This window comes from Nocardia sp. NPDC058480 (genome assembly GCF_042720495.1).
In the GTDB taxonomy this organism is placed as follows: Bacteria; Actinomycetota; Actinomycetes; order Mycobacteriales; family Mycobacteriaceae; genus Nocardia.
The window spans coordinates 612,587-668,559 of sequence record NZ_JBHXMN010000002.1; the positions used below are offsets into that span (position 1 = coordinate 612,587).

Genomic DNA, 55,973 nt, shown 5'->3' on the forward strand with positions numbered 1-55,973 from the left:
ACCACCTTGGAAATCAAGGACCTGCACGCCGAGATCACCACCCCCGAGGGTGAGTCCAAGCAGATCCTCAACGGCGTCAACCTGACTGTGAAGTCGGGCGAGACGCACGCCATCATGGGCCCCAACGGCTCGGGCAAGTCCACGCTGTCCTACGTGATCGCGGGCCACCCGAAGTACACCGTCACCCAGGGCACCATCACCCTCGACGGTGAGAACGTGCTCGACATGTCGGTCGACGAGCGCGCCCGCGCCGGCCTGTTCCTGGCCATGCAGTACCCGGTCGAGGTCCCCGGCGTCTCGATGTCGAACTTCCTTCGCACCGCCGCCACCGCCGTGCGCGGCGAGGCCCCCAAGCTGCGCACCTGGGTCAAGGAGGTGAAGGAGTCGATGAAGGAGCTCGATATCGACGCGGCCTTCGCCGACCGTTCGGTGAACGAGGGCTTCTCCGGTGGCGAGAAGAAGCGCCACGAGGTCCTGCAGCTGGGTCTGCTCAAGCCGAAGATCGCGATCCTCGACGAGACCGACTCCGGCCTCGACGTCGACGCGCTGCGCATCGTCTCCGAAGGCGTCAACCGCTACAAGGAGCGCGAAGAGGGCGGCGTGCTGCTGATCACGCACTACACCCGCATCCTGCGCTACATCAAGCCCGACTTCGTGCACGTGTTCGTCAACGGCAAGATCGTCGCCGAAGGTGGCTCCGAGCTGGCCGAGGAACTCGACGCGAACGGCTACGAGCGTTTTACGTCCGCGACCGCTGGAGCCTGACATGACCGCTACGGTGCCAGCCCTCGACGTGGCCCGGATCAGGGCCGACTTCCCGATCCTGCACCGCACGGTGCGGGACGGGAAACCGTTGGTGTACCTGGATTCCGGTGCCACCTCGCAGCGTCCGCTGCAGGTGCTGGACGCCGAGCGCGAGTTCTTGCTCACCCGGAACTCCGCCGTGCACCGCGGTGCGCATCAGCTGGCGGAGGAGGCGACCGACTCCTACGAGGAAGCACGCGCCGATATCGCCCGCTTCGTCGGCGCGGATCCCGGCGAGATCGTGTTCACCAAGAACGCGACCGAGTCGCTGAACCTGGTGGCCAACGCGTTCGGTGACGCCCGGTTCCCCTACAAGGTGGGCCCCGGCGACGAGATCGTCATCACCGAGCTCGAACACCACGCGAATCTCGTTCCGTGGCAGGAGCTCGCGCGTCGCACCGGTGCCACGCTCACGTGGTACGGCATCACCGACGACGGCCGCATCGACCTGGATTCGCTCGAACTGTCGCCCGCGACAAAGGTTCTCGCGTTCAGCCACCAGTCGAATGTGACCGGCGCGGTGGCTCCGGTGGACGAATTGGTCCGTCGGGCAAAGGCAGTCGGCGCGCTCGTCGTGCTCGACGCCTGCCAGTCGGTGCCGCACATGGCGGTGGACTTCCACGCACTCGGTGTCGACTTCGCCGCGTTCTCCGGCCACAAGATGCTCGGCCCGATGGGCGTGGGCGGACTGTACGGCCGACGTGCGCTCCTGGAAGAGACGCCGCCGTTCATCACCGGTGGGTCGATGATCGAGACCGTCACCATGGAGAAGACCACCTACGCGCCGCCGCCGCAGCGCTTCGAGGCGGGCACGCCGATGACCTCGCAGGTGGTCGGGCTGGCCGCCGCGGTGCGGTATCTCGAAGACCTCGGCATGGACGCCGTCGCGGCCCACGAGCACGCGCTCACCGGTGCCGCGCTCGATGGTCTGTCCGGCATCGACGGTGTGCGGATCATCGGGCCCACCGAGAACGTCGATCGCGGTGGCGCGGTGTCGTTCGTGGTCGACGGGATCCACGCCCACGACGTGGGCCAGATCCTCGACGACCAGGGTGTCGCCATCCGGGTCGGACACCACTGCGCCTGGCCGCTGCACCGCAAGTTCGGTATCGCCGCCACCGCGCGTGCCTCGTTCGCCGTCTACAACACACTCGACGAGGTCGACGCACTGGTTGCCGCCGTGCGGAAGGCCAAGAGCTTCTTCGGGGTTGCATAGAACATGCGTATGGAGCAGATGTACCAGGAAGTGATCCTGGATCACTACAAGCACCCGCACCACCGCGGGCTGCGGGAACCGTTCGGTGCGCAGGTGCATCACGTGAACCCGACCTGCGGTGACGAAGTGACGATGCGCGTGCAGATCGACGACGCCGGTGAGGTCGCCGACGTCTCCTACGACGGGCAGGGCTGCTCGATCAGCCAGGCCGCCACTTCGATCCTCACCGATCAGGTGATCGGGCTGCCGGTGCAGCAGGCGCTGAAGGTGGTCGACTCGTTCAGCGAGATGATCTCCAGCCGCGGCACCGTCGAAGGCGACGAGGACATGATCGGCGACGGCATCGCCCTCGCCGGTGTGAGCAAGTACCCGGCGCGGGTCAAGTGCGCGCTGCTCGGGTGGATGGCGTTCAAAGACGCTGTCGTGCAGATCAGTTCGGCCGAGGAAACCAAGGCACCGATGGGAAATGGGGAGTCTGCCACATGAGTGAGAGCACCGATACCGCACAGATCCCGGAAGCCGCCGAGGCAGGCACAGCCGTCGCGGCTGTCGAGGTCGAGTTGACGGCCGAACAGATCCAGCACATCGAAGACCTCGAAGAGGCGATGCGCGACGTCGTCGACCCCGAACTCGGCATCAATGTCGTCGACCTCGGCCTGGTCTACGGCCTGTCGGTCGACGAGGAGAACATCTGCACCCTCGACATGACGCTCACCTCGGCGGCCTGTCCGCTGACCGACGTGATCGAGGACCAGTCCCGCAACGCGCTGGTGCGCAGCGGTCTGGTCGAGGACCTGAAGATCAACTGGGTCTGGATGCCCCCGTGGGGCCCGGACAAGATCACCGACGACGGCCGCGAACAGCTGCGCGCCCTCGGCTTCACGGTCTAGCACCGCACATCTCGGGCCCGGATCCTGCATGGATCCGGGCCCGTTTTGTTGCAGTTATGTGTCGAGGGGTCTCGGTGTGATGTTCGACGCTCTGGTCGGCAATCGCCGGGCGATCGGTGATGATCTTGAAGGTTCTGGGCTTGCCGGAACAGCTTTCACGAGGAGATCTTTCGAATGAACTTCATGAGTAAGGCCGGCCTCGCCGTTGCGGCGCTCGGTCTTGCGGCCGGGTCGCTGCTGGGCGCCGGTTCGGCGAATGCGGCGGGCGACCAGTGGGGCGCGATGGCCATCGACAGTAACTGGACGAATCTCGGTCGGTCGATCAACTATCCGACGCGTGCCGAGGCCGAGGCCGCTGCGCTGGAAGAGTGCGCCGCGGATGGTTGCTTCGTGGAGGTCACCTGGTCGAACGGGTGCCTGTCCTTGGTGGACAACGATCAGTTCATCGCCTGGGGCAAGGGACCGACCCGCGCCGACGCGGAGCGGGAGGCCTACCTCGCGCTGACCGAGGGCACCCCGCAGAACCTGCTCGTCAACGTCGGCTCGTCGCAGCTGGCCGGCGGTCGCGTGATCAACACGCTCTGCACCGACAACGCGAGCTGATCCGCACGGTAACTGCGCAAGCCCGGACCGCACATCGGTCCGGGCTTGCGTCGTCTTCGCCTCGGGCGCTGAGCACTGTCCGGATATTGCGGTTATGTGTCGACTGTTGCCGGTGTGACGTTTCCGGGTCCGGTTGGCTATCACCGGGCGATCGGTGATGATCTTGAAGGTTCCGGACTTCCGGAACAGCTTTCACGAGGAGATCTTTCGAATGAGTTTCATGGGTAAGGCCGGTTTCGCCGTGGCGGCGTTGGGTCTTGCGGCCGGGTCGGTGTTCGGTGCCGGTTCGGCGAGTGCGCAGAGCCTGCACGCGTCGATCGCGGTGAGCAGCGACGAGTGGGTCTACGGCGTGAGTGTCGACCAGGCGAACTACGCCGATGCCGAGGCCAAGGCCATCGAGGCCTGCGGTGCGGCCGACTGCGAGGTGTTTCTCTCGTGGGCCAACGGTTGTGGGGTGCTTGTCGAGAGCAACGAGGGCATCGCGGTAGCCTCCGCGGCGACCAGGGCCGAGGCCGAGCGCCTTGCCTACGACCGGCTCTCGGAGATGACCCCGACCGCGCGTCTGGCCAACTTCGGTTCGTCCAACTTCAGTGGCGCCGAGACCGTCAAGGTGATCTGCACGGCGAACGCGCGCTGATCGTCGCGTAGCGAACGGCCCGGATCCTCACGCAGGATCCGGGCCTTTGTCGTTGTGCGCTAAGCATTTTCGGCTGCCGCGACCGTGTCGATCCAGGCGCTGATCATGTCGGCGGTGCCGGCGATGATGGCTTCGAGCTCGACGTCATCGAGTTCGACCGAACGCAACGCGGTGGCGAAGCCGGCGTTGAGTACGACAAAGGCCATGACGTCGATGTCGACATGTTTGATCGGGCCGATGAACTGGAGGATGTAGAGCTTGATGAGCATCCGCAGCCGGGGTTCGAATTCGGGGATGCCGCTGCCGTGGAACTGCAGATCGGCGACGAGGGCGCGCACGAGGGGCCCGTTCGCGACGAGGATGTCGACGGCGGAGCGGATCAGATCGACCACGGCATCGCGGGCGGATTGGCCTGAGCTAGCGGTGAGCAGCTGGCCGTAGCGCTCCTCTACCTGCAGGAACAGGCTGTCGTTGAGTTCTTTGACGATCTCGTCGCGGTCGTTGAAGTACCGGTACAGGGTGCCGATGCTCATGCCCGCTTCGGTGGCGATCCGGTTGGTCGAGGTATTGCCGATGCCGCGGCTGCCGAAAAGATGAGCGGACACCGTGAGAATGCGGGTCCTGGTCTCTTTCGCCCGGTCCTGCTTGGGGCGTTTGCGCTGCTTATCGGCTTGCGGGGGCATCTATGGACCTCGGCGGAAAGAAGAGTAGAAGGTGAGCGGTCGCTCACCCTACAGTCATGATCACGGAGAAACCGAAGTGTAGGCCATCACATCGGCCGGCATCACGCCAAGCGCGACCACTACCGGCGGTGCCGGGGTGTAGAGGAGGAGTCGACGATGACGATCCCACTGGACGAGACGGCCCTGTGGCAGCCGCTGCGCGACGTCCGGACGATGACCAGCCGATTGGTAGGCCATTTCGTCGACAATGTCGCGACTTGCCGGACGCTACCCGGCGATGCGATCGCCGGCGACGTCACCTCGGTCACCCGGATGTGTCTGGAGATCGTCGGCGGAATGCTGGACGGCCGCGACGAGGAGGTGAAACTGAACCGGCTCGCGGTGTCGGCGGCGGGCTGGGCGCGCGAAGGCGTGCCGATCGACACGATCCTGCACGCATTCCATGAGGGTTTCCGGCTCTCCTTCGACGCGGTCTGCGACGAGGTGGCCGACGCCGACCGCGCGGGCCTGATCCACGGCTTCCGCCGGGTCGTCGAGATCTCGGACCTGTTGTGTACCACCGTGACTCGTTCCTATGTCCGCGAGCACCGCGAGGCCGTCGGCGAACATCACACGGCCGTGCACACCCTCACCTCGGCGCTGCTGGCCGGACAGTCGACCGTCACCATGGCGCGCGAGGTCGGCATCACCGTCGCCGACGCGTATTCGGTGCTCGCCCTGTCGATCGGCGCGCATCCCGACGAGCGCGATCCGCGTGTGAACGGTGCGGTGGTGGCCAGGCGCAAGCTGCGCCGGGTGCAAACGTCGTTGGCGCACAGGTGCGGTGAGCTGGTGCTGTCGCTGCTGTCGGTCGACGGCGGCACCCTGCTGATCCCGGCTGATCTGCTGGTCGACGAGCAGCTCGACGCACTGGTCGAGGCGCTGGCGCGGGCCGCCCACGTCGACATCACGGCAGCTCTGGTGCCCGCCACCACCGAGGAGATCCCCGACGCGGCCCAGCGTGCCCACGAACTCCTCGACATGGTGGAGCGTCTCGAAAGCGCCCCCGGGCTCTACCGTTTCGGCGACCTGGCCTTGGAATACCAGCTCACCCGCCCCGGCCCCGGCCGCGCCCGGCTGGGCGAACTGCTCGCCCCCCTCGACAACCACCCCGAGCTCTACGAAACCCTGCGCGTGCACATCGCCAACAACATGAACCGCCAGCGCACCGCGCGCCTGCTCCACATCCACACCAACACCGTCGACTACCGCCTGCGCCGGGTAGCCCAACTCACCGGCCTCGACCCAGCCCAATCCTCGGGCCTGTGGCAACTGCGCTCCTCGATGATCGCCCGCAGCTTCCACACCGGCCCCGCCCCCCGAACCACCACCACCAGAATCCCGCGCCACCCCTACCTCGACCTGGACAGTATCCGCTCGGCCTGACCCGACAACCCGCACCTCCGGCCCCGGCACCGCACCCCCGAACAGCCGCGGTGCCGGGGCCTTCGATCGCGATTCCACAGTCCGCCAGGTGAATACCGGAGGTCGCGTCGCACAGCGGATCGAGCCTGGTTCCCATCCTCGGGGTCGGCCTTCCGAACCAGGTGGATTGCTGGGCGCCGCTACTTGTCGGAGGGTGTTGTTAGTCTGTGGCGGACGGGCGGTTCGGGAGGAATCGGGCGTTACTACCTGCGAGAACTGTTGTTGCCGGGGATGTCTCGGCGATCTGATGGGGCTCGTCGAGTGGTCGTCGTGGCGATTCCGGAAAGCTATTTCCGGGGGAGTGGGCGGCCGTTCGTGATTGGTCGGCTTCGAGGCGCGGAGTCGGTATTTCGACGGGGAGAATCTCTGATGTCTGTTGTGGGCAAATATGCCCTTGGTGTGGCTGCCATGTCCGCGGTGGCGGCATTCACCGTGGTGAACGCTGGGCCTGCTGCCGCGGGGGCCAGTGGTGTGGCCATCGCTGAGGTGCCGGGGTACACCGCTGTGTCGCGCGACGGTGGATTCCAGGCCGCGGCGGGTGATCTCTATGGGGCGCTGGCATTGTCGGCGGGTCAGGCCGTGGTGGCCTCGGCGGTGAATTACGGCAGCTGGGCGGCGGCGAGTCAGGCCGCGCTCGATGAGTGCGGTGTGCGGGACTGCCAGGTCGTCGTCGAGTTCCGCAATGCCTGCGGTGCGGTGGCGCAGGGCGCGGACTACCGCTTCGGCTGGGCGTGGGATCACTCCCTGGCCGCGGCCGAGCGCTCCGCGGTGGATGTGCTCGGCATCAGCGCGGCACCGTTTCCTGATCCGGGTTCGGCGTCGCCGCGTGCGGCGAGCGTCATCCTGGCGGCTTGCACTGCGAACATCTAGACAAATCCAGTAGTGGCACGGGCTGAATTGACCCGTGCCACTACTGGATTCAGCGGCGCAGCACTTTCCTGGCGAGCCAATTGCCGAAGAACTGCACACCCTGCACACCGGCGATGATGATCAGCACCGCCACGATCGTGACCTGCCACTGGAATTGCTGATATCCGTAGACGATGGCGAAATCACCGAGCCCGCCGCCACCGACAGTGCCCGCCATCGCGGAGATATCGACAATCGAGATCACCACGAACGTGTAGCCGAGAATCAACGGCCCCAGCGCTTCCGGGATGAGCAGCGTGAGAATGATCCGCAGCGGTCCCGCGCCCACCGCACGCGCGGCCTCGATCACCCCGGGATCGACCGTCACCAGGTTCTGCTCCACGATCCGGGCGATCCCGAACGAGGCCGCGACGATCATCACGAACAGCGCCGCCTCGGAGCCGATCGTGGTGCCGACCACCTCCAGGGTGACCGGGCCGAGCGCGGCCAGCAGGATGATGAACGGAATCGGGCGCACCACATTGACGAACACATTGAGCACGACATAGATCGGCCCGTTCGCCAGCAGTCCACCCTTGCGGGTCGTGTAGAGCGCGGTGCCGAGCACCAGCCCGATCACCCCCGCGACGAGGAACGTCACGCCGACCAGATAAACGGTGGTCCCGATCGCCTCGAACAGCGTGGGCCGCAATTTCTCCCAGTTGGTCTCCATCAGCCCGCCTTCCGTTCCAGGTCGGCGACCGCCCGATCCAGCGCGGGATCGGGCCCGTGCAGCGCCAAGGTGACGCTGCCGAAAGTCTTGTCCTGCACCGTACTCACCCCGCCGTAGACGATCTCGAAACGCACGTCGGCGGCGGTAGCGGCGGCCAATGCCGCCCCGATCCCGTGGTGATCGTCGATGTCGACAGTGACCAACCGGCCGCCGTGCAGCTTCCGCAACCGATCCAGCTCCGCCGCGTCGGGCCGGTTGTGCAGCACGGTCGCCACGAACGACCGTGTCGGCGCGGCCCGCGGTGCGGCGAAAACATCGAAGGTGGCAGCCAATTCGACGATCCGCCCCTCGGCGAGCACCGCCACCCGGTCGGCAACCGCGCGGATCACATCCATCTCGTGGGTGATCACCACAATGGTCACCCCGAGCTCGGCATTGATCTTCTTCAGCAGTCGCAGCACCTCGGCCGTGGTTTCCGGATCCAGGGCGGAGGTGGCCTCGTCGGCCAGTAGCAGCGAGGGCGAGGTCGCCAGCGCCCTGGCGATCCCGACCCGCTGCTTCTGCCCGCCGGAGAGCTGATCGGGGTAGGCGCGCGCCCTGTCGGTGAGCCCGACGAATTCGAGCAACTCGGCCACGCGGGCCTTGCGCTCGGCCCGTTTCCAGCCCGCCACCTTCAGTGGATACTCGATATTGCCCGCGGCGGTGCGTGATCGGAACAGGTTGAACTGCTGGAACACCATGCCGATATCGCGGCGCAACCGGCGCACCGCCGACTCCGGCACCCCGGTGATGGGGGTGCCGGAGATCGTGACGGTGCCCGAGGTCGGTTTGTCCAGCGCGTTGATCAGCCGCACCAGCGTGGACTTGCCCGCGCCGGAATAGCCGATGACGCCGAAGATCTCACCCGGCTCGATCCGCAGGTCGATGCCGTCGAGTGCGGTGTGCCGATTGTCGCCGCTGCCGAAAACCTTGGTGACGGAACGGAATTCGACGGCGGCGGGTTGTGTGCTCACTTGGTGGTGCGGATGCCCTGCTGCACCCGGTCCAGGATCTGTTCGAGCTCGGCGCCGGGCCGGTTCACCGCGACCGCGGTGCCCTTGGTGGTCTCGGCGTGCGCGGTGGCCACCGCCGGATCTTTCCAGATCTCGACCAGCTTCAGATAGGTCGGATTCGTTGTGTCCGCAGCCCGGCTGACGATCACATTGATGTAGGGCTCGGCGGCGGGATTGTTCGGATCATCCTTGTACAGCGCCGATTTCGGGTCGACGCCCGAACGCTCGAGGAAGGTGTTGTTGATGACCGAACCGTCGACCGAAGGCAGTGACAGCGCGGTCTGGGCGGCATCCACCGGTGTCACCCGCACCTTGGATACGCTCTTGTCGATGTCGGCGGGGGTCGGCTGGGCCGAGGTGCCGGTGATCTTCAGCAACCCGGCGGCCTGCAGCACGAACAGTGCGCGCGCCTGGTTGGTCGGATCGTTGGGGATCGCGATCTCGCCACCGGCCGGGATATCGGCGAGTGTCTTGTGCTTTTTCGAGTAGAGCCCCAGCGGCACAATGTACGTCGAGCCGATCGGGGTGAGCGTGTCCGAGCTCGCCACGTTGTACTGGCCGAGGAACTGTAGATGCTGGAACAGATTGAGGTCGATCTGATTCTGCGACAGCGCCGTATTCGGCTGCTTGTAATCGGAGAAATTGGTGACCTTCAGCGTGATGCCCTGCTCCTTCGCCTTCTGTTCGAAGACCTCGAAAGCCTTGTCCTTGTCGGTGGTGCCGATCCGAACCACCGTGCCCGACGCGTCATCGGAACCGCACGCGGTCAGGGTGAGGGCCGCGGTCGCTATCAGCACTGGGATCGCCAGTGTCCGACGGAATTTCACTTGTACTCCCGAATTGCTCGCAGAAGATGAACTCGGTCATCCAAGCTGCCGTCACCACCCACCGACAACGGTTTGACTTGCCTCGAGCGAAATCCTCGCGAACAGTGGGACGCCCGTCTAACTTATGGACATCAGCGGAGCGGGTGCTCCATTGACAATCTGCCGCGGCGGACGAGGTCGCGTTTGGTGATCGGCGGCAGCGTAGCGTCGTCGTCCGGGGCGGCGGGGTTGGGCCGCACCAGCAGGGTGACGGTCGCGGCGGGCACGAACCCGCTGCTGGTCATCAGCGCGGCCGAGGAGCTGTTGCGGTCCTCGACATCGGTGACGATATGGCGGGCGCCGCGGGCGAACAACGCCTCCGAGCACACGTTCACCAGTCGCCGCGCGATTCCGTGGCCCTGCATATCGGGGGCGACCGCGATCCATTCCAGATACGCCCAGTCGTCGCGATGCTCGAACTCCATCGACCCGAGTACGAACCCGACTACCCGGTCGGAGTCCAGGGCAACCCAGCAGGCGTTGTCGGGGCTGTCGAGGTGCTCGGCGACGGCCGTGAGCGACCACGACGTGTACGGCTTGATGGTGGTATCGAAGACCTGATGGCCGAGGTCGAGGACTTGACGCAGATGTCCCAATCCCATCGGCACGACAGCGATGGCGGTGTCCATAGCCGCCAGTGTGCCCTACGCGCCCTTGCGGGTCGCGGTCTTCGATGCGGTGGATTTGCTCGTGGCGGCCTTGCGCGGTGCGGCTTTCTTGGCGGCCTTCTTCGCGGGCTTCGCCGGGGCGGCTTCCCGGCGACCGCTGGCCTCTAGACTGCGTTGCAGCGCGGCGACCAGATCCACGATTTCGGCGTCAGCCTGTTCGGCGGGCTCGGTCTCCGCGGCGGGCTCGACCTTGCCGGTGCCGCTGGCGATCGCCTCGTCGAGCAGTTTCTGCAGTTCGATCTGGTATTCGTCGGTGTACTCGGAAGGGTCGAAATCGCCCGACATCGACTCGACGAGAGTCTCGGCCATCTTCAGTTCTTGCGGGCGCGGGGCAGGCACCTCGTCGAGCGACGGGAATTCGACGGCCCGCACCTCGTCGGGCCACAGCAGCGTCTGCAGGACCAGCACGCCGTCTCGCACGCGCAACGCGGCCAGCCGGGTCTTCTGGCGCAACGTGAAATGCACCAGCGCGGTCTTGTCGATGCGTTCGAGGGTCGCCGCCAGCAATTGGTAGGCCTTCGGCGTCGCGGAATCCGGTTCGAGGTAATAGCTCTTGTCGAACAGCACCGGGTCGATCTGATCGGACGGCACGAATTCCAGCACCGGAATCTCGTGCTTCTCCGCCGCGGGCAGCTTCGAGAAATCGGCGTCGGTCAGCACCACCTGCTCGCCATCGGGTGAGGTATAGGCCTTGTCGATATCGGCGAACTGCACAGAATTGCCGCACACCTGACAGACCCGGTCATATTTGATCCGGCCCCCGTCCTTGGCGTGGACCTGGTGGAACCGAATGTCATGGTCCTCGGTCGCGGTATAAACCTTGACCGGGACATTGACCAGCCCGAAAGCGATCGAGCCCTTCCAGATCGATCTCATGCACCCCATCATGGTCGAAATGTCGCGCCGGGGCGAGCAAGCGATCCCGAATAGGTGCTGGTCCGTGATCCGGCGGAGCTTGAAATCGGTGCGTCTGGTCCAATCAACGGGTGGGTGTGGAGGTGATCGTCTGTGGGCTCGGTCCGGCGGGGCGGGCCGTTGCTCATCGTGCGCTGGCGGCGGGACGCGAGGTCACGGTGATCGATCCACATCCGGATCGGGTGTGGACACCGACCTATGCGGCGTGGGCCGATGAGTTGCCCCGGTGGCTGGATTCCGGCGTGGTGGCGGCGTCGGTTGACGCACCGATGGCGTGGGCGGTGCGCGAGCATCGGATCGATCGCGTCTATCAGGTGTTGGATACGGCGGCGTTGCAGTCGTCGCTGACGCTGGACGGCGCGACCGTGATCGCGGACCGGGCTGTCGAGGTCGACGCGCGAGTAGTGCGGACGGCGGCCGGCCGGACGTGTACCGGTCAGGTCGTCGATGCGCGGGGGTTGGCGCGATCGCCGCGTCGCGCCGAACAGACCGCGTACGGCGTGGTTGTGGCCCGTGATCAACGCGAGCAGACGCTGTTCATGGACTGGCGACCCGACAACGGTGCCGACCCGGACGACCCGCCGTCGTTTCTGTACGCGGTACCGCTCGGTGCCGACTCCGTGCTGTTCGAGGAGACCTGCCTCGCCGGTCGGCCGGCGCTCGCGCCGGAGGTGCTGCGGCGCAGACTCGAACATCGGCTGCGTGCGCGCGGGATCGCGCTCACCGGAGCCGAACCTGTTGAGCGAGTGCGGTTTCCGGTGCAGGGCGGCAAACCTGGGCACGGTCGATTCGGTGCGGCCTGCGGTCTGACGCATCCCGCCACCGGATACAGCGTCGCCGCCGCACTCGCCGCGGCGGACACCGTCGTCGCGGGTGGCACGGTGTGGACGCCACGGGCGCGGGCGGTGGCCGCGCTGCGTCGCGCGGGATTACGTGCGCTGCTGGATCTTCCGCCCCGCGAGATCCCGGTGTTCTTCGAGGTGTTCTTCGGTTTGCCTGCCTCCCTCCAGCTTTCCTATCTGTCCGGCCATGGCGACCTCGGCGGCACCCTCGCCGCGATGCGCGCACTGTTCGCCGACCTGCCGCCGCATCTGCGCCGCACTGTGGTGACCTCGGTCATCGGTGCGGCCGGCCGGTAGCCGAACAGCGCCGGCGCCTCGGCGCGAAACGGTGTGCCGGGTGCTCCTTGGCGCTCACCGCACTCGGCGCGGAGAGCCCTTGACGCCGTCTGCGGAGGTGGTGAGATCGTCGCCGTGCGGCCGTGGCCGAGACCGGTAGCTGACCGGGAAGAACAAGGGTATGCCAGAGGCCCGGCGGCGCCGCCACGAAGTTGCTACGATCGCTTCGCGAACGCGCCGACCCGCCAACAGGATCGGGCCGACGAGGCGGACGGCCGGAAGTATTTCGAGCCCCCGCGCGTCGATGTGCGTGATGCACAGTTGCGTGACGAGTTAGGGGACAATCCGGTGTTCGAATTCACCAGGCGGCGCAGTCGCTGGGTGCTCGGCGTTTTCGCGGTGCTCGCGGTGCTGCTCGGCGCACTGGGCGCCACGCTGTTCGAGCGGGTGGACGGCGGCGGATACACCGACCCCGGCAGCGAATCCAGCCACGCGCTCGAGGTGTTGCGCGAGGAGTTCGGACAGGCGCCGCCGAACCTGCTGCTGCTGGTGGAGACCGAGTCGTCGGTCGAGGACCCCGAATCCACCGCGGCGGCAACAGCATTGGTCGCCAACCTGCAGGAACGTGCCGGTGTCGCCGAGGTGATGTCGTATTGGACCTCCCACCAGCCCGCGCTGCGCAGTGTCGACGGCAAGCAGGGTCTGATCGTCGCGAGTGTGCTCGGCAGCGAACGCGAGATCGACGAACGCGTCACCGCCATCTCCGACGAGCTGACGGGTGAACAAGGATCGTTGCAGGTCAGAGCGGGCGGATTCGCCATGCTCATGCACGAGACGGTGCAGCAGAGCAAGACCGATATCGCCAAGGGCGAGGCCATCGCCTTCCCGCTCACCCTGATCGCGCTGCTGTTCGTCTTCGGCGGCCTGGTCGCCGCGAGCCTGCCGCTGCTCGTCGCGATCGGCACCGTGCTCACCACCATGGGTGCGCTGTGGTTGCTCACCCTGTTCACTCCGTTGTCGGTCACCGCGACCAACGTGGCGACGCTGCTCGGCCTCGGTCTGGCCATCGACTACAGCTTGCTGATCGTCAACCGCTATCGCGACGAGCTCGCCGACGGCCGCACCCCGGCCGGCGCGGTGGCCACCACCCTGCGCACCGCGGGCCGCACCGTCGCGTTCTCCGCGCTCACCGTCGCGGTGGCGCTGGCCGGGTTGCTGTTCTTCCCACTGCTGGCGATCCGGTCGATGGGGTACGCGGGCATCGTCGTCGCGGCGCTGGCGGCGCTGGTGTCGCTCACCGTGCTGCCCGCCGCGCTGTTGCTGATCGGTACGCGCATCGACAAGGGTCAGCTCGGCTGGTGGTTCCTGCGCGCCCCGCGTCCCGCACCGGGTGAGGGTGCCTGGCACAAGCTCGCCAGCGCCGTGATGCGCAAGCCGATCTCCATCGGACTCGCTGTCACCGCACTCCTGCTCCTGCTCGGCGCACCGTTCCTCGGCGTGAAACTCGGTTTCCCGGACGAACGAACCCTGCCGGAATCGATGAACTCCCGTCAGGTCACCGAGATCGTGGCGCGCGACTTCAGCGAGAGCGACCAGCACACCCTCGTCGCGGTGCTTCCGGACAGTGCTTACAGCGCGGCGGGACTCGACACCATCGCCCGTGCCATGTCCGACCTGGACAATGTCCGCCGCGTCGACACCGCCACCGGCAGCTACGCCCAGGGCGGGCTGTTCGTCGAACCCACGGCGGCCAACGCGCGATTCCGGGTCGAGAAGGCCGTCTACCTGTCGATCGTGCCGACCACCGGCGACAGCGATGCCCTCGCCGGTCTGGTCGAGCAGGTGCGCGCGGTGCGCACGCCGAGCGAATTGCTGGTCGGTGGTGTGGCCGCGGCCAATGCCGACTCGGTCGCCGCCATCGAGGACCAACTGCCATGGGCGCTCGGCTTCGTGGTGATCATGATGCTGATCGTGCTGTTCGCGCTCACCGGCAGCGTGGTGCTGCCGGTGCTGGCGGTGATCCTCAGCGCGCTGAGCCTGACCGCGACCTTCGGTGCGCTGGTGTGGATCTTCCAGGACGGGCACCTGTCCGGCGTGCTCGGCTTCACCGTCACCGGGGATCTGTCCGCCACGGTGCCGGTGATGTTGTTCGCCGCCGCCTTCGGGCTCGCGATGGACTACCAGGTGTTCCTGCTGTCGCGGATCCGGGAGGAATACGACCGCACCGGCAAGAACGAGACCGCGGTCGCGCTCGGCCTGGAACGGGTCGGGCGCATCGTCACCGCCGCCGCGATCCTCATCTCGCTGGTGTTCCTCGGCTTCCTGGCCTCCGACATCACCTTCATGAAGGCGTTCGGCATCGGCCTGCCGCTGGCGGTGATCGTCGACGCCACCCTGGTGCGCGGGTTCCTGCTGCCCGCCGCGATGAAGGTGCTCGGCGAGGCGAACTGGTACGCACCGGAATTCCTGCACCGCCTGCACGACCGGTGGGGCCTGGACGACAGTGGTACGGCGCGATCGCCGAAACGTGAAGTGGTGGTGCGTGATCCGCTCGCCGCCGCCAGGCCCGAGGAGATCGTCGTCGTTGATCCACTCGCGCGAGCTGAGGCGGCACGGGCCGAGGCGGCACGGGCCGAGGCGGCACGGACCGAGGACAGCGCCGGAGCGCGGGTACCGGAAAGTCTCTCGGCGTCGACGGGAAGCCGCGAGACCGCGGACTGAGCCGCCGGCCCGGTTCAGTAAAGCAAGGCCGAAGGGCGGCACCGGTTCGGTTCCGGTGCCGCCCTTCGACGTTCATTCACGGTGTCAGATGCCGCCGGTGGCGAGTAGCCCGCCGTCGACCCGCACACAATCACCGGTGATCCACGCGGCCTCGTCGGAGACCAGGAACGCGATCAGCCGGGCCACGTCCTCGGGCACGCCGAGGCGCTTCATCGGGTACACGCTCGCGGCGCGCTCCTCGTTGTCGGAGTACAGCGCGTCGGCGAACTTGGTCTTGACCACGCCCGGTGCCACCGCGTTCACGCGGATCTTGGGGCCGAGCTGCCAGGCCAGCTCCTCGGTGAGCCGGATCAGCGCCGCCTTCGACGCGCCGTAGGCCGAGATCACACCGGAGGACCGGATGCCCGCGACGCTGGCCACGTTCACCACGGCGCCGCCGTGCTCGGCCATCCACGCGCGGTAGGCCTGCTGCACATAGCCCAGCGACGCCACCACGTTCACATCGAAGATCTTGCTGACGCCACCCAGATCGGCGTCCATCAGCGGACCGTAGACGGGGTTGATGCCGGTGTTGTTGATCAGGATGTCGAGCGAGCCGTACTCGGTGACGGCTCTGGCTACGGCCTCCGCGCGTGCGTCGGCATCGCCGGCGTTGCCGGCGAAAGTGCTCACCTGGCCCTTGTGGCCGAGCGCGCGCAGCTCGGTCGCGGCGGCCTCGAGCGGTTCGGGTTTACGGGCGGTGATCAGCACGTTCGCGCCCCGGCGCATCAGTTCGGCCGCGGTCGCGAGGCCGATGCCGCGACTGGCTCCGGTGACGAGGGCGGTACGGCCAAGGAGATCGGTAGTCATGGCACGAGAGTAACCACGCTCACATCGGGCAGCGCCGGGTTCGGCTTCCGGAGACGTCGACGGTAAAATAAGTGGTTCTTGCCGAAATACCTTTCCCGCTTGTCTTACTCTGAGGAGAACTCTGTGATCACGGCGACCGACCTGGAGGTCCGGGCCGGAGTCCGCACCCTGCTCTCGGCCCCTGGGCCGGCGCTGCGGGTGCAGTCCGGCGACCGGATCGGACTGGTCGGTCGCAACGGCGCGGGCAAGACCACCACCTTGCGCATCCTCGCGGGCGAGGGTGAGCCGTACGCCGGAAAGATCACTCGCTCCACCGACATCGGCTACCTGCCGCAGGACCCGAAGGAAGGCGATCTCGATGTGATCGCCAAAGACCGGGTGCTCTCGGCGCGCGGGCTCGACGTCCTGCTGCGCGACATGGAGAAGGCCCAGGTCGAGATGGCCGAGGTCGCCGACGATGCGGCCCGCGACAAGGCGATTCGCCGGTACGGCCGCCTCGAGGACCAGTTCTCCTCGCTCGGTGGCTATGTCGCCGAAAGCGAGGCGGCACGCATCTGCAACAGCCTCGGCCTGCCCGACCGCGTCCTCGACCAGCAGTTGCGCACCCTCTCCGGTGGTCAGCGGCGCCGCATCGAGCTGGCCCGCATCCTGTTCTCCGCGTCCGACGGCTCGGGTGGGCGCTCCGACCGCATCCTGCTGCTCGACGAGCCTACGAACCACCTCGACGCCGACTCCATCACCTGGCTGCGCGGGTTCCTGCAGAGCCACGACGGCGGCCTGATCGTGATCAGCCACGACGTGGAACTGCTCGGCGACGTGGTGAACAAGGTGTGGTTCCTCGACGCCGTGCGTGGTGAGCCCGACGTGTACAACATGGGCTGGAAGAAGTACCTCGACGCGCGCGCGACCGACGAGCAGCGCCGCGTCCGCGAGCGCGCCAATGCCGAGAAGAAGGCGGGCGCGCTGCGTCAGCAGGCCGCCAAGCTCGGCGCGAAGGCCACCAAAGCCGCTGCGGCACACCAGATGGTGCGTCGCGCCGAACGGTTGATCAACGAGCTCGACGACGTGCGCGTGAGCGACAAGGTCGCCCGCATCCGGTTCCCCGAGCCCGCGGCCTGCAGCAAGACGCCGCTGATGGTGAAAGACCTGACCAAGCTCTACGGTTCCCTGGAAATCTTCACCGGCGTGAACTTCGCTGTCGACAAGGGCAGCCGCGTGGTGGTGCTCGGGCTCAACGGTGCCGGTAAAACGACCATGCTGAAACTGCTCGCCGGTGTCGAGACGCCGACCGCGGGTGGCGTCGAGCAGGGGCGCGGGCTCAAGGTCGGCTATTTCGCCCAGGAGCACGACACCCTCGACGATCAGGCCTCGGTGTGGGAGAACATCCGCCATGCCTCCCCGGACGCGGGGGAGCAGGAGCTGCGCAGCCTGCTCGGTGCGTTCATGTTCACCGGGCCGCAACTCGACCAGCCGGCGGGCACGCTGTCCGGTGGTGAGAAGACGCGTCTGGCGCTGGCCGGGCTGGTGTCCTCGGCGGCCAACGTGCTGCTGCTCGACGAGCCGACCAACAACCTCGACCCGGTCTCGCGCGAGCAGGTGCTCGAGGCGCTGCGTACCTACGCGGGCGCCGTGGTGCTGGTGACGCACGATCCCGGCGCGGCCGAGGCGCTCAACCCGGAGCGGGTCATTCTGCTTCCCGACGGCACCGAGGACCACTGGTCCGCCGAATACGCGGAGCTCATCGATCTCGCCTGATCCGTCAGGGCGCGGAGGCGGTAGCGCAGCGTCACCACGCAGGACCCCGGAGTCAGGCGAAGGTCAGATCCTGCATAGGGCCGGTGTGTCGTGCGTGAAACGCGGTGTCGGGGAGGAACTCGCCGGGGCCGCGTGAGTTTGATCACTGTTTTCGTTGATCACCGAGTGCGGAGTGTCTAGCCTGGAAGGAGTGCTCGGCGACTCGGAGGAAGCCATGAGCGACAGTGTCAGACAGGCCGCTAGGTCGGCCAAGGGTAAATCGACGATCGGCAAGGCCGCGCTGGGCAAGGGCACCCGGGTCACGGGCAAGTCCCGCGACCGGTTGCAGTCCCAGTTGAAGAAGCAGTACGAGGCGGGCGCGTCTATTCGCACCCTGGCCAGGTCCACCGGCCGCTCGTACGGCTTCATCCACAATGTGCTGGTCGAGTCACATGTCGAACTGCGTGGGCGCGGCGGCGCCAATCGGCGCAAGAATCCGGCCGACTGAGCGGCGCGGCGTCGAGGCCAGGCGCTACCAGCCCGCGACGGCTCCGTCGCCGCGGACCAGCAGATTCGCCAGGCTGGCGAACAGTGGCAGCCCCGTCTTGATCTCGAGGTACGCGAACTGCCCCTGCGGGTTCACCTCGAGGAAGTAGTACTCGCCGTCGCTGCCGAGGCGTAGGTCGACCACGCCGAAACTGAGCCCGAGCGCGCCCATCAGGGTCGCGAGAGACTTGCTCACCGAGGCGGGCAGCCGATCCGGCGCGAACGCGACCGAGGTGTCGAGCCGGGAATCGATGCGACCGACCCCCGCTTGGGAGTCGATGCGCACACTCCACTCGACACCGTCGACCCACACCACCCGCAGATCGCAGCTGGCCTCCACATAGTCCTGGAATGTGGTGGGCGTCGAGCGGATCGACTCGAGCCTGCTCAGCTCGGGCCTGGTGATGATCCTGGTCTCGGAGAATTCCCCACGCCCGGTGCCGGTCCGTTTGTACACCACTGGGCCACACCGGGATTCGACGAAACTGCGCGCCTCGTCCGGATCGTTGGTGATCAGTGTTTCCGGGATCGTGAAGCCCGCCCGCTGCGCGGTTTCGAGCTGCACGATCTTGCGCGTCGCGGTGCGTTCGGCGGCCGGATCGTTGACCCAGTACGCCGGGATAGACCAGAGCATGCCCTGGAGGAACCCGTCGCACTCGGCTTGGCGGAACTCGTCGTCGGCCACGCGCATGCCGGTGGGAACCTGGCATGGGTGCGGCCTGCGCCACCACACCGCGCGCACGTCGTCGAGCCCGTGGACGTGCGAGAGCGCGCGGTTGGTGCCGGCTTTGTCCAGTCTGAAACTGCCGGTCTCGGAGGGGAAGTCGCGCAAATCGAGCCGAATCGGGTCCAGCCCGTGGTGTTCTCGCAGGGTGGACGCCAGCGCATCGGCGTGCAGGTCGTCGGTTTCGGAGACGATGAGCACGGCATCGGTAGCGCCTTCCATGACTTCTGTGCCGTTTCAGTCGAGGCTGTCGCAGTTGATGCCGTCGCGGAAGGTGAACGTCGCCCCGGTGACACCACCTCGTTCGGCGATGCGCAGTTTCGTCGCCCAGCCGCGGGTGGCGCGGGCCAGCTGCTCGTCGCCCAGCGCCTCCGACGGTTCCGGCGCGAGGGTGATCGGCCGGTCGACGAGCTCGACGCGCATGCGCCGAGTGAAATCGGCGGTGGCGCCGGGGCGGATGTCGACCCGGACCTGACGTTCACCCACGCCCGCGCGGTCTTCGGTGAGTCGCAGGACGTCGTTGCGGTCGAAAGTCCAGGTACCACCGTCGACGCGCACCGAGATGTCGCGATCGGACTCGGCCACCAGCAATCCGCGCAAGGCGGGGCCCCGATCTCGGGACGACGCGGTAGCGGGGAGGTGGATGGCGTCGGTCATGGGCACTCACTCCGATCTTTCTCGTCTGCTCGCGATTTGCCAGAACCCCAAAAGGTGCTTCGGATCATAGCGTGAACGCGTGGTCCGCCGCCCGGGTTCGCAAGATTTGCGGAGCGCCGGGCAAACCGCCGAGCGGCGCGTGATCGCCTTGCGGGGAAAGAATTTCGGACAACTCGGATGCGGGAACTGTGTTCTCATGGGCAATCCGGCAGCAAACGTAGATGACAACGGCGCGGCAGGCATCCCCGGGTCTGTGCCGGAGGTTGCCTGCCGCGCGGGGTGTGGTGTCTAGAGGCCGAGCAGTTCGGGATTCTCGGCGAGCTCGCGGAAGTGTTCGGCCGGGTTGGGAACGAGTCGGCGGGCCGTGAGATCCATCGCGCCGGCCACGACGGTGATCTCCGCGGCGACGGTACCGTCGAGCTTGATGATCTGGTGGTGGAACCGGAAGACCTTCTCGCCTTCGCGCCAATCGAAGGCGCAGGTCACGGTGACCTCGTCGCCACCGCGCAGCTCACGCTTGTATTTGATGGTCGACTCGAGTACCACCGCACCGACACCGCTGGCGATGAACTTGTCCTGCGGGATTCCGGCTGCGCGCAGCAGCTCCCACCGGGCATGTTCGCCGTACTGGTGGTAAACGGCGTGATTGAGATGGCCCTGGGTGTCGAGCTCATAGCCGCGGACGAGGACCGGTACGGAGAACGTCATACGGTGTACAACCGGCTGCTCCGGTGGCGTTGTTCCCGATCGGTGTGCAATCTCGGCCACAGTGTCGGGGTGAGTGCATGACGGGTCAGCCGCGATGGGCGTTGCGCTCGGCCCACCAGGCGGGAGCGTCGACGAAGTGATTGTCGAATTCCTCTTGGGCGGCGATGAATTCGTCATGGGTCGCCTCGCCGTGGATCAGCCGGTCGAGCAGGCGGAAGTACTCGAAGCGCTGCACGCCGGGCATCAGTGCGATGAGGATGCGCGCGCCGCTGTCGGGGGTGGCGCCGAAGGCATGCGGCATCTGCCGCGGTACGACCAGTGAGCCGCCCGCGCCGATGGTGAGGATGCGGTCGCCCGCCATGACCTGGAGTTCGCCGTCGGCGACGTAGAACAGCTCGTCGGAGCGGGTGTGGAAATGCGGCGCGGCGCCGTCGGCGCCGCGCGCCATGGTGACCTCGAGCGTGCTGACCGCGCCGTCGCTGGCATGCGCGTCGGTGAGCAGGCGCATCCGCACGTTCTCGGTGCCGAGGGTCTCGGCGTCCTCGGGCAGGCAGAGGGCGATGTCGCGGGCGTTCGTCATGTCTTTTCCATTCGCCGGTTGATAATTCGCTACCGAACTATATCTCAGCGAATAGAATCGTGTCCATGGATGAACGCGAACCGGATGTCGTCGATGCGATCACGGCGCAGTGGCAGCGGGAACGGCCCGATCTGGAGCTGGAGGCGATGGCGGTCTTCGGCAGGCTCGGCAGGCTGATGAACATCGCCACGGCGCGGATCGACAGTGTGTTCACCGCACACGGTTTGCAGCGGGGTGAGTTCGATGTGCTTGCGGCACTGCGCCGTTCGGGTACACCCTTCGAACTCAACCCGTCAGTGCTCGCCGATACCTTGATGCTGTCGCGAGCGGGGATGACCGGCCGCATCGACCGACTCGAGGCGGCGGGCCTGGTTCGGCGCATCGCCGATCGTGAGGATCGACGCGCTGTGCGGGTGGCGCTCACCGAGGATGGCAGGGCACTCGTCGACACGGTGGTCGTGGCGCACACCGAGAACGAGACCGCGATGCTGTCGGTGCTCGAGCCCGCGGATCGTGCGGCCCTGGACCGGATCTCGCGCGCCTTGCTCAGTGGTTGGGCGAGGTGACCAGCCGATCCCTGCCGGGGAAATGACCTCCGATGAGGATCCCACCGCGCGCAATCGGCGAAAGTTCGGCGGCCATGGAGGCGGGAATCGAACCCGCGACATCCGTCCTGTGGAGTCGGCGTTCTACCTACTGAACTACTCCATGGCCGTGTCGAGCGTAACTCAGGATTCCTTGCGCCGCACCGAGGCCTCGACGAGATCCAGTACGGCGGAAAGGTTTTCGTTGGTATGGCCCGAGGCGATCCGGGCTATCAGACCATCGAGGACCAGGTCGAGGTAGCCGAGCAAGACGTCGGTGGGGACATCATCGCGCAGGGCTCCTGCTGCTTTGCGGCGTTCCAGGCGGGCCAGGGTCGCGGCGGTGAGTTCGGCCGAGCGCTGGGTCCAGCCCGCGCGGAATTCGGGGTCGGTGCGGACTCGTCGGGCGATCTCGAGGCGGGTGCCGAGCCAGTTGAATTCCTCCGGGCGGGCGAGCATATCGCGCATCACCTGGACGATGCCCTGGTTGGCGGCGACTTCGGCCATGCGTTCGGCGTCGTCTTTGGCCAGGGCGAAGAAGAGGGCGTCCTTGTCGCGGAAATGGTGGAAGATCGCGCCGCGAGACAGGCCGATGGCCTCTTCCAGACGGCGCACGGTGGCGCCGTCATAGCCGTATTCGGCGAAGCAGCGTCGTGCACCGTCGAGGATCTGGCTGCGGCGGGCGGCGAGGTGGTCGTCGCTGACCTTGGGCATGATTCCTCCAACTAGCGGATACACGGACCCCCGCCCCGGCGAACCGAGACGGGGGCTGTCGCATTATTCATGGGCAACGAATGCCCTTATGGCGCAACACCTTACGATGTCGCGCCATCGGGTCGAACAACTAGCCGCGGATCATGTTGCGCAGCACGTACTGCAGGATGCCGCCGTTGCGGTAGTAGTCGGCCTCACCGGGGGTGTCGATGCGGACGACCGCGTCGAACTCGGTGACCTTGCCGTCTTCCGCGGTGGCGGTGACCTTGACGGTCTCGGGGGTGACACCCTCGTTGAGGGCGGTGATCCCCGCGATGTCGAAGGTCTCGGTGCCGGTCAGGCCCAGCGACGCGGCGGACTGCCCGGCCGGGAACTGCAGCGGCACAACGCCCATGCCGATGAGGTTGGAGCGGTGGATGCGCTCGAACGACTCGGTGATGACGGCCTTCACGCCCAGCAGGCTGGTGCCCTTGGCAGCCCAGTCGCGCGAGGAGCCCGAACCGTATTCCTTGCCACCGAGCACGACCAGCGGGATGCCAGCGGCCTGGTAGTTCTGCGAGGCGTCGTAGATGAACGCCTGCGGGCCACCGTCCTGGGTGAAGTCGCGGGTGTAGCCACCCGAGACGTCGTCCAGGAGCTGGTTGCGCAGCCGGATGTTGGCGAAGGTGCCACGGATCATGACCTCGTGGTTACCGCGACGCGAGCCCAGCGAGTTGTAGTCCTTGCGGGCCACACCGTTGGCGTCGAGGTACTGCGCGGCGGGGGTGCCGGGCTTGATCGGGCCTGCCGGGGAGATGTGGTCGGTGGTGACCGAGTCGCCGAGCAGTGCCAGCACGCGAGCGCCGGAGATGTCGGTGACGGGGGAGGGATCCATCGACATGCCGTCGAAGTACGGCGCCTTGCGCACGTAGGTCGACATCTCGTCCCACGCGAAGGTGTCACCCTCCGGGGTGGCCAGACCCTGCCAGCGCTTGTCACCGTCGAAGACGGTGGCGTAGGAGTTGCGGAACATGTCCTGGCTGATCGACGCCTTGATGGTGTCGTCGATCTCCTGGGCCGAGGGCCAGATGTCCTTCAGGAAGACATCGTTGCCATCGGTGTCCTGGCCGAGGGCGTCGACCTCGAAGTCGAAGTCCATCGTGCCCGCGAGCGCGTAGGCGATGACCAGCGGCGGGGAGGCCAGGTAGTTCATCTTCACGTCGGGGGAGATGCGACCCTCGAAGTTGCGGTTACCCGAGAGCACCGCGGTGACCGAGAGGTCGTTGTCGTTGATCGCGGCCGAGATCGCCTCGGGCAGCGGACCGGTGTTACCGATGCAGGTGGTGCAGCCGTAGCCACCGACGAAGAAGCCGAGCTTCTCGAGGTAGGGCCACAGACCGGCCTTCTCGTAGTAGTCGGTGACGACCTGCGAACCCGGCGCCATGTTGGTCTTCACCCACGGCTTGGTCGCGAGACCCTTTTCCACCGCGTTGCGGGCGAGCAGGGCTGCGCCCAGCATGACCGACGGGTTGGAGGTGTTGGTGCAGGAGGTGATACCCGCGACCACGACGGCACCGTGATCGAGCACGAACTTGTTGCCGTCTTCGCCGACGACCTCGATCGGCTTGGAGGGACGGCCGTTGGCGCCCTTGGCGGCCGAATGGGCCGGGGTGTAGGTGTCGTCGGCGGCGTTGGCCGACACGGCGATCGGGTCCGACGCGGGGAAGGATTCCTTACCCGCTTCGTCCAGCGCGGTGAGCTCACCCTCGCCGACGTAGTTGACGATGTCGGAGCGGAACGCGTTCTTGGAGTCGCTGAGCAGGATCCGGTCCTGGGGGCGCTTCGGGCCTGCGATGGACGGCACGACGGTGCCCAGGTCCAGCTCCAGGTACTCCGAGTACGCGGGCTCGTTGTCGGCGTCGTGCCACATGCCCTGTTCCTTGGCGTACGCCTCGACGAGCGCGAGCTGCTCGTCGCTGCGGCCGGTCAGGCGCAGGTAGTTGATGGTCTCACCGTCGATCGGGAAGATCGCCGCGGTGGAACCGAACTCGGGGCTCATGTTGCCGAGGGTGGCGCGGTTGGCGAGGGGAACCTCGGCAACGCCTGCACCGTAGAACTCGACGAACTTGCCGACGACGCCGTGCTTGCGCAGCATGTCGGTGACGGTGAGCACCACGTCGGTGGCGGTCACGCCGGGCTTGATCTCACCGGTCAGCTTGAAGCCGACGACGCGCGGGATCAGCATGGAGACCGGCTGGCCCAGCATCGCGGCCTCGGCCTCGATGCCACCAACGCCCCAGCCCAGCACGCCGAGGCCGTTGACCATGGTGGTGTGCGAGTCGGTGCCGACACAGGTGTCGGGGTAGGCCTGACCGTTGCGGGTCATGACCGTCGGCGCAAGGTACTCGATGTTGACCTGGTGGACGATGCCCATGCCCGGGGGGACGACCTTGAAGTCGTCGAAAGCGCCCTGGCCCCAGCGCAGGAACTGGTAACGCTCGCCGTTGCGCTCGTACTCGAGCTCGACGTTGCGCTCCAGCGCGTCGGCGCGACCGAAGACGTCCAGGATCACCGAGTGGTCGATGACCATGTCGGCGGGGGAGAGCGGGTTGACCTTGCTCGGATCGCCACCGAGAACGGTGACGGCCTCACGCATGGTGGCGAGGTCGACGATGCAGGGCACGCCGGTGAAGTCCTGCATGATCACGCGCGCGGGGGTGAACTGGATCTCGACGCTCGGCTGTGCCGAGGGGTCCCAGTTCGCGATCTCGCGGATGTGATCGGCGGTGATGTTGGCGCCGTCCTCGGTGCGCAGCAGGTTCTCTGCCAGCACCTTCAGGGCGTAGGGCAGCTTCTCGGTGCCGGGAACAGCCGAGAGACGGAAGATCTCGTAGGAGTTGCTTCCGACCTCGAGCGTGCCTTTGGCGCCGAAGGAATCAATCTTCGTCACGTCAGCTCCACTCATGTGTGAGGGTGTGCCGCCGGCGGGGCTGTGCCGGCGGCTCGCGTCTTCGGAGGGGGTATCCGGCGCCGTGAAGCGCCGGTTTCCTCGCCGTACGAGCCTAACAGTACGCTTGTCCTATGAAATACGCGGGGGCCATCGGTGGTGCCGTGCAGGCGTAGTCGAGCGGTACGTCGCGTACTGTGCCTGACGAGCGAAGTCGGGGAAGACGCAGTGACGCTCACCTTGGCAGTGTTGGACGCCCGTCGCGACACCGGCGATCGTGGCTCGACAGACCGGATGGAACATGACCACTTTTGCGCCGATGGCGGCCGAACTGCCGCCGAACACCGTGCTGAGCAGCGTCGCGTCCGACCTCGCCGACAATCACGTCGCGGCCCCCAAGGGTCAGGATCAGGAGAAACTGGCGGCGATCGTCGCGCAGGCGCGATCCGAGGGGATCCCGCTCAGCGTCGTTATCGTTCCCGGTAATCCCGGCCACGACTCGAGCCTACGTGATCTGGCAACCGAGGTCGGCGAGAGTACGCACGGCACCGTCGCGGTGTTCAGCGACGACTGGGTCGGTACCTACAGCGACAGCATCAGCCGGGTTCGGCTCGAGTGGGCCGAGGACTCGGCCAAGTACAAGGGCAACCATCCCGAACAGGCCGTGCAGGCCTTCGTCGACCGGCTCGAGCAGCCGGAGGGTGTCTCCTGGGGCGTCATCACCACGGTGCTGCTGACTCTCATGGCGCTGGTGATAGCCGGGCTGTACCTGGTCAAGGTCCGCCGCGGTCCCGATGCGGACGTGCAGGCCGTCGTCACATCGCCGCGCATCGATGCGAGTTCCACCAACTGACTGGTTTCACTCCAGTCACATTTCCAGACCATCGGTCCGTTTTCCGGGGTAGGAAACTGTCCTGCGTCAGGCAAATTCTGAGCAATCGATGAATTGTTGCCGCGCGCCACTGTGGCAGTTGTTTCCTTTGGGAACTATGTGTCGTACGGTGGCGGTGATCGCGATCGTGAATGCGGTGGTACAGGGGGCATTGGTCGACTCTTGTGGTCGGTGTTTCGGCTGATGCGCCGGTGGCGTATGTCGAGTCGAGATACTCGGAGGTGCCGTGCGCGGTACGGGCAGGCAGGACGAACCAGGTCTATTACGGATAGCGATCGGTTTGCTGGCGGTGCTGGTTGTTCTCGGCAGCGCGGGACCGGTCGCGGCGGTACCACCCCCGCCACCCAATCCGTCCGACGGCGAGATCGCCGGCGCGGGAGCCCAGGTCGACGCGCGGGTGAGCGAGATCGGCGTGCTGATCAATCGTGTCGCCGCGGCCGACCAGCAGTTGCGCGAACTCGACGACGAGCTCGCGGGCAAACGGGAAGCGGTCAACCGGGCGCTCGTCGACCTGCAGACCGCGCGCGACGCCGCCGACGCGGCCGCGGCCGCCGTCGCCGACAGCCAGACCCAACTGGCCGACGCGGGCGTGAAAGTCGGTGCGGCACGCCATGATTTCGATCAGGTCGCCACCCAGGCCTACGTGCGCCCCGCCACCAGTTCGGTCGTCACCTACCTCGCCTCCTCGACCCCGGATGCCGCGATGGACCGCGCGCAGGTGCTCGGGATGGTGTCGAGGAATCAGCGACAGGTCCTCGACGATCTGCGCCGCGCCCAGGTGGCCCAGGCCAATCAGAATTCCGCGGCCCGCCAGGCCAAGGTCGACGCCGACACCGCCGCGGCGGGCGCGGAGCAGAAGCGCGATGCCGCCCAGACCGCGGTGAACATCGCTAAATCCGAGTTCGACACCCAGGCCGTGGCCCGCGACGGCCTGCGCCGCGACCGCAGTGCCGCGCAGTCCGCCCTCGACGTCGCCCGCTCGACCGTAGCCGGGCTCCAGAGCCAGCGCGAGATCTTCCTGAACTGGGACGACCAACGGGAAGCCGAGGTGCTGGCCCTGCTGGCCGCGGCCAACGCCGCCGCCGCGCGTGCCGCCGCCGACAAAGCTGCCCGCGACCGCGCCGCCGAGCTCAACGAGGGCAGCCGCCCGCACACCGACCTCGAGTCGACCCCGGCGTCGCCGCGCAGAACCAAGCCACGCCCCTCCCAGCCGCAGGTCACCGGTTCGGCCGCGATCGAGACGGTGGTCGACCGCGCGATGTCGCAGCTCGGCGTCACCTACGCCTGGGGCGGCGGCGACGAGGACGGGCCGACCCTCGGCATCCGCGACGGCGGCACCGGCGACGCACACGGCGACTTCGACAAGGTCGGTTTCGACTGCTCGGGCCTGATGCTCTACGCCTTCGCCGGTATCGGCGTCTCGCTGCCGCACTACAGCGGCTACCAGTACAACGCGGGCACCCGGGTGAACGTCGAGGATCGCGAACGCGGGGACATGCTCTTCTGGGGCCCCGGCGGCAGCGAGCACGTGGCGATGTATCTGGGCAACGGCAAGATGATCGAAGCGCCCCAGTCCGGCGACATCGTTCGGATCTCACCGGTCCGCGAAGACGGCATCATGCCGTACGCGGTCCGCATCGTCACCGACTGAGCCGGTATTCAGCCCTGTGCGAGATGCGCGACGAGGGTGGTCGCCTGGTGGGCGTACTCGGTGGCGAAGTCGGCATTGCCGACATCCAGATCGAGCGCGCGGGCGATCTGTGGGAACACCGCCGGCGCGGCGGCCAGCCCGAACAGGGCGAGCGCGGCGTAACGCGGATCGAGGTCGGCCGCGAGTTCGCCGTCGACCTTGCGGCGACGGAAGTCGTCGAGCATCACGTGGAATCGGGCGAATTGTTCCTGCTGATCCGGAGTGCCGGCATCGTGCTCCAGGCCTTCGCGGACCAGTAGTCGCAGCAACTCGGGCTGCTCGAGCGCGGCGACCGCGTACGCCCCGACGAGCTCGGCGAGGGGCCTCTCGGGTGCGGTGACCGCCGGCTCGCCGGCCCGCCAGCGGTCGGCGACCGCCCTGTAGAGGCCCTCTTTGCCGCCGAAGTAGTACGAGATCAACTGCTTGTTGACACCGGCCCGCGCGGCAATCGCGCTCACTCGCGCGCCACGGAACCCGTGCGCGCTGAACTCGGCAATCGCCGCGTCGAGCAACTGCTGCTTACTGCGTTCGGGGTCGCGCTGGCGTTGCTCGGGGTCCGGTGATCTCCGCACCACGCCAGCCTAGCGGACTCTCACCCGGCATGGTAAATTAATCAACCAAATGGATGAATGAATCAACCCATTGGATGAAGGAGGGTCGGCAATGAAGGTCGCGATCGTGGGTGCGGGGATCGGTGGATTGGCGCTCGCGCAGGGGCTGCGCGCGGCCGGGCTCGGAGTGACGGTGTACGAGCGCGATCGCGCCTCGGAGTCTCGCCGGCAGGGATATCGGCTGCACATCAGCTCGGTGGGGGAGCGGGCGCTGGCGGTGACGCTGCCCGACGCGGTACTGCACCGGGTGATCGCGACCGCTACGCGGCCGGGTGACCTGGTCGCGGGCTTCGACGCACAACTGAACTCGCGGTTCGAGCAGGTCTTCCCGGTCTCGGTGCCCGGCGCGGTGACCTCGGTCGACCGATACGCGTTTCGGCGCGCCCTGATGACCGGGCTGGACGACGTGCTCGAATTCGGGAAGCAGTTCAGCTCGTTCCTCGAGACATCCGACGGCGTCGAGATAACTTTCGCGGACGGGACATCGGCGGCGGCCGACGTCCTGGTCGGGGCGGACGGCTGGGGTTCGCAGGTGCGTGCTCAGCTGGTGCCCGGCAATGACATCGTCGACATCGGAGTGCGTTGCGTCTACGGGAAAGTGCCGTTGACCTCGGCCGTTCGCGAGCTGGCGCCCGCTGCGTTCCTGCGCGGGTTCTGTTTCGTCAGCAATGACGCGGGAGTCGGCCTCGCTGTCGCGCCGGTGCTGTTCCGGGAGCCGCCGCCGGAGTACGGCGACTATCTGATGGCGGTACTGACCGGGACGAACGACAAGCTCGGTGTCTGCGACGATGACCTGTTCGCGAGGAGTCCCGAGCGATTGTGGGCGATGGTCGCACGGTCGGTGGCCGACTGGCATCCGGCGATTCGCGCGCTGGTCGACGCGGGGGACCCGGCGGTGGCCTTCCCGATCACCTTGCGGACCTGTCTGACCGTGCGATCGTGGTCGTCGTCTCGGGTGACGCTGCTCGGCGATGCGGTGCACCCGATGACCCCGGCCGCGGGGGCGGGCGCCAACACCGCCCTGTGGGACGCGGCCCGGCTGACCAAGGCGCTGACCTCCGGCACCGACCTCACGACCTACCAGCGGGAGGTGATCGCCAACGGTCAGACGATCGTGACCGAGTCACTGCAGAACGCCGAGCGGATGTTCGACGTATCGATCGCACGCTGACCGCGGGTGGGTAACCGCGCGTCGTCGAGGCCACTGCAATGCGTTCGCCGCACTGGTCGGACCGTGTTTTCGGGGGATCGCAAGGGGGTGTGGGTGTGCTGGCGCGTCACGCCGCCCATATGACGAAATGCTGTGTAGTCCCGGCCGGTTGCGGCGCGCTGGGCGATTCAATGGAATAGTTGGTGCCGCACGCACAGGACCAAAGCGAAAGCGGGGATGTTGGTGACTTCGACGGAAGGTGTGAGCGGGCCGAAGCTGGCGAAGGACGCCGGTACGGCTACGCCGAGCACCCTGGAGCGTGACGTCCAGACTCTCGAGAAGGCGATCTACGAGGTCAAGCGGGTTATCGTCGGTCAGGATCGGCTCGTCGAGCGTTTGCTCGTCGCCGTGCTGGCCCGCGGACACGTGTTGCTCGAAGGTGTGCCGGGCGTCGCGAAGACTCTTGCGGTGGAAACCTTCGCCAAGGTCATCGGTGGCTCGTTCTCCCGGGTGCAGTTCACCCCGGACCTGGTGCCGACCGACCTCATCGGTACCCGCATCTACCGGCAGGGCCGCGAGGAATTCGACACCGAGCTCGGCCCGGTCGTCGCGAACTTCGTGCTCGCCGACGAGATCAACCGCGCTCCGGCCAAGGTGCAGTCGGCACTGCTCGAGGTCATGGCCGAGCGCAAGCTGTCGATCGGCGGCAAGACCTACCCGATGCCCGATCCGTTCCTGGTCATGGCGACCCAGAACCCGATCGAGAGCGAAGGCGTGTACCCGCTGCCCGAGGCGCAGCGCGACCGCTTCCTGTTCAAGGTCCTCGTCGACTACCCCTCGGTCGAGGAAGAGCGCGAGATCATCTACCGGATGGGTGTGAGCGCGCCCGAGCCGAATCAGATTCTCGAGCCCGAGGACATCATCCGCCTGCAGAAGGTGGCCGCCAACGTCTTCGTGCACCACGCGCTCGTCGACTACGTGGTCCGCGTGATCACCGCGACCCGCACCCCGGCCGAATTCGGCATGGACGATGTGGCGAGCTGGATCTCCTACGGCGCTTCCCCGCGTGCGAGCCTCGGTATCATCGCCGCGGCGCGCTCGGTCGCGCTGATCCGTGGCCGTGACTACGTGGTGCCGCAGGACGTCGTCGAGGTGATCCCGGACGTGCTGCGGCACCGTCTGGTGCTCTCGTATGACGCGATGGCCGACGAGGTTTCGCCCGAGGACGTGATCAAGCGGGTGCTGCAGACCGTCGGTCTGCCACAGGTCGCCCCGCAGGCCGTCAACGGTCAGGCCGCACCGCAGCCGGTACCGCAGCCGCCCGCCCAGCAACAGCCTGTTCCCCAGCCGGTGAACGGGCAGCAGTCCCAGCCCGCCGGCAACGTCGCATCCAAGTGAGTGCGCCGGAACCCGTTGTCCGCGTGCCCATGTCGTCTCACGCTCCGCCGTCGTTCCGTGCCGGTGAACTGACCGACCCGAAGCTGGCCGCCGCGCTCAAGACTCTCGAGTTGACCGTGCGGCGCCGTCTCGACGGTGTGCTGCACGGTGATCACCAGGGTCTGATCCCCGGTCCGGGTTCGGAACCGGGGGAGGCGCGGCTGTACCAGCCGGGCGACGATGTGCGACAGATGGATTGGTCGGTCACCGCCCGCACCACCCATCCGCACGTGCGGCAGATGATCGCCGACCGCGAGCTCGAGACCTGGCTCGTCGTCGACCTGTCGTCCAGCCTGGACTTCGGCACCGGCCGGGTGCACAAGCGCGACCTCGCGATCGCGGCGGCCGCGGCCATCACCCACCTCACCTCCGGCGGCGGCAACCGGATCGGCGCCGTCGTCGCGACCGGTCAGGATCTGGTGCGCATTCCCGCCCGCAGCGGGCGCATGCACGCCCAGACCCTGCTGCGCGGCATCGCGACCACCCCGCACGCCCGCGACGGTGTGCGCGGCGACCTCAAAGCCGGGATCGAATCGCTGCGCCGTCCGCAACGCAAACGCGGTCTGGCCGTGGTGATCAGCGATTTCCTCGGTGATGTCGACTGGCAGCGTTCCCTGCGCGCGATCTCCGCCCGCCACGACCTGCTCGCGGTGGAGGTGCTCGACCCGCTCGACGTCGCCCTGCCCGACGGCGGCGACGTGGTGCTGCACGATCCCGAATCGGGCCGCACCCGCGAGTTCAGCGTCACCCCCCAGCTGCGTGCCGATTTCGCGGCCGCGGCCGGAGCCCAGCGTGAGCAGGTGGCGCAGGCGCTGCGCACCTGTGGCGCGCCGGTGCTCACCTTGCAGACCGACCGGGACTGGATCGCCGACGTGGTCCGGTTCGTGTCCACCCGGCGCCACAGCCTCGGCGCCCCGAGCGGGCGGGTGCCTCGCCAGTGAGTATTTCGCATTTCACGGCCGTCGTCTGGCTCGGTTTCCTCGCGGTCGTCGCCCTGCTCGTGCTCGGTTATGTGCTGGTGCAGCGCGCCCGGCACAAGCGGATGCTGCAGTTCGGCAATATGGCCATCCTGGAGCGGGTCGCCCCGGCGCGACCGAGTCCGATGCGGCACGCGCCGATCGCGCTCATCCTGGTCGGGCTGGTCCTGCTGACCATTGCCGCCGCGGGCCCGACCGCCGTGCAGAAGGTGCCGCGCAACCGCGCGACTGTTGTTCTGGTGATGGATGTTTCGCTGTCGATGGAGGCTACCGATGTGGAGCCGAACCGGCTGCAGGTCGCGCAGAAGGCCGGTAAGGAATTCGTCGAAGGCCTGACCCCGGGCATCAACCTCGGTTTCGTCACGTTCGCCGGCACGGCCTCGGTGATGGTGTCACCGACCACCAACCGTGAAGCGGTCAAGCACTCGATCGACAACATCAAGCTGGCCGAGCGCACCGCCACCGGCGAGGGCATCCTCACCGCCCTGCAGTCGATCGACACCCTGGCCGCCGTGCTGGGTGGCGCGGAGACGCCCCCGCCCGCGCGCGTGGTGCTGATGTCGGACGGCAAGCAGACCGTGCCCGACGACAAGGACGTCGACAACCCGCGGCACGGTTTCACCGCCGCGCGCCTGGCCAAGAACAAGGGCATCCCGGTCTCGACGATCTCCTTCGGCACCGAATGGGGCACGGTCGAGATCCCGGACTCCGACGGCAAGGGTTCGCAGCGGGTGAAGGTGCCCGTGGACAACGACTCGCTGCGCGAGATCGCCGAGCTGTCCGGCGGTGATTTCTACACCGCCTCGTCGCTGGCCGAGCTCACCGCGGTCTACGACACCCTCGAGGAACAGATCGGCTACGAGACCACGCGTGGCGATGCGAGCAGGCCCTGGCTGTTGCTCGGCATGCTGGCCATCGCGGCGGGAGTCGTGGTCAGTTTGCTCTATCGTCAACGCCTGCCCTAGCTCCCTACCGCCCCGCGTTGTGAGCTGTCGCAACGGCGCGACCCTGACGCGGGGCGCACGAATCCGAACAGATAGGTTGGACCCTATGTCGAACGTCACATCCCGGTCGGTCCTGGTCACCGGCGGTAACCGCGGAATCGGTCTCGCGGTCGCGCAGCGTCTGCAGGCCGACGGCCACAAGGTCGCTGTCACCCATCGTGGATCGGGGGTGCCCGAGGGTCTGTTCGGTGTGAAATGCGATGTCACCGATAGTGATTCGGTCGATCGTGCGTTCACCGAGGTCGAGGAGCACCAGGGTGCGGTCGAGGTGCTGGTCGCCAATGCGGGCATCACCGACGACACCCTGCTGATGCGCATGACCGAGGACCAGTTCGAGCGGGTCATCGACGCCAACCTCACCGGTGCGTTCCGCTGTGCCAAGCGCGCCAACCGCGCCATGCTCAAGGGTCGCTGGGGCCGGATGATCTTCCTCGGCTCCGTGGTCGGCATGGCTGGTCAGGCCGGTCAGCTCAACTACGCCGCGTCCAAGGCCGGCGTCATCGGCATGGCTCGGTCGCTCACTCGGGAGCTGGGCTCGCGTTCGATCACCGCCAACGTGGTCGCCCCGGGCTTCATCGAGACCGACATGACCGCGGACCTGCCTGAGGATCTGAAGACCATGGCGAAGAAGTACATTCCGCTGCAGCGTCTCGGCCAGCCGGAAGACATCGCCGCTGTGGTCAGCTTCCTTGCCTCTGAGGACTCCCGCTACGTCTCCGGAGCGGTCATCCCGGTCGACGGCGGCATGGGTATGGGTCACTGATCCGCTAACGGATTGCCCTGCGCCACCGACATGGTGGCGGCACACCACACTTATCTCAGGAGAACCGAAAACTCATGGGCGGACTGCTCGAAGGCAAGACCATCCTGGTCACCGGCATCATCACCGACTCGTCGATCGCGTTCCACGCGGCCGCGATCGCGCAGGAGCAGGGCGCGAGGGTGCTCATCACCGGTATCCCCGACCGCCTGCGGCTCATCGATCGCATCGCCAAGCGGCTGCCGCAGGAAGTGCCGCCTGCCATCGGCCTCGACGTGACCAACGAAGAGGACCTGGCCGCGCTCACCGAGAAGCTGCGTGAGCTCGCGCCCGAGGGCATCGACGGCGCGCTGCACTCCATCGCGTTCGCGCCGCGTTCGATCATGGGACCCGGCGCGCTGCCGTTCCTCGAGGGCCCCGGCCCCGATGTCGCCAAGTCGTTCGAGATCTCCGCGTGGAGCTACGCCTCGCTCGCTCGCGCCGTGCTCCCCGTCATGAACGAGGGCGGTTCGCTGGTCGGCATGGACTTCGATCCGCGCGTGGCCATGCCGTACTACAACTGGATGGGCGTGTCCAAGGCCGCGCTGGAGTCGGTGAACCGTTACGTGGCGCGTGAGGTGGGTGCGGCCAAGAAGGTGCGCTCCAACCTGATCGCCGCGGGCCCGATCAAGACCCTCGCCGCCAAGGCCATCGCCGGTACCGCCACCGACGATGCCAAGCAGCTCGTCCAGCTCGACCAGTACTGGGACGGTGCGTCGCCGATCGGCTGGGACGGCAACGACCCGCGCGCGGTCGGCAAGTCGATCGTGGCACTGCTCTCGGATTGGCTGCCCGCCACCACCGGCTCGATCATCTACGTCGACGGCGGCGCCAGCCACAACATGTGGTTCCCGGAGAACATGTCCCTGAGCTGATGCCGGACGCACTGCTGCTGCTGTCCTTCGGCGGCCCCGAAGGTCCCGAGGACGTGATCCCCTTCCTGGAGAACGTCACTCGGGGCCGCGGGGTACCCCCGGAACGGCTCGCCGAGGTCGCCCAGCACTACCTGCATTTCGGCGGGATCTCGCCGATCAACGCGTTGAATCAGCAGATCATCGCCGCGCTCGAGGCCGACCTCGCAGCAGCCGGAATGGATCTGCCGGTCTATTTCGGCAATCGCAACTGGCACCCCATGGTCGAGGACACGGTCGCGCGGATGACCGCCGACGGTGTGCGCTCGGCGCTAGTCTTCCCGACCTCCGCCTGGGGTGGATATTCCGGTTGCCGCCAGTACGACGAGGACATCGGCCGCGCCCGCACGGCGGTGGGTGCGGATGCCCCCGAGCTGGTGAAACTGCGCCAGTACTTCGATCACCCGCTGCTGATCGAGTCCTTCGCCGACGCGATCACCGCTGCGGTGCAACAGATTCCGGCCGATCGCCGCGCCGGTGCGCGTCTGGTGTTCACCGCGCATTCCATCCCGGTCGCTGCCGACATCGCCGCGGGACCGCCCGCCGACGGTGGCCGCCTCTACAGCAGGCAGGTCGCCGAAGCGGCCCGACTGTGCGCTGCCGCAACAGGATTCGCCGAATACGACGTGGTGTGGCAGTCGCGCTCGGGCCCACCGCAGGTGCCGTGGCTCGAACCCGACATCGTCGACCACCTGGATGTGCTGCACGGCAAGGGCATCGACGCAGTGGTGGTGTGCCCGGTCGGTTTCGTCTCCGATCACCTCGAGGTGATCTGGGACCTCGACAACGAGGCGTCGACCCGCGCCGCCGAACTCGGCATGGCCTTCGCTCGCGCGGGGACGCCCGGCACCGACCCGCGGTTCTCCCGGATGATCGTCGAACTGATCGCCGAACGCGTGCGTGGCGGCCCCGTGCGTGAACTCGGCGAAGTCCCCGGTTACGGCTGCACCGCCGATGGTGCCCTGTGCGCTCCCGGTTGCTGCGAACTGCCCGCGCGACCGGTCCGGCGCTGAACACAACCGGATAACCATTCACCGGTGGTCCCCAGTTCGAGGAGTAGCCTTTCCACAGTTGCGCTCGACTGATCGGAGGATTTGTCGATGATCTCGACACCGCCGCACCGCGCTGCCGGGTTCGCCCTGGTACTGACCGCCGCCGCGCTCGGCCTGACCGGGTGTGGCAACGACTCCGGCTACCAAACCCAGCCCCCGCAGCCCACCGAGCCCACGATTTCGCAAGCCTCGGTGCAGGAACTGTGCGGCATCCTCGACGGTCAGAAGGGCACGTGGAAGGCACTGGGCCCGAAGGTCGCGCGGGTGGCGTTCACCGGCGCGATGAAATTGTGGACAGTGAACGACCTCGTCGCCAATGCCGCCATCTCCTACAACCGCCGCATCGTCGACACCGTCACCATCCGCACCTGCCCCCGTGTCCGTGACGCCACGTTGAAGTCGCTCGATGTCCCCGACCTGAAGACCGCCCTCGGCGGATTCTGAACTGGCACTTCCCACTTCGAGTCAGCTCTGCGTTAGCATCGCCGCGGACCTTCGCCCGAAGGTCCGGTGACGCTACGGGGAGGGCCCGATGAACTATGCCGAGATGACAGCGACCGTACGATCCCGGGGAGGTGGTCTTCTCACCGGCGATGCGGAGGCGGTGCTGGCCCGTCGTGGGGGTGGCAGCAGCGGTGGCGGTGGCGGCGCTGTCCCGGGCTGGGTCTGGCTCCTGATCATCGCCGTGATCGTGCTCATCGTGGTGATCGTGGTGATCCGCGCGAACAGCGGTTCGTCGAATCAGGCTGCGCCACATCAGATGCCGCCGAACCAGATGCCCCCGCAGCAGATGGCGCCCCAGCCGTACCCCGCCCAGTATCAGCAGCCGTACCCGCAGCAGCATCCGTCCGGCCCCGGCTATCCGCAGGCCCAGTACCCGCCGCAGTATCCGCAGGGGCAGTACCCCCAGCCGTACCCGCAGCAGCAGCCGATGCCGTACCCGCAGCAGGCCCCGTACCCGCAGCCGCAGTACCAGCAGCCCTACCGCCGCTGACGAATCGGATCCCTCGGATTCGGCGTGCGCTGCTGGACTTCGGCGAGTGCGCGCCGACCCGAGGCGGCCGGTCTAGCTGTCGCGGCGGGCGGCGGCGTGGACCGCGACGAGGCGGGCTTCCCGGATCGTGTTCCACAGCGGGCGCAACAGGGACTCGTGCGCGCCGATCGCGGTGACCGAGGTGGGTGACGACGCCGGTTCGTGCTGGGCGACAGTGAGGATCGCGGCCACGTGGTCGGCGGTATCGAGAATTCGCTTGGCGCGCAACGGGATCGAGTCCGGGTAGGCGTGGCGCGAGTAGGCCGCGAGCTGCGCCTCGATCTGCTCGCGCGGATCGTCGTCGCCGTTGCCGACCGAGGTGGTGTGCAGCTGCATGAGCGCGTCGGCGGCATCGCGGACCGATTCGCGCATCGTGTACTCGGCCTCACCGAGCGACATATCGTGACCCGCTATGCGGGGGAGGTCGACGCCGTAGACGGTCCACTGCAGGGTCTCGTCGTCGTCCCACTGCGGGATCAGGCCGGTGCCCGGCTCACCGGGCACACCGAGCAGCAGACCTTCCTCGGCGTCGATCGCGTCGGCCGCGAAAGCGGTGCCGATCGGCAGCCCACGGACGTCACCCGGCGCGGGCAGGACCAAGCGCAAGTGCGCACCGGTCGGCGCCATCGCCTCGCGGATCACTTTGAGCAGTGGCATGGCGCCGGTGCCCGCTTCGCCGCGTGAGGTCCACGGCAGATCGGTGCGTCCGCCGGTGACCGGGTCACCCGCCGCGATGGTGTGCCGCGGCGCCCAGGCATGGAGTGCCTCCAGCACGTCGTCGGGCGCGCTGGTACCGGCCAGCCAGGAGCCGGCCCACAGCGTCAGCGTGGCACTGGGAGAGCACATAATCATCGAGCATAAAGGTTCGCCGACGATCGCGTGCGCGCACTGAGCTCGCAGATGGTGTGAACGCGGGCCGTTGTTTTCGGCGCGAGGACCGCCCTGACCTGCTGTGCGATCACTGCGGCTCGGTGACGAAGTCGATGAGCCGTTCGACGGCGCCGATGAGCGGGGATTCCAGATCCCGGAACGAGCCGACCGCATCGTAGACACGGCGCCAACCCTGCTGTGGTGTTCCCCAGCCCAGACGTGCGCAGATTCCGGTCTTCCAGTCCTCACCGCGCGGCACCGTCGGCCAGGCGTCGATGCCGAGCGCGGCGGGGCGAACCGCCTGCCACACGTCGATGTAGGGATGGCCGGTCACGAGCACATGCGGGCCGAGGCCGGTGGTCAGGTGCGTCTCCTTCGAGCCGGTCACCAGATGGTCGACGAGCACCCCAACGCGCGCGCCCGGACCGGGTTCGAACTCGGTGAGCCGGGCACCGAGATTGTCGAGGCCCTCCAGATGCTCGACTACCACGCCCTCCACCCGCAGATCGTGGCCCCACACCCGTTCGACCAGCGCCGCGTCGTGCACGCCCTCCACCCAGATCCGGCTGGTGCGGGCGACCCGTGCGCGCAGGCCCTCGACGCGAGTCGAGCCCGACGCCGACCGTGTCCGCTGTTTCGGCGCGGTGGTGGTCGGCCGGGTCAGCGTGACCGGTTTCCCGTCGATCAGGAAGGCCGCTTCCCGCATCGCGAACAACCGCACCGCGCCGCGCCCGTCCTCGAGTTTCACGAACTCGCCGTCGTAGCTGCGGTCGAAACCGACTACGGCACCGCAGAATCCGCTCGCCGCGTCCTCCACCACCAGGTCGCGCTCGGCGCTCACTGTCGGCACCGGCTTCTTCTTGGTCCGATCATGTCCGGAATAGATATCGCCGTAGCTGTCTCGTGCACTCACGCCCCGAAACTACCGCGCACGGAACCCACTTCGCCGCACCGCCGCACCGGACCCACTGATCACGCGAGGCCGCCCGTAAACGGGTCATCAGGGCTAGGCTGGCAGTGTGGCCGCAATAGTCTGGCTGATCGCGGGCATCGTTCTCGCGGCGGCGGAAATGCTCACCGGGGATCTCATGCTGCTCACGCTGGGCGTGGCCGCACTCGGCACCGCGGGCGTCAGCGCCGCTACCGACCTACCGGTGTGGGGCGACGCGTTGGTGTTCGCCGCGATGGCCGGTGTGCTTTTTCTCGGGGTGCGCCCGTTGCTGCGGCGCAAGTTCGGTACCCCGCCGCCCACGCCGACGAATGCCGATGCGCTGCCGGGTAAGTCGGCGCTCGTGCTCGAGCAGGTCGGCGAGTATTCGGGTCAGGTCAAGCTCGGCGGGGAAGTGTGGACGGCGCGTCCGCTCGACCCGACCGAAGTGTACGAAGCCGGTGTGACTGTCTATGTGATGAAGATCGATGGCGCTACCGCCGTCGTCTGGAAGGGTCCCTAGTAATGGTTGCCTTGATCGTGGCCGCCGTCCTCGTCCTGTTGGTCGTGGTGGTGGTTTTCAAATCGATCGCACTCGTCCCGCAGGCCGAGGCGGCGGTGATCGAACGGCTCGGGCGTTATTCGCGCACCGTCTCCGGTCAGCTGACGTTCCTCGTCCCGTTCGCTGATCGCATCCGCGCGAAGGTGGATCTGCGGGAGCGGGTCGTGTCGTTCCCGCCGCAGCCGGTGATCACCCAGGACAACCTCACCCTGCAGATCGACTCGGTGGTGTATTTCCAGGTCACCAGCCCGCAGGCCGCCGTCTACGAGATCAGCAACTACATCGCCGCGGTCGAGCAGCTCACCGTCACCACCCTGCGCAATGTGGTCGGTGGCATGACCCTGGAAGAAACGCTGACCTCGCGCGATCAGATCAACAACCAGCTGCGCGGTGTGCTCGACGAGGCCACCGGCCGCTGGGGGCTGCGCGTGGCCCGGGTGGAGCTCAAATCCATCGATCCGCCGCCGTCGATCCAGGAATCGATGGAGAAGCAGATGAAGGCCGATCGCGAGAAGCGCGCGACGATTCTCACCGCAGAAGGCAACCGTGAAGCGCAGATCAAGACCGCCGAGGGCGCCAAGCAGGCGGCGATCCTGACCGCCGAGGGTGGCAAGCAGTCCTCGATCCTGTCGGCCGAAGGTGAACGCCAGAGCCGCATCCTGCGCGCGCAGGGTGAACGTGCCGCCTCCTACCTGCAGGCCCAAGGTCAGGCGAAGGCGATCGAGAAGGTGTTCGCCGCCATCAAGAACGGCAAGCCGACCCCGGAACTGCTTGCCTACCAATACATGCAGACCCTGCCGATGGTCGCCAAGGGTGACGCGAACAAGGTGTGGCTGGTCCCCAGCGATTTCGGCAAGGCCCTGGAAGGTTTCGCCCAGAACTTCGCCACCAAGGGCGAGGACGGCGTCTTCCGCTACGAGCCGTCCGCCGAAGAAGCCCCGGTGAAGATCGAAGACGACGCCGATGTGGCCGACTGGTTCGAAACCGCCTCCGACCCGAAGATCGCCGAGGCCGTCCGCGCGGCGGAAGCCACCGCGCGCACCCCCGTCGAAGGTTTCGACACACCCGTGCCGCGCCCGAAAACCTCGGTGGCCAAGGCCGACCCGGAGCTGCCGACCCCGCCCCCGATCGCCCCTCAGGAACAGCTGGCCCCTCGCCCCGAGGACCCGTACGGTCGCCCCTGGCAGCCGCCGCAACACGGCTGATCCGGTCGGATCGAGCAGATTACGGCCCCGGTGCGAGTACCGCACCGGGGCCGCTGCTGTTGTGCGGCAACGCCGTTGAGTCAGTGGGGAAGGGGGAGGAGTTCCACGAGGGAGCCCCGGCCGGTGCCGGGCGGGAGGATGGCAAGGGCTTGGCAGGCGATGAGGCCGGCCAGGTGGGGGGTGTGGGCGGGGCCGGTGCTGCGCCAGACGCCGCCGGGGTGTTGCTGGACGCCGACTATGCGGGTGGCTTCGCCTTCCATGACGCCCGCGTCGGAGAGGCGGCCCCACATGGTGGGTCCAGGGGTGCGCAGGGTGAGCGCGTCGACGATGGCCGGACCGACGGCCAGCAGGGCTGCGACGGCGGCGAACGGGTTGCCGGGTAGGCCGAGCAGGACCCGGCCGTCGGGGAGCTGGGCGACCAGGGTGGAGCCGCCCGGGCGGATCGCTACGCGTTCGACGATGATGCGGGCGCCGAGGTCGGCGAGCAGGGTGCGCAGGTGGTCGGCGGCGCCGCGGCCGGTGGCGCCGACCATCACGACCAGGTCGGCGTGGGATTTCAGGGTGAGCCAGGAGCGCAGCAGGTCACGGCTGTCGGCGAGGTGCCACAGGCCGGTGCTCTCGATATCGCAGCAGCGCAGGAACTCCGGCAGTACGGGGCCGAGGGAGTCGCGGGTTTCGCCGGGGCCGAGCGGGCCGACGGCGCGGATCTCGTCGCCGGTCATCACCACGTCGGCCCGCAAAGGTCCACGCACGGTGACGGTTTCGGCCTCGGCGCTGAGCGCCGCCGAAGCCAGTGCCGCCGAGACCCGGGCACCGGCGCGAGCCAATTCTGTTCCGCTGCTCCAGTGCTCGCCTTGCCGGCGCGTGTCGTCGCGCACCGGGGCGCCGGGCGCCCGCATCACGACCGGCTTGCCGGACACGGTCGTGGTCACGATGTGTTCGTCGCGCAGGGTCGCGGTGGTGCCCAGCGGGGTCGCGGCCCCGGTCGCGATCCGCACCGCCTCGCCGGGCGCCAGCACCACCGAGCAGCCGCGTCCGGCGTAGCTGACCTGTTGGTGCAGCCGCCACCACGGCCCAGGGCCCGCGACCGCGTAGCCGTCCATGGCGGCGCTGTCCACGCGTGGCAGGGGAGTGCCCGCGGCGAGGGCGAGGGCGAGGGTCGCCCCGACCGCCTCGGCCACGGGCCGCTCCCGCACCGCGATCGGTTCGAGATCGGCGGCTATCTGCGCGCGCACCCGACCCAGCCCACATTGCCTCGCCGGAACTACGCCCACCCGTGCGCTCGTCACCACGTCTCGCCTTCCGAGGAACCGTCACCGACACTGCGACTCATCGTGCGCACCACCGATTGCCTGCGATTTTCTTGGCAGTTGCCTCGCGATGACGTTGTGCTCACGAGCGGGCACACCGCATGGTGCGAAATTCGGCAGGCACACTTCGCCGAGCGCATCAGCGACGGAACGCGTCACACCTCGGCACGCGCATCAGCGACGGGCCGCGTCACACTTCGGTCGACACGGCCTCGGCGATGGGCCTGCGAGTTCGGCGCCACGCTTCGGTGCGAGCGCCCGCCAACGCCGCGCCACATCGGTCGGCGCCGCACCCGGCCGGTCAGCCATCGGCGAACTCGGTGTCAGGCCTCGGTCAGCGCGCTCGCGAGTTCGGCGGCGCGGTCGGCGATGGCAGTGCCGAGGTCGGCGGTCGTGGCCGTACCGCCCAGATCGGGTGTGCGGACCGTGCCCGCTGCGAGCACATCGCACACCGCGCGGTCGACGGCGGCGGCCGCGGTGTGTTCGCCGAGGTGCTCGAGCAGCATCGCGCCGGCGAGTATCTGGGCGACCGGGTTGGCGATTCCCTGACCCGCGATGTCGGGTGCGCTGCCGTGCACGGCCTCGAACATCGACGGTGCGTCCGCCGCCGGGTTGATATTGCCCGAGGGTGCGAGCCCGAGTCCGCCGGTGACGGCGGCGGCGAGATCGGAGAGGATGTCGCCGAACAGGTTCGAGCCGACGATCACGTCGAGGCGGTCTGGGTGCAGCACGATTTCCGCGGCGAGCGCGTCGACGTGCATCTGCCGTGTTCGCACGGTGGGATATTCGGCCGAGATGCGTTCGAAAACGCTGTCCCAGTAGGGCATCGAGTGGATCAGGCCATTGGATTTCGTCGCCGAGCAGAGCTTTCCCGAGCGTTCGGCGGCGCGGTCGAAGGCGTAGCGGATGATCCGTTCGCAGCCGGTCCGGGTGAACACCGATTCCTGCAGCACGAATTCATCCGGCCTGCCCGGGTTGTGGATGCCGCCGATCTCGGAGTACTCGCCCTCGGAGTTCTCGCGGACGATCAGAATGTCGAGGTCGTCGGCGGTACGGTCGCGCAGTGCCGATTCCGTGCCGGGCAGCAGCCGCACCGGCCGCAGGTTGACGTACTGGCCGAAGGCCCGCCGCAGCGGAATCAGCAAGCCCCACAGCGAAATATGGTCGGGCACTCCGGGGAATCCGACGGCGCCCAACAGGATCGCGTCGAACTCCGCGAGCTGCTCGGGCCCGTCGGCCGGCATCATCGCACCGGTCCGCAGATAGTTCTCACACGAGAAGTCGAACTCGGTCCAGCTGATTCCCGGCAGGACCCGGTCGAGCACCTTCACCGCCTCGATGGTCACATCGACGCCGATTCCGTCGCCTGGAATGGTCGCGATCCGGTATGTGCGCACAGTGTCTCCCTAAACCTTGACGCCGATGTATTTGGTCTCGAGGAATTCGTCGATCCCGGTGAATCCGCCCTCGCGGCCGAGCCCTGATTCCTTCATCCCACCGAACGGTGCGGCCGGATTGGAGACCACGCCCTGATTCAGGCCGACCATCCCCGTTTCGAGAGCTTCGCAGACGCGCAGTCCCCGTCGCAGGTTCTCGGTGAACACGTACGCGACCAGCCCGTAAGGGGTGTCGTTGGCACGGGTGATCGCCTCGTCCTCGGTGTCGAAAGTGGCGATCGCGGCGACGGGACCGAAGATCTCGGTCCGGCACAACTCGGCGGCGTCGGGGACGGCCGTGAGCACGGTCGCCGGGTAGAAGGTGCCGGGTCCGGCGATGGCCGTGCCACCGAGCAGCACCTCGGCCCCGCGCTGCCGTGCGTCGGCCACCAGATGCTCGACCTTGGCAACAGCGTCGGCATCGATGAGTGGCCCCACAACGACGCCGGGCTCGGTGCCACGGCCCATCGGCAGAGCCGCCATCCGGGCGGCCAGTCGTGCGGCGAACTCATCGGCGATGCCGCGCTGCACGAGAATTCGGTTCGCGGCGGTACAGGCCTGGCCGATATTGCGCATTTTGGCCGCCAATGCACCCTCGACCGCTTCGTCGAGATCGGCATCGTCGAACACCAGCAGCGGTGCGTTGCCGCCCAGTTCCATGGAGGTGCGCATGACGGTGCGTGCGCACTGCTCCAGGAGGAGTTTCCCGATGGCGGTCGACCCGGTGAAGGAGAGTTTGCGGGAGCGGGGATCGGCGATGAGCGGTGTCATCAGCGCGCCGGGGTCGGCGGTGGTGACGACATTGACCACCCCGGCGGACACGCCCGCATCGGCCAGTATCGCCGCGAGCGCCAGCATCGAAAGAGGCGTCTGTTCGGCGGGTTTCACGACGCAGGTGCACCCGGCGGCCAGGGCGGGCGCGATCTTGCGGGCACCCATCGCCATCGGGAAGTTCCACGGCGTGATGAGCAGGCTCGGCCCCACCGGCTGTTTCGTCACCAGAAACCGTGAACCGCCCGTCGGTGCGGGCATGTACCCGCCGTCGAGGCGAACGGCCTCCTCGGCGAACCAGCGGAAGAACTCCGCGGCATAGGCGATTTCGCCGCGCGCCTCGGTCAGCGGTTTGCCCATCTCGAGAGTCATGATCAGGGCCAGGCGTTCGGTGTCGGCGAGAAGCGCGTGGTGGGCGCGCATCAGGATGTCGCTGCGGGTGCGCGCTGGGGTGTTCGCCCAGTCCGCCTGGGCCCCGGCCGCGGCGGTGAGTGCGTCGAGTCCATCGGTCGCGGTCGCATCCGCCACCGAGCACAGCTCCACGCCTGTCGCGGGATCGAGGACGGGCAGCGTGGCGGGGGAGTCGTTCCATGTGCCGCCGATGAACAACCCCTTCGGGACGCTGTCTATCGCCGCGCGCTCGGCGGCGCTCAGGCTGTCGAGCAGCAGCGCGCTGCGCCCGGACTCTGCTGTCAGGAGCCTTTGTTCCTCGTTGGTAAGGAGCCTTTGTTCCTCGTTGGTAAGGAGCCCTTGTTCCTCGTCCATGCGGTGCCTGCCTCCCGACGCGGTGGATCACCCATTGCTGTGAACCCTGCCGCCATGTTATGCATATTGTCAACAATCCGACAATAGACAATCTGGGGAGTCTTTGATGACCGAGCTGTCTCCCGTCCTCAAGCAGGCCACGCCCGTCCACGTCGACCACGGCGCAGGCTGCTACCTCTACGACACCGACGGTCGCCGCTACCTGGATTTCACCGCCGGGATCGGCGTCACCAGCACCGGGCACTGTCATCCCACCGTGGTCGCGGCCGCGCAAGCCCAGGTCGCCAGCCTGATCCACGGCCAGTACACGACGGTGCTGCACCGGCCACTGCTGGAACTCACCGAGCGCCTCGGCGCCGTCCTGCCCGAGGGTTTGGACGCGCTGTTCTTCGCCAATTCCGGCAGCGAGGCGATCGAGGCGGCGCTGCGCCTGGTGCGCCAAGCCACCGGGCGGCCGAATGTGATCGTCTTCCACGGCGGTTTTCACGGCCGTACTGTCGCCGCCGCGACCATGACCACCTCGGGGACCCGGTTCTCGGCGGGATTCAGCCCGCTGATGTCGGGTGTGCACGTCGCCCCGTTTCCGACCGCGTTCCGCTACGGCTGGAGCGAGGAGGAAGCCACCGATTTCGCGCTGCGTGAGCTCGATTATCTGTTCGCCACCCTCACCTCGCCCGCGGAAACCGCCGCGTTCATCGTCGAACCGGTGCTGGGCGAAGGCGGTTATATCCCGGGCAACACCCGGTTTTTCCACGGTCTGCGCGAGCGCGCCGACCGGCACGGGATCTTGCTGGTCTTCGACGAGATCCAAACCGGCTTCGGCCGGACCGGACGGTTCTTCGGCCACCAGCACTTCGATGTTCGCCCCGACGTGATCACCATCGCCAAGGGTCTGGCCAGTGGCTTCCCGCTGTCGGGCATCGCGGCGTCGCGGGAGTTGATGGCGAAGGCCTGGCCGGGGTCCCAAGGTGGCACGTACGGCGGCAATGCGGTGGCCTGTGCCGCCGCTGTCGCGACACTCGAGGTGATCGAGGCCGAGGGGCTGGTCGACAACGCCGCCGTGCGCGGCACACAGTTGCTCGCCGGTGTCCGCGAGCTCGCCACCAAGGCGATCGGCGATGTGAGAGGTCTCGGCCTGCTGGTCGGCGCCGAATTCACCACGGCGACAGGTGAACCCGATACCGAAACCGCGTCGGCGGCGCAGAAGTCGGCCGTCGACAAGGGGTTGCTGCTGCTCACCTGCGGCGCGCAGATGAACGTCGTGCGCATGATCCCGCCGCTGATCGTCACCGATACCCAAGTCGAGGACGCTCTGGCTATCTGGTCGGAGGTCCTCGCCGAGCTGTAGTCCCGCCCCCTGATCCCGCCTCGGATTCCTAGCGGGATCAGGGGGCGAATCCGGGTACTCCGGAATTCGATGGGTAGTTCGCACGCTGACGCCCGCCGCGTCGGTCAGTTCACACCGGCAGGGCCCGCGGCGACCCGGCTCTGCTCGCATCGCACAGGAAGCAGGACTCGATGGCCCGCTACATGAGCATCACCCTCACCAAAGCCGGCGTCACCTGCCGCGCGCGCCTCCTCGACGACGAAGCCCCGCTCACGTGTGCCGCCGTCTGGGATGCGCTCCCGCAGGAGGGTGACGCCTTCCACGCCAAATACGCCCGCAACGAGGTCTACGCGCTGGTGCCCCGCATCACCGCATCACCGCATCGTGAGAACCCCACCGTCACACCGATTCCCGGCGACGTGTGCCTCTTCGATTTCGAACCGTGGGAAATCGGCAACCCCGCCTACGGCTACGAACCCGGCTCGGCCGCCCACCACGCCCAGGGCGCCACCGACCTGGCCCTGTTCTACGGCCGGAACAATTTGCTGATCAACGGCGACCTCGGCTGGGTCCCCGGCAGCGTCTTCGCCACCATCGAGGAAGGCCTCGCCGACCTGGCGACTGCCTGCAACGGGCTGTGGTTGCGCGGAGTCGAAGGCGAGACGTTGGCCTTCGCCCGCGCTTGAAGGCATTCTTCGGCGCAGCCGAACCGATACGGTGCCGAAATTGGCTGGTGCCCAGTCTATTTCAGGAGTTCAGTACGAATTCGGCGTGCCTGGCGACCGCGAGAACCAAGTCGTCGGAGTGCCGTGGTCCGACGATCTGTAGGCCTACCGGCATTCCGGCCCGGGTTCTGCCGACGGGGATGCTGATGGCGGGCTGCTGCGTCATGTTGAACGGGTAGGTGAACGGGGTCCAGTCGGGCCAGCCGTTCAGTCCACTGCCCGGCGGCACATCGTGTCCGGCTTCGAACGCGGTGATCGGCATGGTCGGGGTGATCAGGACGTCGTAGGCCGTGTGGAAGTTGCCCATCGTGATGCCGACTTCGGCGGCGACGTGGCGGGCGTCGAGATAGTCGATGGCGCTGACGGATTCACCGCGCGCCCACACCGCGCCCAAACCGGTATCCACCTTCTCGCGGGATCCGGCGGGGAACTTCGCCAGCATGGTCGCCGCACCCGCGGCCCACAGCGTCTCGAAAGCTTCCCGCGGATCAGCGAATCCGGGATCGACCGCGTCGATGGTCAGCTCGGCCTCGGCCAACCGCGCAACCGCGCTCGCGACGATCTCGGCGACCTCGGGGTCGACCCGCGCGTACCCGAGCGTGGCGGAGTAGCCGACCGACAGCCCACGCACATCCCGCTGCATCTGACTGCGGAAGGGCGTGAAGGTGGGCGCCAACGCGGTCGGGTCGCGCGGATCGGGCAGCGAGAGAATGTCCATCAGCAGGGCCGCGTCCTCGACGGTGCGCGTCATCGGCCCGGCGTGCGCGAGGGGTCCGAACGGGCTGGCCGGGTAGAGCGGAATCCGCCCGTGCGTCGGTTTGACACCGACGATCCCGCAGAACGAGGCCGGAATCCGGATGCTGCCACCGCCGTCGGTGCCGACCGACACCGGCGTCATCCCACCCGCTACCGCCGCCGCACTGCCCCCCGACGATCCACCGGCCGTTGTCGCGGGATCGGCGGGATTGCGGGTGACACCGGTCAGCGGGCTGTCGGTGACGCCCTTCCAGGCGATCTCCGGCGTGGTCGTCTTGCCGACGAACACCATCCCGTCCTCGCGCAGCCGAGCGGCGACCGGACTGTCCACCAGCCACGGCCCGCCCGCGTCGACACAGGTGGAACCGCGCAGGGTCGGCCACCCCTCGGTCAGAAAGATGTCCTTGATCGAAATCGGCACACCGTCGAGCAACCCGCGCGGATTGCCCGATTGCCAGCGCGCCTCGGAGTCCTTGGCCTGAACCAGCGCCCGATCCGGATCCACCAGGCAGAACGCGTTGAGCGCGCCGTCGCGGGCGGCGATGGCATCCAGGCAGGCCTGCGCGGCCTCGACGGGGGAGAGCTCCCCGGCCGCGTAGGACGAAACCAGCTGAACCGCCGTCATCGCGGTGGGATCGGTGGGGAGATCGGGCTGCGTCATGGCGGGGCTCCTTCAGCCGGGCACGTACCCGAGCGTCTTGTCGACAACGTTGTGCAGCGGCAGACCCGCTGCCCACCTGCCGAAGTTGTCGGTGAATGCGCGGACGATCTCGGTGCGCCAGCCGTGGAAATCGCCCGAATTGTGTGGTGTGAGGACCACATTCGGCAGATCCCACAGCGGATGATCGGCAGGTAGTGGCTCCGGGTCGACCACGTCCAGTGCGGCCCCGGCGATCGAACCGTTGCCGAGCGCGGCGACGAGATCGTCGGTAACCACTAGTTCCCCGCGCCCGACATTGACAAACCTGGCATGCGGTTTCATCGCCGCGAACGCGGCGGCATCGAACATGTGCCTGGTCTGCGCGGTGAGCGGCGCGATCGCGATCACGTAGTCGGCGCCGGGCAATTCGGCGTGCAGATCGTCGCTGATGGTGTCGAAATCCGGGTCCCCGGTGCGCGCACGGCGCCCGACCCCGCGCACTGTCATTCCCGCGGCGCGCAGCAGTCGCGCGATGGTCCGGCCGATCGAGCCGGTCCCCACGATCAGCGCGGTGGCGCCGGCGACACGTTCGGATTCCCGGTGCCGCCACTCGTGCCGCTGCTGCAAACGGATCGACCCCGGCAGATCCTTGGCGAACGAAATGATCTGTCCGAGAACATATTCGGCGATAGCCGTATCGAAGACATTGCGGGTGTTGGTGACCACCACATCGGATGCCCGCAGTTCCGGGAACATCACCGGATCCACGCCGACACCGCCCATGTGCAGCCAGCGCAAACGGTCGGCACTGTGCCACGCACCGGGTACGGCGCGGGTCTGGAAGTCGTAGACGAACAGCACATCGGCGCCGCGTAGCGCATCGGCGAGCCCGTCGGCCTCGGTGTAGCGCACGTCGGCGCGTTCGGCAATGGGGGCCATGAGGTCCGATTCGGGCACACTGTCACGATGTAGGACGGTGACAATCGGCCCGTTTTCCACATTGACACCGTACGATCAGATCGTATGATTGTCAACAATCCGATCGTGTTCGGAGGTCTGCCCGGCTGAGCGCGAGAGGGGCCGCAGTGGAGTTCAGCTTCCCCGACATCGACGGGCCGGTAGCCCAACGAGGCATCGGCGTGATCGCGCCGTTCGACCTCGCCCTCGAGCGGGAACTGTGGCGGTGGGCGCCCCTGGAGGTGAGTCTGCACCTGGCCCGCACCCCCTATGAGCCGGTGCCGGTGTCGCTGGCCATGGCCGAGCTGGTGTCCAACCCCCTGCACCTCACCGCGGCTACCCACGATGTGCTGCACGTGGAGCCGGAAGTCGTTGCCTACCTGTGTACTTCGGGCAGCTTCATCAACGGGCTCGCCTACGAACGATCCCTGCGGGAAACGATCTGTCTGGCGGGCGCACCCGACGCGGTGACCACTTCCGGTGCTCTGGTGGAGGCGATCAAGCACCTCAACATCACCCGGATGTCGGTGATCACGCCGTATGACGAGGTTCTCACCGGCAAGCTGCACGACTTCCTCGACGAAGCGGGATGCACCACGATCAAGTCCGATCACCTCGGGCTCGGCGGCGGTATCTGGAAGGTCAACTACCGCACCATCGCCGAACGGATACTCGGCGCCGATGACCCCCGCTCGGAAGCGATCTTCGTCAGCTGCACCAACCTGCCGACCTACGACGTGATCGAGCCGCTCGAACAGGCACTCGGCAAACCCGTTCTCACCGCCAACCAGCTGACCATGTGGGCCTGCCTCGGCCGGATGAAACTGCCGATGATGGGCCCAGGAAAGTGGCTCGTCAATGTCTTCTGAGCAGTCTGAAGTCCAGACGCGACATTCTGCCCAGGAAAGTGGCTCGTCAATGTCTTCTGAACGGGTACTGACGCGACATTCTGCCCAGGAAAGTGGCTCGTCAATGTCTTCTGAACGGAGCGAGATGTCTATGCCGACCATCGGATTCATTTACCCCGACCACGCCGCCGAGGACGACTACCCCCGCGCCGCGGCCCTGCTCGACGCCGCCTTGCCGGTGGCCCACGTCTACGGCACCGATCTGCACGCGGTCGCCGAGCTGCTCGACCTGGGCAGCCCGGAGAAGCTGCGTCACGGTGCGTCCTTGCTGGCACCCGAGGAACCCGCCGCGGTCGTATGGGCGTGCACCTCGGGCAGTTTCGTCTATGGACCCGAGGGCGCTCGCGGTCAGGTCGAGGGCCTCGCCGAGGCGGCCGGCGTGCCCGCCTCGAGTACGAGTTTCGCGTTCGTCGAAGCGGCGCGGGCGCTCGGTGTGCGGCGGGTGGCCGTCGTCGCGAGTTATCCGGAGGAGGTGGCGCGGTTGTTCGTCGACTTCCTCGCCGACGCGGGCATCGAGGTGGTGTCGATGTCGAGCGCGGGCATCGACACCGCCGCCGAGGTCGGCACCCTCACAACCGACCAGGTCCTGACCCTGGCCGTCACCAACGACCACCCCGACGCCCATGCACTGCTCATTCCGGATACGGCCATGCATACTCTCGAGGTGCTCCCGAAACTCGAAGCCGCGCTCGGCAAGCCGGTGCTCACGGCGAACCAGGTCACCATCTGGGAAGGCTTGCGGCTGGCCGGGGTCACCGCCTACGCCCCGGAACTCGGTGCGTTATTCGCGGAGGGGAGTCGGCATGTCGATCACTGATTTCGAGCCGGTCAACCAGCAGTCCACCGCGGAGATGATCGCCGACCGGCTGCGCGAGGCGATCATGCGCGGTGCGCTCGCGCCCGGCGCCCAACTCGGTGAAGCCGATCTGGCAACCAGTTTCGGCGTCTCCCGCGGACCCGTGCGCGAGGCGATGCAACGCCTCGTCCAGGAAGGCCTGCTGTTCAGCATTCGCAATCGCGGCATCTTCGTCATCGAACTCACCACCGACGACGTCATCGACATCTACCGCGCCCGCACCGCCCTGGAGGGCGGCGCCCTCGACCTCATCCTCGACGGCCGCCGCGACATCGCCTACGCCGCACTCCAACCCAGCGTCGCCGCGATGCGGCTCACCGCCGAAGCAGGCGACGCCCCCGGCGTCTCCGACGCCGACCAGGCCTTCCACGAAGCCCTGGTCACCGCCGCCGACAGTCCCCGCCTCGTCCGCGCCGCCCGCACGCTGCTCATCGAAACCCGCATGTGCCTGGGCGCACTCCAAACCACCTACCCCGACCTGCGCGAACAAGCCCGCGAACACGTCGAACTGCGCGAAGCGATCGGTACCGGCTCGCCCGAGCGTGCGCGCGCCCTGCTCGTGGAACACATGGACGACGCCGTGCGTCGCCTGCGTGCGCGCTAGGTCCTGTCGATCACTCCGGTGGTGCGGGCAGAATGGGCTCGGTAAGGACACTGGCGATTCCGGCAGGAGCTCTCGTGGACAACGAACAGCGAATACGCGCACAGGCGTTCGTCGACCTGCACCGCGCGGGTTGTTTCCTGTTGCCGAATGCCTGGGACGCGGGCAGCGCGCGGATTCTCGAGTCGGTGGGATTTCCGGCGATCGCCACCACCAGCGCGGGCGTCGCGTTTTCCTTCGGTCGTCCCGATCACGACTTCTTCACCGAGCACGGTGCGCACGGTCGCGTCGATCGTTCGACGATGATGCGCCGGATCCACGAGATCACCGGCGCCGTGCGGGTACCGGTGAGCGCCGACCTCGAGGAGGGGTACGGACCCGACCCGCAGGAAGTGGCGACCACGATCTCGCTCGCTCTCGACGCCGGCGCGGCGGGCGGCAATATCGAAGACTTCACCGGCGACCGAACCACCCCACTGTTCGACGAGGTACACGCGGTGGACCGGGTTCGGGCGGCGCGCGCGGCGGTGGCTGCCAGCGGTGCACCGTTCGTGCTCGTCGGCCGCACCGACGCTCTGCTCGTGGACGCGGGTCTGGACGAAGCGATTCGCCGCGCCAACTCCTACCTCGCCGCGGGCGCGGACTGCGCCTTCGTCCCCGGCGCCGCCGACGCGACCACGATCGCCACCCTCGTCGACGCGCTCGACGGACCACTCAATGTCGTCATGGGACTGACCGGTGGCGCCCTGTCGATGGCCGAACTCGCCGACCTCGGCGTCCGCCGGGTCACCGTAGGCGGCAGCATCGCGCGCCTGCTCTACCGCCACCTCCTCGACGCCGCCAACGAACTGGCCGACCACGGGACCTTCACTTACGGCAACAGCCAACTCACCCAATCCGTGCTCAACGACCACTTCACCGACCACACCTGACCGGTGCCAGGTCGGAGCGTTCCGCGGTCTTTCGCACAGAGCGCGGGCGAAGGCACAGGTACGACAACCTGGACGATTGATGACCAGGACTTCAGGTAAGCATCGCCCGAGAGCCGATCTGCGCCAGGGCCTGTCGATCTTGATCAGGAGGTGGGCCGGGCACCCCGGAGGTCCAGGAGCATGCCGAGGTAGCCCAGTTCCTGGCTTTGGGACTGGGCCATCGCGCGAGCGGCCTGTTTGACGGGGCCCGAGGTGAGGAGGGTGTCGGCGGCGCGGGCCATCGTGATGCCGCCTGCGTGGTGGCGGTACATCAGTTGCAGGAAGAGTGTTTCGGCGTCGGCCGCGCGGGCCGCGGCGAGGGCGTCGAGGTCGGCGGTGGTAGCCATGCCCGGCATCGTGGCCGAGGCCGTGGTCGAGTGCTGGTGGGTGTGTGCCATCCAGGTCATCGGGACGGCGGCAGTGGGTGCGGCGCGGGCGAGTTGGGTCCAGCCGAGCAGCGTGCCGATCTCCATCCGCTGGGTGTCGGCGATCTGGTCGGCCAGTCTGCGCACGGTGGGGTCGGCGGCCGGGTCGAGGCGTTCGGTGAGGATCAGCGCCTGCTGGTGATGGGCGGTCATGTCCTGGACGAAACCCAGCTCCGTCGCGGTGAGAACCGGAGCGGGCGTGGCTGTTTCGGTGACGAAGAGCGGCCGCAGGGCGGCACCGAGCGCCAGCAGGAACAGGGCGGCGGCGCCCGCGAACGCCAGGCGGATCACCCGGTTCACGGTCACGACCCGACCGTGGACTGCTGATTCGCGGGCGGTGTGTACACCTCGTTGTCGAGTTGCAACACCATGAACCCATTGTCGGAACAGGTGACATACAGCTGATCGCCACGCCACTCCGGCGGCGACAGACACCAGTCCGTGGACAGGTCACCGAACGCGATATCGCCGGCTCGGGCGGTCAGCACCTGCGCCGGATCGAACAACCCCTCGGCCATCGACCGCAGTGCCGCCGGGGCGCTCATCACCGGAATCCCGATGATCGAGGCCAGCGCGTGGGGCGAGTTCCAGATCTCGAGGTTGCGCCCGGTGCGGGCAGGCGGGTTGAAGTAGGCGATCTCGCGGATGTCGCCGGGGTCGCGGACGTCGAAAACCCGGATACCGGAGGAGATCCAGCCGCAGGCCAGCGCGGTCGGGTTGTCGGGGCGGTCGGCGGTGCAATAGTGCGATTCGTAGGCGAACGCCGAACCACCCATCGACGAACCGATACCGGCGTCGATATTGTCGGGCAGGTTGATCTCGAGTTTGATCTTCGCGGTGATGCGGGGCGCGCTGTCGTCGGACACGTCGATGAGTTTCACCCCACCGGAACCGCCCTCGTCGACGGTGAACAGATGTGCCACGCCGTCATAGGTCACGGGCACGCTGTGCTGGGTTGCCCAGCCGTCGGTCCAGAAGGTGCGGCCCAGATGCGGCACGTGCGGATTCGGGTCGCGCCGCTGCACCGCGCTCACGTCGAGCACGGTGAATCCGCCCAGCGCGGAGATATAGAGCCGGTTCCCGTCGGGACTCACGCCGAGCCCGTGTGCCTCGATCCCCGTCAGTCCCTGCCAGATCACCCGCGGATTCGCCGGATCGGTGAGATCGATCGCACTGAGAAATCCGGGCACGAGGCCCGACGCCCAGTACGTGCGTCCATCGGGTGAGAAGCCGCCTTCGTGCGTCGTGATCGGCAGTGGCATCAGCAGATTCGAGCCCGTCCCCGGATTGAGCAGCCGCGGATGTGCGCAATCGGAGATGTCGTACACCGACAGGTATCCGGCGCCGATGCCCACCGGCACGCCCGTCCCGACGAGCAGTTTGCGAGTCGTGTTGACCTTCAACGTCTCCCATGTCCCGGCCAGCATGGCGGGCTCGGCGAGCGTCGCGGTGTGCCGCGGCTCGGTGGGATCGGAGACATCGAGGACCTGGACGCCGGGGTGCTCGCTGAGCATGTTCCCAGGGAAGAAGGTGCCGACGTAGGCGCAGTGCTCGAAACTGGTGGAGGTGATGCCCGCGCCCCGGCCGGTATAGCCCCCGATCATGGACATGTTGCAGCGATAACCCTGGGTGCTGCGGCCACTGTCTCGGTCACCGGCGGGCACGTCACCCTGCAAGCCGGTCTCCGGCAGCGAACCAGGCCCGCAGTCGGCGCGTGGCACCGCCGTTCGACCCACCTCGAGAAATTCCTGCACCGCGCCGGTCAGGTCCGCGCCGAAATCCGCTGACGCACCCGACGGCAGGCCGAGCGCCACGAGTGCGGTGATCGCGGCCGCTGCCACCAGTCGCACCAGTGAATGTCGCCGGTCAGGGGGTTGCAATGTGCTTGCCCCTGGTCGGCTCGGCCGGATGGTGGCCTCGGCGTCGAACGGTGTGTCGGTGCGCGGTTCCGATGGCATCGTTGCCCTCCCGAATCAATGATGCGGACAACACAACTGGCTCAGACAGTTGTGCCATGAAACGAATGGTATGCCGGACGAATGATTGCGGAGGGGTGTTTCGGGGAACAGGGTGTTGGGCGGGCTCGTGCTTACCTAGGGTGTCCGCCGATACGCTGTACGGTTGCTCTGCACGACCAGCGTCTGTCAAGGCGGGGAGTTTCCGCGCTCGGAGAGGACTCGGATCCATGTCGAACGATGTCGTAGGAAGTTCCGGTGGCACACCGCCGCCCGGAGGATCGGTAGCGGGTTGGTCGCCAGGGAAACCCAGGCTGGATCTGCTCATCTTCTGCGCCACCGCGATCGGTGCACTCGCCTTCGTCGCCTGGGGTGTCTTCGACGACGAGAGCCTCGCCTCCGCGGCGAGCACCGCTCAGAAATGGGTCATCACCAACACCGGCTGGTTGTTCGTGCTCACCGCGACAGCGTTCGTGTTCTTCGTGATCTGGCTGGCGATCAGCCGCTACGGCCGGATTCCGCTGGGCGCCGACGACGAGAAACCCGAATTCCGCACCGTGTCATGGATCGCGATGATGTTCAGCGCGGGCATGGGCATCGGTCTGATGTTCTGGGGTGTGGCGGAACCGCTGTCGCACTTCGTGAATCCGCCGCCGCACACCGCCGAGCCCGGTTCACCGGCAGCCGCCGAGGTCGCCATGGCCACCACGCTGTTCCACTGGACACTGCACCCGTGGGCGATCTACGCCGTCGCGGGTCTGGCCATCGCCTACGGCACATTCCGAAAAGGCCGCTCGCAGTTGATCTCCGCGGTGTTCCGGCCGCTGCTCGGTCGCCACGCCGACGGCATCGGCGGCCGTGTCATCGACATGATGGCGATCTTCGCCACCCTGTTCGGCTCGGCGGCGTCCCTCGGTCTCGGGGCGTTGCAGATCGGCGCGGGCATGGAATTCAACGGCTGGATCGACAGCATCGGCAAAATCGGCCTGGTCGCGATCATCTCGGGCCTGTGCGTCGCCTTCGTACTGTCGGCGGTGTCCGGTGTCGCGCGCGGCATCCAGTGGCTGTCCAACATCAATATGGTGCTGGCCCTGGCCATCGCGGCCTTCGTATTCATCGCGGGGCCGACGCTGTTCATCCTCAATATGCTGCCGACCTCGCTCGGCGACTACATCGAGAGCCTGCCGACCATGGCTTCGCGCACCGGC

The 55,973-nt window shown here is 67.4% G+C and carries 56 protein-coding genes and 1 tRNA gene (2 of these 57 running past the window's edge); 33 read left to right on the forward strand and 24 right to left on the reverse strand.

All coding sequences use genetic code 11. From position 1 onward, the window contains the following. The 6 genes from sufC to ACFWO8_RS08430 form a co-directional block, all read left to right on the forward strand. Positions 1-765, forward strand: partial view of a Fe-S cluster assembly ATPase SufC gene (gene sufC, locus ACFWO8_RS08405; protein WP_378945810.1) — the 3' portion only. 3 nt of this gene lie to the left of the window's left edge; 765 of the gene's 768 nt are visible here — the last part of the coding sequence; its start codon lies beyond the left edge, outside the window; its stop codon occupies positions 763-765. A 1-nt stretch (position 766) separates the two neighbouring features. Next, the gene (locus ACFWO8_RS08410) at positions 767-2,020 is read left to right on the forward strand and encodes a cysteine desulfurase (RefSeq protein WP_378945813.1); all 1,254 of its coding nucleotides are present in this window, start codon (positions 767-769) and stop codon (positions 2,018-2,020) included. A 3-nt stretch (positions 2,021-2,023) separates the two neighbouring features. Then, positions 2,024-2,506 (forward strand): Fe-S cluster assembly sulfur transfer protein SufU, encoded by a 483-nt coding sequence (gene sufU / locus ACFWO8_RS08415; RefSeq protein ID WP_056810385.1) that lies wholly within the window; start codon positions 2,024-2,026, stop codon positions 2,504-2,506. Further along, entirely contained in the window at positions 2,503-2,910 is a 408-nt protein-coding gene (locus ACFWO8_RS08420; RefSeq protein ID WP_378945816.1) for a metal-sulfur cluster assembly factor, read from the forward strand. The genes sufU and ACFWO8_RS08420 overlap by 4 nt, the downstream gene beginning before the upstream one ends. A 174-nt stretch (positions 2,911-3,084) precedes the next feature. After that, complete coding sequence (locus ACFWO8_RS08425; RefSeq protein WP_378945820.1) at positions 3,085-3,513, forward strand: DUF4189 domain-containing protein; 429 nt, start codon at positions 3,085-3,087, stop codon at positions 3,511-3,513. 211 nt (positions 3,514-3,724) lie between these two features. Beyond that, positions 3,725-4,150, forward strand: coding sequence for a DUF4189 domain-containing protein (locus ACFWO8_RS08430; protein ID WP_378945825.1), 426 nt, complete (start codon positions 3,725-3,727; stop codon positions 4,148-4,150). Between the two features lie 59 nt (positions 4,151-4,209). On the opposite strand, the gene ACFWO8_RS08435 is transcribed toward ACFWO8_RS08430, so the two are convergent. Continuing rightward, positions 4,210-4,833 carry a TetR/AcrR family transcriptional regulator gene (locus ACFWO8_RS08435; RefSeq protein ID WP_378945830.1) on the reverse strand — a complete coding sequence of 208 codons (624 nt, stop codon included), beginning with the start codon at positions 4,831-4,833 and terminating at the stop codon, positions 4,210-4,212. Between the two features lie 156 nt (positions 4,834-4,989). Here ACFWO8_RS08435 and ACFWO8_RS08440 point away from each other — a divergent pair, with 156 nt between their 5' ends. Next, the gene (locus tag ACFWO8_RS08440; RefSeq protein ID WP_378945833.1) at positions 4,990-6,258 is read left to right on the forward strand and encodes a PucR family transcriptional regulator; all 1,269 of its coding nucleotides are present in this window, start codon (positions 4,990-4,992) and stop codon (positions 6,256-6,258) included. 408 nt (positions 6,259-6,666) lie between these two features. Then, on the forward strand, positions 6,667-7,167 hold the full coding sequence (locus ACFWO8_RS08445; RefSeq protein ID WP_378945836.1) for a DUF4189 domain-containing protein: 501 nt from the start codon (positions 6,667-6,669) through the stop codon (positions 7,165-7,167). 49 nt (positions 7,168-7,216) lie between these two features. On the opposite strand, the gene ACFWO8_RS08450 is transcribed toward ACFWO8_RS08445, so the two are convergent. The 5 genes from ACFWO8_RS08450 to ACFWO8_RS08470 form a co-directional block, all read right to left on the reverse strand. After that, positions 7,217-7,879: a methionine ABC transporter permease gene (locus ACFWO8_RS08450; protein ID WP_378945841.1), complete on the reverse strand. Its 663-nt coding sequence runs from the start codon at positions 7,877-7,879 to the stop codon at positions 7,217-7,219. After that, positions 7,879-8,892: a methionine ABC transporter ATP-binding protein gene (locus tag ACFWO8_RS08455; RefSeq protein ID WP_378945845.1), complete on the reverse strand. Its 1,014-nt coding sequence runs from the start codon at positions 8,890-8,892 to the stop codon at positions 7,879-7,881. Before ACFWO8_RS08455 ends, ACFWO8_RS08450 begins: the two co-directional genes overlap by 1 nt. Continuing rightward, entirely contained in the window at positions 8,889-9,758 is an 870-nt protein-coding gene (locus tag ACFWO8_RS08460; protein ID WP_378945848.1) for a MetQ/NlpA family ABC transporter substrate-binding protein, read from the reverse strand. Before ACFWO8_RS08460 ends, ACFWO8_RS08455 begins: the two co-directional genes overlap by 4 nt. A gap of 131 nt (positions 9,759-9,889) precedes the next feature. Continuing rightward, positions 9,890-10,426 carry a GNAT family N-acetyltransferase gene (locus tag ACFWO8_RS08465; protein WP_378945853.1) on the reverse strand — a complete coding sequence of 179 codons (537 nt, stop codon included), beginning with the start codon at positions 10,424-10,426 and terminating at the stop codon, positions 9,890-9,892. A gap of 15 nt (positions 10,427-10,441) precedes the next feature. Beyond that, positions 10,442-11,341: a Ku protein gene (locus ACFWO8_RS08470; RefSeq protein WP_378945858.1), complete on the reverse strand. Its 900-nt coding sequence runs from the start codon at positions 11,339-11,341 to the stop codon at positions 10,442-10,444. A 110-nt stretch (positions 11,342-11,451) separates the two neighbouring features. On the opposite strand from ACFWO8_RS08470, the gene ACFWO8_RS08475 reads away from it, so the two are divergent. Beyond that, a complete protein-coding gene (locus ACFWO8_RS08475) occupies positions 11,452-12,519 on the forward strand; it encodes a lycopene cyclase family protein (protein WP_378945861.1) in 1,068 nt (355 codons plus the stop codon). 327 nt (positions 12,520-12,846) lie between these two features. Beyond that, entirely contained in the window at positions 12,847-15,219 is a 2,373-nt protein-coding gene (locus tag ACFWO8_RS08480) for an MMPL family transporter (RefSeq protein ID WP_378945864.1), read from the forward strand. An 84-nt stretch (positions 15,220-15,303) separates the two neighbouring features. On the opposite strand, the gene ACFWO8_RS08485 is transcribed toward ACFWO8_RS08480, so the two are convergent. After that, positions 15,304-16,068, reverse strand: a complete 765-nt coding sequence (locus tag ACFWO8_RS08485; protein ID WP_378945867.1) for an SDR family oxidoreductase — start codon at positions 16,066-16,068, stop codon at positions 15,304-15,306. Positions 16,069-16,191: 123 nt separating this feature from the next. On the opposite strand from ACFWO8_RS08485, the gene ACFWO8_RS08490 reads away from it, so the two are divergent. Next, positions 16,192-17,823, forward strand: coding sequence for an ABC-F family ATP-binding cassette domain-containing protein (locus tag ACFWO8_RS08490; RefSeq protein ID WP_378945871.1), 1,632 nt, complete (start codon positions 16,192-16,194; stop codon positions 17,821-17,823). A 214-nt stretch (positions 17,824-18,037) separates the two neighbouring features. Then, entirely contained in the window at positions 18,038-18,310 is a 273-nt protein-coding gene (locus ACFWO8_RS08495; protein ID WP_378945874.1) for a helix-turn-helix domain-containing protein, read from the forward strand. A 24-nt stretch (positions 18,311-18,334) separates the two neighbouring features. Here the strand turns inward: ACFWO8_RS08495 and ACFWO8_RS08500 are convergent, their stop codons facing one another. From ACFWO8_RS08500 to ACFWO8_RS08515, 4 genes are all read right to left on the reverse strand, one after another. Further along, a complete protein-coding gene (locus tag ACFWO8_RS08500) occupies positions 18,335-19,294 on the reverse strand; it encodes an MvdC/MvdD family ATP grasp protein (RefSeq protein WP_378945879.1) in 960 nt (319 codons plus the stop codon). Between the two features lie 15 nt (positions 19,295-19,309). Beyond that, positions 19,310-19,729 carry a hypothetical protein gene (locus ACFWO8_RS08505; protein ID WP_378945884.1) on the reverse strand — a complete coding sequence of 140 codons (420 nt, stop codon included), beginning with the start codon at positions 19,727-19,729 and terminating at the stop codon, positions 19,310-19,312. Positions 19,730-20,017: 288 nt separating this feature from the next. Then, a complete protein-coding gene (locus tag ACFWO8_RS08510) occupies positions 20,018-20,437 on the reverse strand; it encodes an acyl-CoA thioesterase (protein ID WP_378945887.1) in 420 nt (139 codons plus the stop codon). 85 nt (positions 20,438-20,522) lie between these two features. Continuing rightward, the gene (locus ACFWO8_RS08515) at positions 20,523-21,017 is read right to left on the reverse strand and encodes a cupin domain-containing protein (RefSeq protein ID WP_378945890.1); all 495 of its coding nucleotides are present in this window, start codon (positions 21,015-21,017) and stop codon (positions 20,523-20,525) included. 65 nt (positions 21,018-21,082) lie between these two features. Here ACFWO8_RS08515 and ACFWO8_RS08520 point away from each other — a divergent pair, with 65 nt between their 5' ends. Beyond that, positions 21,083-21,583, forward strand: coding sequence for a MarR family winged helix-turn-helix transcriptional regulator (locus ACFWO8_RS08520; protein ID WP_378945893.1), 501 nt, complete (start codon positions 21,083-21,085; stop codon positions 21,581-21,583). Positions 21,584-21,655: 72 nt separating this feature from the next. Here the strand turns inward: ACFWO8_RS08520 and ACFWO8_RS08525 are convergent. The 3 genes from ACFWO8_RS08525 to acnA form a co-directional block, all read right to left on the reverse strand. After that, positions 21,656-21,728, reverse strand: a tRNA-OTHER gene (locus ACFWO8_RS08525). Between the two features lie 17 nt (positions 21,729-21,745). Beyond that, on the reverse strand, positions 21,746-22,315 hold the full coding sequence (locus ACFWO8_RS08530) for a helix-turn-helix domain-containing protein (protein ID WP_358072240.1): 570 nt from the start codon (positions 22,313-22,315) through the stop codon (positions 21,746-21,748). 130 nt (positions 22,316-22,445) lie between these two features. Further along, positions 22,446-25,259, reverse strand: coding sequence for an aconitate hydratase AcnA (gene acnA / locus ACFWO8_RS08535; protein WP_378945897.1), 2,814 nt, complete (start codon positions 25,257-25,259; stop codon positions 22,446-22,448). A gap of 283 nt (positions 25,260-25,542) precedes the next feature. On the opposite strand from acnA, the gene ACFWO8_RS08540 reads away from it, so the two are divergent. After that, complete coding sequence (locus tag ACFWO8_RS08540; protein ID WP_378945900.1) at positions 25,543-26,094, forward strand: DUF6676 family protein; 552 nt, start codon at positions 25,543-25,545, stop codon at positions 26,092-26,094. A gap of 265 nt (positions 26,095-26,359) precedes the next feature. Next, on the forward strand, positions 26,360-27,784 hold the full coding sequence (locus tag ACFWO8_RS08545; protein WP_378945903.1) for an NlpC/P60 family protein: 1,425 nt from the start codon (positions 26,360-26,362) through the stop codon (positions 27,782-27,784). 8 nt (positions 27,785-27,792) lie between these two features. Here ACFWO8_RS08545 and ACFWO8_RS08550 read toward each other — a convergent pair whose 3' ends face one another. After that, complete coding sequence (locus ACFWO8_RS08550; protein WP_378945916.1) at positions 27,793-28,395, reverse strand: TetR/AcrR family transcriptional regulator; 603 nt, start codon at positions 28,393-28,395, stop codon at positions 27,793-27,795. Between the two features lie 91 nt (positions 28,396-28,486). Between ACFWO8_RS08550 and ACFWO8_RS08555 the strand changes: the two genes are divergently transcribed. The 9 genes from ACFWO8_RS08555 (at position 28,487) to ACFWO8_RS08595 (ending at position 36,758) form a co-directional block, all read left to right on the forward strand. Then, complete coding sequence (locus tag ACFWO8_RS08555; protein ID WP_378945919.1) at positions 28,487-29,605, forward strand: FAD-dependent oxidoreductase; 1,119 nt, start codon at positions 28,487-28,489, stop codon at positions 29,603-29,605. 216 nt (positions 29,606-29,821) lie between these two features. Beyond that, complete coding sequence (locus ACFWO8_RS08560; RefSeq protein ID WP_378945922.1) at positions 29,822-30,982, forward strand: AAA family ATPase; 1,161 nt, start codon at positions 29,822-29,824, stop codon at positions 30,980-30,982. A 29-nt stretch (positions 30,983-31,011) separates the two neighbouring features. After that, entirely contained in the window at positions 31,012-31,962 is a 951-nt protein-coding gene (locus ACFWO8_RS08565) for a DUF58 domain-containing protein (RefSeq protein ID WP_378945925.1), read from the forward strand. After that, the gene (locus tag ACFWO8_RS08570) at positions 31,959-32,963 is read left to right on the forward strand and encodes a VWA domain-containing protein (protein WP_378945928.1); all 1,005 of its coding nucleotides are present in this window, start codon (positions 31,959-31,961) and stop codon (positions 32,961-32,963) included. The genes ACFWO8_RS08565 and ACFWO8_RS08570 overlap by 4 nt, the downstream gene beginning before the upstream one ends. Before the next feature lie 85 nt (positions 32,964-33,048). Continuing rightward, positions 33,049-33,765, forward strand: a complete 717-nt coding sequence (gene fabG1, locus ACFWO8_RS08575) for a 3-oxoacyl-ACP reductase FabG1 (RefSeq protein WP_378945932.1) — start codon at positions 33,049-33,051, stop codon at positions 33,763-33,765. Between the two features lie 74 nt (positions 33,766-33,839). After that, positions 33,840-34,676, forward strand: coding sequence for an NADH-dependent enoyl-ACP reductase InhA (gene inhA / locus ACFWO8_RS08580; protein WP_378945935.1), 837 nt, complete (start codon positions 33,840-33,842; stop codon positions 34,674-34,676). Then, entirely contained in the window at positions 34,676-35,725 is a 1,050-nt protein-coding gene (locus ACFWO8_RS08585; RefSeq protein WP_378945938.1) for a ferrochelatase, read from the forward strand. The genes inhA and ACFWO8_RS08585 overlap by 1 nt, the downstream gene beginning before the upstream one ends. Before the next feature lie 87 nt (positions 35,726-35,812). Then, positions 35,813-36,208 (forward strand): hypothetical protein, encoded by a 396-nt coding sequence (locus tag ACFWO8_RS08590; protein WP_378945941.1) that lies wholly within the window; start codon positions 35,813-35,815, stop codon positions 36,206-36,208. Positions 36,209-36,311: 103 nt separating this feature from the next. Further along, the gene (locus ACFWO8_RS08595) at positions 36,312-36,758 is read left to right on the forward strand and encodes a hypothetical protein (protein WP_378945946.1); all 447 of its coding nucleotides are present in this window, start codon (positions 36,312-36,314) and stop codon (positions 36,756-36,758) included. A 72-nt stretch (positions 36,759-36,830) separates the two neighbouring features. Here the strand turns inward: ACFWO8_RS08595 and ACFWO8_RS08600 are convergent, their stop codons facing one another. Both ACFWO8_RS08600 and ACFWO8_RS08605 read right to left on the reverse strand, forming a co-directional pair. Then, complete coding sequence (locus tag ACFWO8_RS08600) at positions 36,831-37,643, reverse strand: hypothetical protein (protein WP_378945949.1); 813 nt, start codon at positions 37,641-37,643, stop codon at positions 36,831-36,833. Positions 37,644-37,755: 112 nt separating this feature from the next. Continuing rightward, the gene (locus tag ACFWO8_RS08605; RefSeq protein WP_378945952.1) at positions 37,756-38,580 is read right to left on the reverse strand and encodes a DUF3097 domain-containing protein; all 825 of its coding nucleotides are present in this window, start codon (positions 38,578-38,580) and stop codon (positions 37,756-37,758) included. Positions 38,581-38,686: 106 nt separating this feature from the next. Here ACFWO8_RS08605 and ACFWO8_RS08610 point away from each other — a divergent pair, with 106 nt between their 5' ends. Next, entirely contained in the window at positions 38,687-39,118 is a 432-nt protein-coding gene (locus ACFWO8_RS08610) for an NfeD family protein (RefSeq protein ID WP_378945957.1), read from the forward strand. Positions 39,119-39,120: 2 nt separating this feature from the next. Next, positions 39,121-40,362: an SPFH domain-containing protein gene (locus ACFWO8_RS08615; RefSeq protein ID WP_378945960.1), complete on the forward strand. Its 1,242-nt coding sequence runs from the start codon at positions 39,121-39,123 to the stop codon at positions 40,360-40,362. Between the two features lie 80 nt (positions 40,363-40,442). On the opposite strand, the gene ACFWO8_RS08620 is transcribed toward ACFWO8_RS08615, so the two are convergent. The 3 genes from ACFWO8_RS08620 to ACFWO8_RS08630 form a co-directional block, all read right to left on the reverse strand. Further along, the gene (locus ACFWO8_RS08620) at positions 40,443-41,597 is read right to left on the reverse strand and encodes a molybdopterin-binding protein (protein WP_378945963.1); all 1,155 of its coding nucleotides are present in this window, start codon (positions 41,595-41,597) and stop codon (positions 40,443-40,445) included. Positions 41,598-41,995: 398 nt separating this feature from the next. Further along, a complete protein-coding gene (locus ACFWO8_RS08625; protein ID WP_378945966.1) occupies positions 41,996-43,069 on the reverse strand; it encodes a tartrate dehydrogenase in 1,074 nt (357 codons plus the stop codon). Between the two features lie 9 nt (positions 43,070-43,078). Then, a complete protein-coding gene (locus ACFWO8_RS08630) occupies positions 43,079-44,644 on the reverse strand; it encodes an NAD-dependent succinate-semialdehyde dehydrogenase (RefSeq protein ID WP_378945969.1) in 1,566 nt (521 codons plus the stop codon). A 106-nt stretch (positions 44,645-44,750) separates the two neighbouring features. Between ACFWO8_RS08630 and ACFWO8_RS08635 the strand changes: the two genes are divergently transcribed. Together ACFWO8_RS08635 and ACFWO8_RS08640 are read left to right on the forward strand one after the other, a co-directional pair. Next, positions 44,751-45,992: an aspartate aminotransferase family protein gene (locus ACFWO8_RS08635; protein WP_378945972.1), complete on the forward strand. Its 1,242-nt coding sequence runs from the start codon at positions 44,751-44,753 to the stop codon at positions 45,990-45,992. A 170-nt stretch (positions 45,993-46,162) separates the two neighbouring features. After that, the gene (locus ACFWO8_RS08640; RefSeq protein ID WP_378945975.1) at positions 46,163-46,657 is read left to right on the forward strand and encodes a DUF3830 family protein; all 495 of its coding nucleotides are present in this window, start codon (positions 46,163-46,165) and stop codon (positions 46,655-46,657) included. A gap of 61 nt (positions 46,658-46,718) precedes the next feature. On the opposite strand, the gene ACFWO8_RS08645 is transcribed toward ACFWO8_RS08640, so the two are convergent. Together ACFWO8_RS08645 and ACFWO8_RS08650 are read right to left on the reverse strand one after the other, a co-directional pair. Next, entirely contained in the window at positions 46,719-48,113 is a 1,395-nt protein-coding gene (locus ACFWO8_RS08645; protein WP_378945978.1) for an amidase, read from the reverse strand. Between the two features lie 12 nt (positions 48,114-48,125). Further along, the gene (locus tag ACFWO8_RS08650) at positions 48,126-49,091 is read right to left on the reverse strand and encodes a D-2-hydroxyacid dehydrogenase (RefSeq protein ID WP_378945983.1); all 966 of its coding nucleotides are present in this window, start codon (positions 49,089-49,091) and stop codon (positions 48,126-48,128) included. 86 nt (positions 49,092-49,177) lie between these two features. On the opposite strand from ACFWO8_RS08650, the gene ACFWO8_RS08655 reads away from it, so the two are divergent. The 4 genes from ACFWO8_RS08655 to ACFWO8_RS08670 all read left to right on the forward strand — a co-directional run bounded on the left by ACFWO8_RS08655 (position 49,178) and on the right by ACFWO8_RS08670 (position 52,346). Beyond that, positions 49,178-49,918, forward strand: a complete 741-nt coding sequence (locus ACFWO8_RS08655; RefSeq protein ID WP_378945986.1) for an Asp/Glu/hydantoin racemase — start codon at positions 49,178-49,180, stop codon at positions 49,916-49,918. A 124-nt stretch (positions 49,919-50,042) separates the two neighbouring features. Then, positions 50,043-50,774, forward strand: coding sequence for a maleate cis-trans isomerase (locus ACFWO8_RS08660; protein ID WP_378945989.1), 732 nt, complete (start codon positions 50,043-50,045; stop codon positions 50,772-50,774). Continuing rightward, a complete protein-coding gene (locus ACFWO8_RS08665; protein ID WP_378945992.1) occupies positions 50,761-51,417 on the forward strand; it encodes a GntR family transcriptional regulator in 657 nt (218 codons plus the stop codon). The genes ACFWO8_RS08660 and ACFWO8_RS08665 overlap by 14 nt, the downstream gene beginning before the upstream one ends. Positions 51,418-51,491: 74 nt before the next feature. Continuing rightward, complete coding sequence (locus ACFWO8_RS08670) at positions 51,492-52,346, forward strand: isocitrate lyase/phosphoenolpyruvate mutase family protein (RefSeq protein WP_378945995.1); 855 nt, start codon at positions 51,492-51,494, stop codon at positions 52,344-52,346. 143 nt (positions 52,347-52,489) lie between these two features. Here ACFWO8_RS08670 and ACFWO8_RS08675 read toward each other — a convergent pair whose 3' ends face one another. Beyond that, a complete protein-coding gene (locus ACFWO8_RS08675; RefSeq protein ID WP_378945998.1) occupies positions 52,490-53,116 on the reverse strand; it encodes a DUF305 domain-containing protein in 627 nt (208 codons plus the stop codon). After that, a complete protein-coding gene (locus ACFWO8_RS08680; protein ID WP_378946003.1) occupies positions 53,113-54,768 on the reverse strand; it encodes an LVIVD repeat-containing protein in 1,656 nt (551 codons plus the stop codon). The genes ACFWO8_RS08675 and ACFWO8_RS08680 overlap by 4 nt, the downstream gene beginning before the upstream one ends. A gap of 227 nt (positions 54,769-54,995) precedes the next feature. Here ACFWO8_RS08680 and ACFWO8_RS08685 point away from each other — a divergent pair, with 227 nt between their 5' ends. After that, a protein-coding gene (locus tag ACFWO8_RS08685; RefSeq protein ID WP_378946008.1) for a BCCT family transporter crosses the window boundary here: on the forward strand, positions 54,996-55,973 show its 5' portion. Its footprint extends 771 nt past the window's final position; the window shows 978 of its 1,749 coding nt (coding positions 1-978); its start codon is at positions 54,996-54,998; its stop codon lies off the right edge, out of view.

Excerpts from the sequence above, each read along its gene's own strand:
- ACFWO8_RS08410 (WP_378945813.1), top strand. The coding sequence starts at position 767 with ATGACCGCTACGGTGCCAGCCCTCGACGTGGCCCGGATCAGGGCCGAC.
- sufU (WP_056810385.1), top strand. The coding sequence starts at position 2,024 with ATGCGTATGGAGCAGATGTACCAGGAAGTGATCCTGGATCACTACAAG.
- ACFWO8_RS08420 (WP_378945816.1), top strand. The coding sequence starts at position 2,503 with ATGAGTGAGAGCACCGATACCGCACAGATCCCGGAAGCCGCCGAGGCA.
- ACFWO8_RS08425 (WP_378945820.1), top strand. The coding sequence starts at position 3,085 with ATGAACTTCATGAGTAAGGCCGGCCTCGCCGTTGCGGCGCTCGGTCTT.
- ACFWO8_RS08430 (WP_378945825.1), top strand. The coding sequence starts at position 3,725 with ATGAGTTTCATGGGTAAGGCCGGTTTCGCCGTGGCGGCGTTGGGTCTT.
- ACFWO8_RS08435 (WP_378945830.1), bottom strand. The coding sequence starts at position 4,833 with ATGCCCCCGCAAGCCGATAAGCAGCGCAAACGCCCCAAGCAGGACCGG.
- ACFWO8_RS08440 (WP_378945833.1), top strand. The coding sequence starts at position 4,990 with ATGACGATCCCACTGGACGAGACGGCCCTGTGGCAGCCGCTGCGCGAC.
- ACFWO8_RS08445 (WP_378945836.1), top strand. The coding sequence starts at position 6,667 with ATGTCTGTTGTGGGCAAATATGCCCTTGGTGTGGCTGCCATGTCCGCG.
- ACFWO8_RS08450 (WP_378945841.1), bottom strand. The coding sequence starts at position 7,879 with ATGGAGACCAACTGGGAGAAATTGCGGCCCACGCTGTTCGAGGCGATC.
- ACFWO8_RS08465 (WP_378945853.1), bottom strand. The coding sequence starts at position 10,426 with ATGGACACCGCCATCGCTGTCGTGCCGATGGGATTGGGACATCTGCGT.
- ACFWO8_RS08470 (WP_378945858.1), bottom strand. The coding sequence starts at position 11,341 with ATGAGATCGATCTGGAAGGGCTCGATCGCTTTCGGGCTGGTCAATGTC.
- ACFWO8_RS08485 (WP_378945867.1), bottom strand. The coding sequence starts at position 16,068 with ATGACTACCGATCTCCTTGGCCGTACCGCCCTCGTCACCGGAGCCAGT.
- ACFWO8_RS08495 (WP_378945874.1), top strand. The coding sequence starts at position 18,038 with ATGAGCGACAGTGTCAGACAGGCCGCTAGGTCGGCCAAGGGTAAATCG.
- ACFWO8_RS08500 (WP_378945879.1), bottom strand. The coding sequence starts at position 19,294 with ATGGAAGGCGCTACCGATGCCGTGCTCATCGTCTCCGAAACCGACGAC.
- ACFWO8_RS08505 (WP_378945884.1), bottom strand. The coding sequence starts at position 19,729 with ATGACCGACGCCATCCACCTCCCCGCTACCGCGTCGTCCCGAGATCGG.
- ACFWO8_RS08510 (WP_378945887.1), bottom strand. The coding sequence starts at position 20,437 with ATGACGTTCTCCGTACCGGTCCTCGTCCGCGGCTATGAGCTCGACACC.
- ACFWO8_RS08515 (WP_378945890.1), bottom strand. The coding sequence starts at position 21,017 with ATGACGAACGCCCGCGACATCGCCCTCTGCCTGCCCGAGGACGCCGAG.
- ACFWO8_RS08520 (WP_378945893.1), top strand. The coding sequence starts at position 21,083 with ATGGATGAACGCGAACCGGATGTCGTCGATGCGATCACGGCGCAGTGG.
- ACFWO8_RS08530 (WP_358072240.1), bottom strand. The coding sequence starts at position 22,315 with ATGCCCAAGGTCAGCGACGACCACCTCGCCGCCCGCCGCAGCCAGATC.
- acnA (WP_378945897.1), bottom strand. The coding sequence starts at position 25,259 with ATGAGTGGAGCTGACGTGACGAAGATTGATTCCTTCGGCGCCAAAGGC.
- ACFWO8_RS08540 (WP_378945900.1), top strand. The coding sequence starts at position 25,543 with ATGACCACTTTTGCGCCGATGGCGGCCGAACTGCCGCCGAACACCGTG.
- ACFWO8_RS08555 (WP_378945919.1), top strand. The coding sequence starts at position 28,487 with ATGAAGGTCGCGATCGTGGGTGCGGGGATCGGTGGATTGGCGCTCGCG.
- ACFWO8_RS08560 (WP_378945922.1), top strand. The coding sequence starts at position 29,822 with ATGTTGGTGACTTCGACGGAAGGTGTGAGCGGGCCGAAGCTGGCGAAG.
- ACFWO8_RS08565 (WP_378945925.1), top strand. The coding sequence starts at position 31,012 with ATGTCGTCTCACGCTCCGCCGTCGTTCCGTGCCGGTGAACTGACCGAC.
- fabG1 (WP_378945932.1), top strand. The coding sequence starts at position 33,049 with ATGTCGAACGTCACATCCCGGTCGGTCCTGGTCACCGGCGGTAACCGC.
- inhA (WP_378945935.1), top strand. The coding sequence starts at position 33,840 with ATGGGCGGACTGCTCGAAGGCAAGACCATCCTGGTCACCGGCATCATC.
- ACFWO8_RS08585 (WP_378945938.1), top strand. The coding sequence starts at position 34,676 with ATGCCGGACGCACTGCTGCTGCTGTCCTTCGGCGGCCCCGAAGGTCCC.
- ACFWO8_RS08590 (WP_378945941.1), top strand. The coding sequence starts at position 35,813 with ATGATCTCGACACCGCCGCACCGCGCTGCCGGGTTCGCCCTGGTACTG.
- ACFWO8_RS08595 (WP_378945946.1), top strand. The coding sequence starts at position 36,312 with ATGACAGCGACCGTACGATCCCGGGGAGGTGGTCTTCTCACCGGCGAT.
- ACFWO8_RS08600 (WP_378945949.1), bottom strand. The coding sequence starts at position 37,643 with ATGTGCTCTCCCAGTGCCACGCTGACGCTGTGGGCCGGCTCCTGGCTG.
- ACFWO8_RS08615 (WP_378945960.1), top strand. The coding sequence starts at position 39,121 with ATGGTTGCCTTGATCGTGGCCGCCGTCCTCGTCCTGTTGGTCGTGGTG.
- ACFWO8_RS08630 (WP_378945969.1), bottom strand. The coding sequence starts at position 44,644 with ATGGACGAGGAACAAGGGCTCCTTACCAACGAGGAACAAAGGCTCCTT.
- ACFWO8_RS08635 (WP_378945972.1), top strand. The coding sequence starts at position 44,751 with ATGACCGAGCTGTCTCCCGTCCTCAAGCAGGCCACGCCCGTCCACGTC.
- ACFWO8_RS08640 (WP_378945975.1), top strand. The coding sequence starts at position 46,163 with ATGGCCCGCTACATGAGCATCACCCTCACCAAAGCCGGCGTCACCTGC.
- ACFWO8_RS08645 (WP_378945978.1), bottom strand. The coding sequence starts at position 48,113 with ATGACGCAGCCCGATCTCCCCACCGATCCCACCGCGATGACGGCGGTT.
- ACFWO8_RS08660 (WP_378945989.1), top strand. The coding sequence starts at position 50,043 with ATGTCTATGCCGACCATCGGATTCATTTACCCCGACCACGCCGCCGAG.
- ACFWO8_RS08665 (WP_378945992.1), top strand. The coding sequence starts at position 50,761 with ATGTCGATCACTGATTTCGAGCCGGTCAACCAGCAGTCCACCGCGGAG.
- ACFWO8_RS08680 (WP_378946003.1), bottom strand. The coding sequence starts at position 54,768 with ATGCCATCGGAACCGCGCACCGACACACCGTTCGACGCCGAGGCCACC.